Genomic DNA, 52,040 nt, shown 5'->3' on the forward strand with positions numbered 1-52,040 from the left:
TCTGCTTCTTGCCTGTCACCAGTTCCAGTGCTTTCTCGAAGTCGCTCACCTCGGAAAACCTTGTCGATTTGCCAGACTCCACCTTTCTGGTAGAGACCGGAGATCGCTTTTCTCGCCATGGTTTGCCTCCTTTGGCTTCACCCTGGCGCTCGCTGCGGGGGTGATTGTTGTCCTGATTCGCCGCCTTTTCAACCGACTTGCGCTCGACATAGGCGTCCGCCCATTCATCAAGCTCGATCCGGTCGAAGGCCACCCCTTGTTTACCGATCGGGAATTCCCGAACGCTTGGGCGAACTGTTTTGTTGAATTCGTCCCGGCACATGCCGAGGTAACCAGGAGCATCGCCAAACCTGATGAAGCGCGGTTGAATGCTGCTGGCCTTTGCCGCTGTGGCGTTTGCCATAAGGTGATGCTCCATGCCGCGCGTGGCGGCAGAAGGTGGTGATCGGTTAATCGTTGTCATCCAGATCGAGGTCGTCATCGCCGTTATGGCTGACGCTGATCGGCAGTTTTCCGAGGCGTTCGAGGGCGAGCACCAGACCGATCTTCAATCCCTTGGCCATGTCTTTTGTCAGAACGATCTCGACGGGGTCTTCGATACCGAGCTGAAGCGTCACGCCTTCCTTTGCGTTGTCGCTGATGACCTCCAGCTGTTCGGCCTGTCGCTTGTGCCAGGCCAGTAACGACTCGATCATTTCGCCGACGTCCTGCGGGGCGTTCACCGATCCCTCCAGCGCACCGGTGACCAGCTTCTTCAGTTCCGCCTTCTCTTCTTCGGCGCGTTCGAGCTGATCGTCTGCGGCAAACGGGCCGCCAACCATTGACCAGCTACTGGCGAACACTTGGGCCTGTTCCATGATGGCTTTGATATTTTTCTCAGACATGTGAATACCTCGCCCGCCGTACACCGGCAGGCTGTTGAGTTGGGGGAGGGGTTACTGCTGGATGAGTTCAGCGGGGACTTTCACGGTCGCCCCGCGCTTGGCGAAAACCACGGCGCGGAACACTGCAATGGTTCGGGTTTCGCCGGGCTGCCGGTTGAACGGGTTTTTGGTGACGTCGGCCAGCCAAGGCTGACGGTGGCCAACATCGAGCCAGACGCCGTACTTCGTGATCAGTTGGTCGGCGTCGGGCAGGGCGAAGAGATCCAGCTGGCCGGCGGTGGGCTGCTGATCACCCTCGATCGCGTTAATTGCCCAGTCCAGCTCCGGGCCGGTCAGTTCCTCGGTGCGGATGCTGACCAACCGGCTCATGGCCGCCGAACTTTGGAGCAGTAGACGTAGGTGAACCAGGTTAGGGCGATCATGGCGTCACCTCTGAGGCTTCGGGAATCTCCTCAAACTTGTAAGTCTTGATGACGCGCTCTTCGACGCCGGCGACCTTGATGAATTTGGCCTCTTCAACCCATGGGTAGGCGTCTGGCTCGCCGTGCTTGCCGCCGCCGCTCATCTCACAAAAGGCGATAGCACGGCCATCGGGCAGGATGAAGGCCTTCACATCGACGTCGTAGTTGCGCCCCCAACTGTAGTGGCACCAAGACGGAATTCCGGTGACCTCCACTGCGCTGAAACGCACCTCGTTGACCGCGTCATCGTGCGAACTCTCATCGTAAAGCTGATCCAGATCCTCGCCGGACATGGACGCCAAATCTTCAAGTGTAACGAGGCCATTCGGTGCAACGCGCGGGCTGTCGTACTTGTAGCCGAAAGCATCGATTCCGTGGTGCAGCACCAGCAGCTTGGCCATCTGGCTTGCAGTGAGCGTGTTCAATGAGCGGTGAATGTTTGCATCGAGCATAGGGGGTCCTTGCCGCTATAGCGGCTGACTTTGAAGGGGGACGAGATAATTTAATGCTGACCGGTGGTCACCCGGCATGAATCATCTGGCGATGTGGTACTCAACCGTCCAATGGTTTTCTGCTCGTCAATGGCTGTGGACCGCTGCGAAGCAAAGCTAATGGAATCTCATTAGGGGGCAAATATGGCTTGGGTAGTAATGCTTACAAGCCCGTGCGGAGCTACCTTCTTTGGCGAGGCAATAGACCGCGATGGTTTTCGTTATCGCTGCAAGACGCCCGAGGAGGCGGAAGCCTTTGAAACCAAGTCGGAAGCGGAGGCTAGCTTCTATTACTTCCGCTTAATGCGGGAGCTGCAGGGTTATCTGTTCGAGGCCGTTGAGCTGCAAGGGCTCTCAGCGCAATAAACGCAGAGAATGACGCTCAGCTCACCAATCCGTTGATCCGCTGCGTTCAGACGCAACTGCAGGGCGTCACGCTCGGCGGTGCCACGCTCGAAATCAGCTCGGCGGGATTGGTGACGGTGTGGTGGTCGGCGCGCAGGTTTGCGGTCATCGCGTCGAAGAAGGGTAGCTGAGGTCGGGTTGGCCGTTGCCGAAGCTGAACTACAGTAGATACGTCATCGAAATGGAGATCGGACATGCAATGTTTAATTTGTCAGGCTGCTTCTAAAATTGTTCACATGGAAGGATGCTGGTCTGAGGTCAAATGCTCGGCCGGATGTGGACGCTTTAGAGTCTCAGCGAACCTTGTTGCGAAGATGAGGTTCAAGGGTGGGTTCTTTGACATTGAACGAACAAGGCAATGGCTTGAAATGGCTCGTCGCGAGGAGCCAGCGCCGTTGATATCGACCTACGATTACAACGTTGCTTTACTGCATCGTGTCTCCGAAGGTCGATCTGATCGTTTGCCGAGTAGCTCTAAACCGATAACTTCTGAATAGCTGGACTTCTTCTTTCGCCCGGCCGAATCGCCAGTTACATCGCGGCGATGATTCGGTGTCGTCGCTGACGTCCTTTGCTAGGTAATTCGTGGCTAGTGGAGTGTTGGCAGGGATCGGCTACAGTTGGGAGATAAGTCAAAAGGAGAAGTTCATGTCTTGCTTGATTTGCGACGAGCCTTCGGCCGAAGTTGATGCTGGCGGTGACTACCAAGAAAGAGCCTGCCCGAGGTGTGGACACTATCGAGTAACCGGTACGGCGCTCGCGCTGTTGAAAGCCCACGGCTGGCATTTTGACGTTGAGCTATCTCGAATGTGGCTCGCGCACCAGCAGGGTTCTGGATTCATACCAACTATCGATTCGCAACAGGTCAGTCGTCTGATTGATGTTTGAGACGGCTGCTCTACGCCGGCTGGTCATTGGCCCGCTGAGGTAGATGCGCTTCATGCTGCAACCCTCGGTGTGTAGGTCAGCGTGCCATCGAGTATCGCTTTCTTGATTGCTTCGAATTCCCAAGCGTAGTACTGCGATTCGACGTAGACGCGCATCCCGTCGCGGTAGTCGTGCTTTTTGCGTTTGATGAAGGCTTCGGCTGCATCGTGGGTGAAGTGGGCGCTGATATATTCCCAGCGATCGTCCCAGCCGGTGACAGTGTGTTCTGGAAGCTCGCCCAGCACGTGCCGCTGGTCCAACTCGTCCGCCTTCATAAACTGACACTCAGACCAATCCTGCATCTTTTTATTGAGCTCGCGCTTCTGGTAGATGGACAGGCCGTCCCAGTACTCCTTGGCCGAATACGCCACCGACTCGCCGCCGTCCCAATACACCAGGCGCCGTTCGGTGTAATCCATGTCCAATCCACAAACGATCCGTCGGGCTTCAACAATGAAGATCGCTGCGGAGGTGCAGTGGTCGTTGACCCGCTCACCTTTGCAGTCATAACGCAGGCGCTGGACGAAGTCGGTCCAGGTTGAAGCATCAAGCGCTGCGCCGGTCGCCAAGCTCGGCATCGGCTCGGCCGTTTTGTTTTCTGTGGGCATGGGGCGTCCTATGCCGGGGCATGCCCGGGCGGTGGAGGGTGGTGAGGGATCAGCTACAGTTGAGCGAGCAATCAGCAGCTCTGAAGAAACGGGAGATTTATGTCTGAGGTCGATACAACACAGGCGCTTCGAAGGGCCACAAATCCATATTGCTGGGGCGGATTTGCGATGCTTGGCGTTGCAGTGGTGGCGCCTTTGGTAGCGCTGTTCGCGCCCTGGGTTCCTATTGGGGAATCACAGGCGACGTGGTTTCAAAGAAGCGGATCGATTACCACGATCTTTTCACTGCTAGCCGCAACCCTATCGATAGCGGCCTCAACAAACCTGCACAAGCCAGGAACTTGGGGAGACCTATATGCGATTGCCGTGCTGGCGGAGTACCAGCCAAACCTAAAGTGGATAGAGCGGATATCGTTCGTTTTAACTTTGATCGGAACAATGATTTGGGGTTACGGGGATATCCCCTTCAGACATGGCTGAAACTCAGTCCCCACAGAAGCAGTCGATGTCTTCGGCGAGATAGTCAAAATCAAAGTCGGTCTGCCGGGATCGTTGCTCGGCAGACCAGCCAATCGTCTTGTAATCAGCTCGATCCTGCCGGAACACTTGGCCGAATCGCTCCTCAGTGCCTGACCACCAGATCACCCGCGATGGGTCATCCATGATGGTCTTGATCAGCTTGCCTTCGTTCTTCTTCCAACACAGGTCGCAGTTGCCGAAGTCGGAGTCAATGCCGAGGTCGAAGGGTTGCGCCGACCAAAATTCGGCAACATCTTCTTTCGTGACACCGGCTATATAGGAGGGGCACACGTTGTCCCATCGGGTTCCACCGCGGTCATTGGCGGCCATCATGCGGTGGTAACGCTTCGGCTCGTCGTACCGGATGCCGACGACGCAATCCCACTCGGTGTAACCAAGAGCGCGCATGTGCTTCTCGCCGATCTTTACCTTCAGGTACGCGGTGCACATGTTGTTCGAGAAGTTTGGCAGCACCGGCGGTAGATTCTTCTCTGCTTTCCGGTACGCGGCGTAATACTCGAGCATCATCGTGAAGGGTTCGCCGTTGCGACTGGCGGTTTCGAAGTCCACAAGCTTGTACCAGGGCGCATCGTCCGGCTGGCCATAAACCCGACACCACTCCATCCAGACGATGTTCACGTCCCAGCGCTTCGCGATCTGGTCGATGAAGACCAGCGTTTCCTCGCGCTCTTTGCCGGTGTTCTGGAAGAACAGGTGCGCATCTGGCGGGAGGGTGCCGCCGTGTGCTTCGAGGATCTTGTAGACCATGTGCCCGCTGGTGCGACCACCGCTGATGCCGATCTGGGCCGGGCCGGTGATCAGGTAGGGATTCATAATTGCTCCAGACAGCCGATTGCCTCGCCGGCTGGCGTGATTCGTTGAAGTGGGGTATTCATAAAGATTGGTAAATAAAAAAGGAAAGTTTCTGTGGTTGATTTTGTTATGGACGGTATTGCTGTGGTGCCCGCGGCTAAAGTCTTTACTCACCTAGAGCAAATTGAAGACGTGGGTTTCATTACGTGCGTTCAATCAACCGCCCCTTTACAGGTTGGCGAGCATGGACTCAAAGCCTATTGCAGGCACCTAAACGTTGAAGTTGGTGAGGAGGACGCATTCGCTTGCCATTCAATCTGCACTCGAGTTGGCGCTTTCCTGGTGATTTATCGATCGGACGAAGAGTCTGAGAGGTTAGGAAAAAAAGCCATCAATGACGCAGCTAAGCTCAGGGCAGAAGAGGAGGGAGGGCGTTGTTATTGGCATGAAAAATGATTATTGGAGAGAGTACCTCGTCGCCCGGGTGTTGTTGAATCATTAGTAGGCTTTTGCGGTGAAACTCCAGCGCAACGATTTTAGATACGTTGATTTCGTGGCGCGGATCCAGCAGCTCCAAGAGCATGTAGGTGATGCAGGGCGAGTGTCATCGCTTCGCCCTGTTCATCCATCTGGCGCCATTTAAGTCGGCCAGCACTTGCCTAGTGCCAGCCAGCGCACGCATTCGCAACTCTTCCTGACCGCGGCCTTCTCGTACCGTTCCGCATCGCTCTTGGTCATGGCCTAACTCTTCGATTCCGCTGGCCGGAGAATCCATAAATAGTGTATGTATCCCTCAGCTCAAATGGGCAGGAGGCCGACATGAGGTTGCAGAGCGATGTAGATGCGCTGGCAGCTATCGAAGAGGACGCAAAGGCAATGCTGAAACGGATAGGGCTGCCGGGCGATGCAGTGAAGCTGGAGGTGGTCGTGTTCCTTCGCGAGGTGATCGACCTGGCCAGCTACATGGAGTCGAAGCATCGCCTGGTTGAAGCGCCGAGCTTTGTCTGAGCTGGCATATTGCCGGCCGTTACGGTATCTGTGTTCGGCCCGGCATGGAACCGGGAGGAGAGCAAGATGAAAGAGCTTGTGCAAAAACATGACTTACCAGCTTATTTGCGTGGCCTTGCTGCAGCCTCCATGCTTGTTGTCAGCATGAGCTCGCCAGTGATGGAAATCGCATCAACAGTCAAATCAACATATGAAATGGCTTATCTCGTCGAGAACTACGGTCAATACATCGGCGAAGGCCCGTACATGATCGAAAGCCAAGATGCTCACGAATGGAAGGAATCGCCACAGCCAGATACCGTTATCACGGGCTATGCGTTTGCATCCACTGTTTGTGCGAGGCTGGTGCGTTCAGGAAAAGAAATTGGTGGTCATCATTCTCTTCGTAAATCCTTAGCGGGATACGAATACATCCAAATGGATAGGGTAGATGACGGGATGGTTTCCTCAATCTTGATTAAGATGCCAACAGACCCGTTTGCGCTGCAAGCACTGAAAGAACTTCTTGCCGAAACTACGGTAATGTTTTCGATAGACGACGGTTCTGGCTTTTTTCACTTGGGCAACACGATGATGGGAAATGGTATTTACCATTCCTGACGACGAATCTGCCTGGATAGTTGAGATCAAGCTAGATTTTCAACCCCTCGAAGAATCAGGCTGGAGTTCACCTTCCGTTGCTCTTTCGTTTCGGCGGCGCCTCGCGGGCGCCGATCATTCCGGATATAGTTGATTTCCAGTCAGGCGCCGCCCTCCGTGACCGGTGGTGGCAATTTGGTTTGGGTTGGGGTATTAAGTCAGATCGGCATGCGGACGGATTAACTCAGGGATAGGTAATGCAAGCTCCAACAGACAATCTTTATAAGTTCATGGCAATTGCAGGGTTAATCTGTTTTTTGTTTTTTTACTTTGATTACAGCAAAAGATACATATTGTTGAACGAGAGTATCAATTCTGCTCGTATGGATACTGCTATTATAACCGCAAAAATCGAGGCGTATCGCGGAAAGCAGTCCTATATCCAACAAAGAATAAAAGAGGCTGAGCGTAATAATCTGAGTCTTGAGATTTATACGAATATTCGAAAGTCTTGGGAGGATAACTTGCCGAGCTTCGACGAGCTTGTCTTGCTACAGGCGAAGAATGTGCAGAGCGTTGAAATAATTAAGGAGTCCCGAGCTGAGCTTGATTGGCTATTCAGGATTTATTTAGGGCTTGGGGTGGCTTCACTTCTCCTATGTTTGTACGGTATGTGGCTTTGGTATTTCAGGACCCAAAGATTTTTAGATTTGAAGGAGAAGAATGTCGTTCCGCCGCTTACGAAGTCTAGATTTCGTGAGACCTTGCCTAAGAGAAAGTAAAATGGAGTGCGCCGGATAGTTGCATGCGGTCAGCACCCTAAGGGACGTTGGCGATGGTCATCGAGACTCTTCGATACGTTCAGTCGTTCATTTTTAGCGATTCAGCAAAGCCAGCCTGCCGTAATTTGCGCGCCACGCTTTCTGACATCTCATATTCGTGGCGCTTAATCTCGAAGAAAGGCGCTGACTTCTCGGCGCCCAGCGAGTGGGCATGTGCGATCAGCCGCCAGATGGTGACTCGATCTTTCGTCTCACCCAGATCGGCGGTGAGCGCGGTCAGTCGGTCACGCATACCCTGCCTGAAGTAGTGTCGGATGATCGCCGAGGAGCCTTTAACTTTCGGCGGCGCCGGCGGCAGATCGGCAGCCTCGGTGTTCAGCACCAGCAGTTGCATCACCTCGCTGACTTCCTTTATCTCATGCCAGATCATCAGTTCGTCGAGCATCTGCCGACCGACACACGGAACTGTGTGCCGCAATTCCTTCTCGCCCAGTTCCTGCCGTTTCTCGACAAGCTTGGCTGTTCTTTCTTCCTGGGTCACAGCCATGGCCTACCTCTTCAATTCCGCTGGCTGGCAAGTCCAGCCAGGTCTGTCGTTTGCGTTGTTGGGGCCTTCGCTTCATCGAAATGCAGGCTTCAGCTTTGGGAAGTCGATCTCGTTGTCCCGGGTGATCCGGTCGAGCATGTTGTAACTGATCGCCAGAGCCTTGCAGCACTGGCTCCGGTTCATGCGGCCGGCGATGCATTCATTGATCTGAGCGACCAATCGCGCTTCCACATCTGGCGGCGCTTTGTTCGGCGCGGTGCCGATTTTCTGCCGAACTTGGAACTTGATGGCGTGCTTGCAGGCGATCGCCTTCAGCGTGGCCAGCGCGATTCCTTCTCGATCGCAGATCTCGTTCCGGGTCAGCGTCTTTGCCATTGCTCGGATTCGTGCGACGCGCTCAGTTGTTTCGTCCTTCACCCTCGGGCGCTGGAAGCTTGGTGGATGCTTCCGCTCGGAGGTGCTGGTGAACTTGATCGGCGCCGGTTCCGGCACGTCGATCTTTCCGCCTGATGCCAGGAACTGGGCAATCTGAGCAGAAAGATCGTCTGCGTCTTGGCGCCGCCGCTCGACGTCGTTGAGGTGGTTGCTGATCATGCTGGCCTCACTTGATCCGGATCGAGCTTTCGCCGCGCTCAAGGTGGGCCCAGGCCGGTTCCGGCAGCAGTTCGTGCTCAGCGTCTTCGCCGGCTTCGATGCGCTTGCGGACAGCGTCGTTGTGATCCCGGATTTCCTTGAGTTTGACGGCGATGGTCTTCTTGTCCGGAGTGATAACGCTCTTCAGCGTGACGAATTCATCAGGCACGGCTTGTTCGTTGTCGACGATGACCCTCTCAGGTGAGAGCGCGAGTGTGATGGTGAATAATGGACGCTTGATCGACTTGATGTCAGCGGCCTCCATGTTCCGACGCAGGTAATCGCTGAGTTGCCCAACGGTATTTTTCTTGATGCGTTTGAGCTCGTTCAGGCGGTCGACTTCCTTGTCGATGGCATCGATATCACCCTCGATATTTCGCCGCAGCATGACGACGCTGTCAGCCTTTACTTCGAACTCGCCTTTGATGCCGTCCACGGTGTCCTGAATGGCTTGACGTAACCCGTCGTCGTCGGTGTCAGCCAGAGCCGCGAGTTCGGCCATCTGCCGATTCAGCTTGTAAAGGTCAGTCATGCTGCACCCTCCATAGCATCTTCAAGGTCCACTTTGCGGGCATCCTTGGCACGTGTGAATTTGAGTTTGTGTGCTGCGCACTCTGGATCAGTTTTGCGCAAATCCAGCTTGCGTATCGCCGATTTGTAGAGCTGTTCCAGTTCGTTGAGTGACTGCGCGGTGCCGATCAGGTGAAGTGTTTCCGAGAGCCAATCGCGATACTCGGCTGCCAGACGCTCCTTCGCTTCGATCTTGTCCTCGGCACGCTCGATTTCGGCTTCACCCAAGCGTTCGTTGACGTAGTGAATGTCGTCGTAGAGGCCCAAGCGAATGTCGGCAGAGAAGCCGAGCTGGCTCAGGCATTTGCCTATGGCGTCGGTGAGGGATTTTTTCGGGGCATCGAAGTCAGTGCTGATACTTCCGAATTTGTTCTGAGTGATGAAAGGTGTGTGCCCATAGTGTGTGATTGTTTTGCGCTCGCCGTCGCCACCTAGGTACCAAAGTGCGACTTTGAGGGTATGCACCTGGGCATGGGCCACCACCGATCCTTCTTTGTTCAAAAGTGGGCCGCCGATATCGAAGCGCTCCTCGATGACGTCGTAACCCCAGCCGGTACCGCACGGGCCGAACTGCTCAGTAGCGCGTTTAGCCAAGTACTGGGCATTCACTGCAGTACCAGTGAAACCGCCGAGGCCGGTGTATTCCTTTGTGAACTTGGGGTCGGTCTTTTCGACCTCCTCCCAAAGAGTTAGGTTGGGTGCTGACATGACTATCTCCCGCCGAGCAGGTGCGCGGCTTTGAAAGATGGGCTTATTGAGTGATGCGGTCGGCGATGGCGCTGAGCAGCATCAGAAAGGTAAATACACCGATGGCTGAGAAGGAGCCGCGCCGTATGAAAAGGCGGCGGGCGAACTGGCGACCGGTCACGACCGAACCCTCACAGCAATCCGCTTGCCCTTCATGGAAGGCGCCAGGCGCTGGGGGAGATTCGCGACCAGGTCCTCGCGCTTGCGGCCGATTACCTCATTGAAGGGAAGGCCGAAGCCGAGGAGAGCGATCTTGTGTTCGATATCCTCCAGCTGCTCGTCGATCAGCGATTTAACCGGTGCCGTGGTCATGCGTCCTCCTTCCGCCGCTGACAGATGTCACGCAGCCGTTTGCAGTAGTGGTTGAACTCGTCGATGGTGATCGCGCCGTCGGTAAAGAGACGGGTGATGAGCCCCTGAACTAGTAAGCTGATGTCTTCTTCGCCGGCAGGTGCTGACACGCCATCGAGGGCTTGGTCGATCAGGATGTGCGGGCTCACAGGTCGCCATCCACATCGTCTTCAGCGGCTTCGTGCTCGGCAGAGACCGCGTTGGCAGCGTGCGGGCGGAGGAAGTCGGCTGCGATCGCCTCAAGTTGCGTCACCGGACTATTGCTGCCCAGCAAGTGCTTGGCGTGGGTCAGCGCCTCGGCCGGGCTGCCTACGACCACCGCTAGCACCAAGTTGGCGAACGAGTCGCGATCATCAAGGCCGTCGATCTGCCGCTGATTCAGGTGCGTTTGCAGGTGTTCGGCATACTGCGCTGAGGTGACATTCTGCGCCGGGCCAAACCGACGCTTCCATTCCACATCCGAGCCGCACACCAGCTGTTCAGCGGCGCTTTCCAGCCATTCGCGCTGATCGTCCGGTTCGCTCACCGCCGAAGGCAACTTCGCGTCGTGCATGGCCTGACAGATATTTATTGCTGCGTTCATGGTCGCCTCCAGCGTGGCGGGTGTTGATCCAACAAAACTCGGATGCACTCATCCGCTCCGCTGGTTGCCGTTGGGCGCGGAGGGGAGTGCATGCGGGTAGAGGCGGGGAAGGGGGTTAGATGTAATGAACCACTGAAGCCCGCGGGCGTCTAAATCAATTGATCCATATTTGGTGAGCGACTGTGACTAAGATCATTACCGAGAAGGTCAGTACGCATGAGTCTCTCCCACCTGACGCATTACTATTCGGAACTCCGAAAGACCGTCTCGATTTCTATCGTCGAGAAATTCAGTACGAAACCACTCTGCTATCGAATCGAACAAATGCGAATCTGACGGCGCAATCTTTTTTGGTGATTGCGTTCGCATCTTCAATGGCCAACGTCAACCCGGAATGGGGCAAGATCTTTACCTTGGTTGTACCTTTGTTGATGGCCATACTCGGGATTGTGAGTTCGCTCAATGCGCGGCCAGGGATTCGAGCTGCTTACGCAATAATTGATCACTGGCATTTCAAGCAAAGCCATCTTTTGCGCAGTGAGCCTGCAATGGGGGCCAACTATGATGATTCGCCCCTGTTCTGCGAAGCAGAGTCCAGTCAAAAGGGGTATCGCAAATCCCTCCAGTTCTCTATGAGAACCCCGTGGCTTTTTGTGATTTTCTGGGTGGTTCTCGCAAACTTTGGTATCTATATCCAGTTCTCAAATCCCGGTTTTTAAGCTGGGCTTGACGCTGTTGATTACCCAGTCGCTGACGTGGCGCTGGTTGGTCAGGCTGGAAATTTAAATCCGGTATCCTGAAGCACCTTCAAGCGCTCACAGAGGGAAACGTACTCCCTCAGATCGGAAAGGCTTTTTGAATCGAGATTGGACTTGAGTTGCTTGACTGCCTGAGTGATTTCGCCGACCTCTCGGGCGATTATTTGCCTGTAAAGCCGAAGCTCTTCGATGTTTTCCTTCTTTATTTCCTCGAAGATCGACTTCGCACCAATGATATTGGAGTAAGAGGTTTCAAGCGCTGTAACCGTCTCGTCGACTCGGGTTTTAAGCTGAATGCTTGTTTTCAGCATTTCCTCATAGGAGGAGATTTCAGATGCCAATATCTGTTCGTTGGATAGCGACTTCATCTGGTATTCACCCTTCCTTCTGCGGCCTGTACGCGTAGCCATTTTTCAAGGTCATCCGCGAGAATCAAACGGCGCTTGCCTAGTCGGAAGCTTGGCAATCCGCTCACGTTCAAATATCCGGTGACAGTGCTGGCCTTGACCCCGATTAACTGAGCTGCCTCTGTTATGGAGTAGGAAATTTTTCCTTCAGGGAGCGACCACGACGCGGCCGGTGGTCTGTTGCGTTGGCGCTTTACTTTCGGGGCTGATCTGTAATCATCGAATGCTTTAAGCATCACATCGAGTTCTTCAAACTCGATCCCTGAAGCAAGCATTTTCACAAACCGAGCCATTTGCGACTCGTTGTGCGCCTCCTGTTCATCTTGCTTAACCATTTCAAACTCCCGGTTGTTTTCCCAATGCACCCGTTACCAGGTGCATCAGTGAAAAATTCCGTGTTGCTATCCGCTCCATGCTCGGCGCCGCGGTTTCCCCACCTGGCCGGCGTCACACATTTCGTGTTCGGTGTTCTTCGCCGGCTGGCTTGCATGGTTTGGCGTCCTCCCATTAGGGGAGTTCGGCAGGTTCCAGAGCCTGCATGGAGATCGATGTTTGTGTTTCGCGCTGTTCCCGTTTCCGGGGATCGATCCGCGAAGATTTCTGACTGTTAAAGAGCGACGGGTCTGTTGAGGCCCTTCGCAGTGGCTTTGTATGGCTGCGATGGAACAAATATAAGCGCACTTATTTTTCTAGTCAATAAGCATGCTTATATTATTTTCATCCGCGCAATTAAAAGCCCGCTCACTGGCGGGCTCGTTCATGCGTCGCAGTATTCTCGCCAACCGATCCGAACCGTGCCGCCCTCAAGATGTTCGACTCGCACACCGCAGGTTTCACCGATCTCTTGAATAACTCGCTGCCATGCCTCAGGGCTTTCATCGTCGTTTCGGGCGACAGTCACTACCTGAATTTTCTGCATTCTTGGCGCAGTTATAAGCCGCTGAATGCGGCGACCGACAAGCTCATAGGAGTCGCGAGAGTGTGTAACTGGAAAAGCGGTAGCGGGCATTTATAGCTCCTTGCTTATACTGGACATGCATACAGTATTGATCCGTCCGGAGTTTGGCAAGAGCGAGGGGGAGGGGAGACTAACTGTGTGTGCGCTTAGCGCTGCCGCGTGTCGGCGCGATTGAACGCCACCATTCGCCGCATCTCTACCGGTTCACAGACCCACTAGGTGATCACCATGAGCGACGATCGGAAAGAACACGCACTTGCCGCTTGGCGCAAGCTGCTGGACGCACTCGAGATCCGGATGGATGTTGAGGATCAATATGATGAATTACTGAAAATGGCCGATACGATGGAGCAGGAAGGGGTGATCACTGCAGTGGAATGGCGACAACACGTGAGAACGGCAGGAGAGAAGTTCGCCCAGGCAATCGAAGGGCTAAAGGGTGGCACCTAAGACAGCGAATACCGCGCAAAGAAAAGCCCGCGTAGGGGGCGCGGGCTGAAGGTGTTGTTGGACGGGTTCACATATAGATCCCAAGCCATCTTTGCACTGAATTTTTCGCAACTTCCTGGCGGTTATTGGAAGTGCAGCGCCAGTAATCACGTAAAGAATATCGACACCCGCTCTAGCCAGCTCGGCGAGGTAGTCGGCTTTTGGAATGCGCAGACCTCGCTCGTATTTGTACTGCGCCTCGGTACGGACGCCGCCGATTGCGCCGAATGTCTCTTGGCTCATATGCAGTCGAAAGCGTTCCTCTCGGAGACGTGCGCCGATCGTATTGGATTCTTCCCGGTTCGGAGCGACTTGGATTCGGCTCATGCTGTCACCTTTCTTGACCTGACGGAATCTGGAGGGTAGCAGCGTAAGCGTCCGGGAAAGCCACCTACATCATGTCGAACATTAGGATGCAGTGCATTATTCCACCTTACCGCTCGTCATAACGCTTGCGAGCCTCATTAAACCCCTCTGACTGCTCGATCACCCACGTCCATAGCGGAATCATCTGCACCAATAATCCCATTCCAAGCTCGGTCAGAGCATATTCGACACGCAAGGGCTTCTCGCCAAAATCGCGTCGAGAGATCAGGCCGTCGCGCTCCAGCTGACGCAGTGTGTGAGTGAGCATGCGTTGAGTGACGCCGTGCAATCGGCGACGTAACTCCGCGTGGCGCAAGGGGCTACTCACACCCAGCGCATGCACAACGCCTAGTGACCATCGGTTACCGGAATGACTAAGGATATCGCGCTTGAGACCATCCTCGTCCTCGCTCAGTTCGCGACAGGCATTCTGTGAAAGGCGCACGATTTCCTGAGCATCCAGACCGCTCGGTATCACCGATGTACCTACTTTTAGCGCATCGATGTCCATGACAAGATTCCTAGCTTCAAATTAAGTACGTCAGACAGGGGCTCACCATGCAGGCTGCTATTTCAAACGTCAAACAACGTATTCTGGTATTGGGGGCAGGCGAACTGGGGCTTGCCGTATTGCAAGGACTGGCCGGCCGATCAACCGAATCGGCGAACATTACCGTGCTGCTGCGTCAAGCCACTGTGCAGAACTCGTCAATGGAAAAACAACAGGATATTCAAGCCATCAGGAAGCTAGGGGTTGCCATTGAGACAGCCGACATCACCAATGCCTCCATCGAAGAGCTTGCGGCGGTGCTGGGACGCTTCGACACGGTGATCAGTTGCGTAGGGTTTGCTGCGGGCCGGGGTACTCAGCTTAAGTTGACTGAAGCCGCGCTCACATCGGGAGTGAAACGCTATATTCCATGGCAGTTCGGCGTTGACTACGACTTGATTGGTCGTGGCAGCCCTCAAGACCTGTTCGACGAGCAACTGGATGTTCGCGACCTGTTACGTGCTCAATCTCGGACTGAATGGGTGATTATTTCCACCGGCATGTTCACCAGCTTCCTATTCGATCCAGCTTTCGGGGTCGTTGACCTAACCGCCGGACAGGTTAATGCGTTGGGCAGCTTTGAAACCATGGTTACGGTGACAACACCGGAAGACATAGGCACGCTCACCGCCGCCATTGTCCTGCACAGCCCGCGCCTTATTAATCAGGTCGTTTACACCGCTGGTGACACCCTCACATACGGCGCTTTGGCTGATTTGGTTGAGCAAGTCATCGAACGGAAAGTCGAGCGCCGAGAGCTTAGCGTGCAGCAGTTGCTAGCAGACCTTGCAGAAAAACCTGACGATAATTTACGAAAATACCGGGCAGTTTTTGCTATGGGCCGTGGTGTGGCGTGGGATGTAGCGAGGACATTCAACGCAATACATGGATTACCAGTGACCAGCGCAGAACAATGGGCGCAATCAAGTCTGCGTCGTAGTTAAGGTTGGCAGACGTGCGTTGAGTCGCTGAAGAAGCGCCCATTCTTATGGCAGGAGTCGTTCGATTTCGCTCGCCCGCTGCATTGTCAGACGAGTCCACACACCCCTCACAAAGTAAACGCACTTGCTCAGATCGGCCAGGCGTCCACCGATGCGGAAGCAGTTGCTCGATCTCACTGGCTCGCTGCGTCGGCAACCTCGTCAGCACATCCTTGAGATAAGCATACGGGTCATGCCCGTTGAAGCGCGCCGACTGGATCAGGCTCGCGAGGCTTCTCATAGGATGGGAGGTTGCCAAAACCGTTGAAAAAGTCGCCCAAGGCGTCTAGGAAATCTATTAAATATTGTCCTCAGCCCGCACAATGGATCCGACTTTCACTTCATCAGCGTACCTGCGGAGCTTTAGCTGTTGCTCCGTGAGCAGCGAGACCATTTTCATCAAAAAAATAGCCTCGTCGGGAGATCGTGCACGCCCTGCAAGTGCACTCAGCTCGGTTACTGACCAGCCGATGATCGCCGTAGCGTCCTCAAGGTCGTAGAACAGCTCTTGCTGTGAGGTCCTTGGGCCATCGAGCTGCTGAATCAGATCTGCCATCTACCGGTGCTTCCTGTGGAGTTGGTTCGGCGCTATCAGCTCAAGCGACCACTGAGTAGAGATATGGTCAGCTTGCCGGCGGATGCTGTGCTTTATCAGAACTTCTGCAGCGCACGCACCACTACGCCTACGATCCGACAATTCTCGTCGAATGGTTCAATCGGATAGCCAGGATTCAGCGGCTTGAGGAACAACCTCCCGCCGTCGCTGACGAGCTTTTTGAATGTGGCTTCATTGCTATCCGGCAGCTTGGCTACGACCAACTTACCCGGCGCGACCTCAGCTTCGGTGTCGACGAGGATTAGTGTGCCTTCCGTGATGCTCTGACCGGCGGGTGCCGTCATTGAGTCACCTTTGACGGTCAGCCAGAACGCGGGGCCTTTGGAGTCGTACTCGGAAAATTCGTACCGGTCGGAAATGCCAACGGGGTAGGGCTCGACAGCCTCAGCCCATGAGCCGGCAGACACCCAACTAATCACAGGGTAGCGATAGCTAGGTGCCGGCTGCTCAGCCATGGAGACGTTCGACTCTTCTTTAGCGTCCACAACCATCGGCCCGATGTTGTCCGACAGCCAAATTGCGCTCACGCCGGTGGCGTGCGCAATCTTTGGAAGATGCGCGCTCTGTAGGTTTTTGCCCCTCTCCAACTGGGAGATCACCGGTTGCTCAACCCCCACCATTTTCGCGAGGGGGGCCTGCTTCATTCCGGCGTGTTCGCGGGCTGCTTTTACGCGTTCTGCAAGTGTGCTCATGCACATGAATTTATAAGTTCCCTTATCGGCTTGCAAATAAGCGTGCTTCTACTTAGCATATAAGCGTGCTTATTAGGAGGGCTCTCATATGACCCCTATCGAAAGGCTCGTCGACTTCTTCGGCGGGCAAACCAAAACCGCTTTGGCGTTGGATGTTTCTCAGGCAGCAGTTTCGTACTGGGTCGCCGGGATTCATCCCATGCGCGCTGAAAAAGCGTTCAAGGCTGAAGAGCTGACCGGCGGAAAGATTACCGCTCGTGAGCTGTGCGTTCCCCAGAAGGGCGCTCGTTCCGCCGCGTGAAATACCTGTCCGCCATCCATTAACAGATGATCGCTTCTGCACTGGCAGGGCACCACGGAAACAAAATTGAGGTTTTACGAATGGAAGATTTTCTGCGGGCCTGCCAGAGCGCTGTGCTGGACAACGAAGCAAAAGCGCTGGCGGGGAAGATGGGCGTTCCACACGTCAGCCTGCTTCAGCGCGCTAATCCTGATAACGACGCTCACCACCTGACCGTGGAGCACCTGTTTGGGATTTTGCTGCATACCGGCGACACGCGCCCGCTGCTGGCCTTGGCGAATGAGTTCGGCTTTGACTTAATTTCCAAGTCGCCGCCAGAGCCTCAGGCGCTGACCAAGTCGCTGATCAGCGTCGGCAAGGAAGTCGCCGATCTGACCATCGCGGTTCACCAAGCACTGGACGACAACCACGTCAGTGCGTTCGAAAAATCCCTCATCCGCCAAGAGATCAACCACGTCCGGCAGAGCCTGGATGTGATGGACGCCTCGGTAAAAGCCGCCTGAATCCAAGGCACAAAAAAGCCGACGGAGAAGGTCGGCTGATTCGCAAAACTAGAGAGGGCTGATTATGCAGAGCCAATCCCGTTCGATCAATACCCCGAACCATGTCGCGACACGTTTTCAAAATTCGCAAAACGTGTCACGCACATTTCTTTTTCCATCACGGGTTCGGAACACCTGATATGCAGTTTACCGTCACGATCAATCAGGTTAAGGCGCTGGAGTGGGGGCTGAATTCTCAGCAGGCACTGCTGTTCGCCTTCGTCTACGGCTGCCCGAGCTGGACCAAGCCAATCAAGACTGACGACGGGATCTTCTTCGCGCTGAGCAAGGCCAAGATCATCGAGGAGCTGCCGTTGCTCACCGATAAGCCAGATACTGCTTATCGCATGCTGAAGGCCCTAGAAGAGGCCGGTCTGATTGAGCTTTCCAGCACTTCGAACATCACGCTGTTCCGCCTGACCGAGAAGGCGATCGAGTGGAACCAGAAGCTTGATGGGTCGGAAAAATATCCGACCCCACCAAAGAACGAAGGTCGGAAAAAAATCCGATCTACCTCGGAAAAAAATCCGAGCAAGGTCGGAGAAAAATCCGAGCAAGGGTCGGAAAAATCTCCGACAAATCAGGATACCAATCATCAGGGTACCAATCAGGATACCAGTCAGGACTTGCAAGGCAGCCCGGACAAGCCGGCCCGCAATCTGGTTCTGGTGGTTGATCGCACCGATGCGCCACGGGTTGAGATTCCCGCTGACATGCCGGGCCCAAAAGACCAGTCCTGCAAAACCTTCAAGGTCTGGGCGAACTACGCCATGGCCTACCGCAAGCGCTACAGCACCTGGCCCGTGTGGAACGCCAAGGTCGGTGGCCAACTTGGTCAACTGGTCGACCGCCTCGGTGCCGATGTCGCTCACCACGTCGCTGCACACTTCCTGAAAACCAGCGATGCCGCGGTGCTTCGGAAGTGCCACAGCCTCAACGAACTGCTGGCCAACGCCGAGAGCTACCACACCCAGTGGGTGACCGGTCAGCGCATCAACGGGACGACTGCCCGCCAGATGGAGCGTACCGAGGCGAACGTCTCCGCCGCCGAACAGGCCGCGCAAATGGTCTTGGCCAAGCGCCAAGCAGGAGAGCGCAATGAATACCTCTGAAATGAACGATCAACAGGTTGCCGGATTGGCTGCTGCGATCTGCGCCACCGCCGAGGCCATGGGTCAGGAAATGAACCCGGGCACTGCGGCGATGATGGCCGAAGACCTCTGCGCTTACTCGGTGCCGGTTGTGAAAGCCGCGCTGAAGGCTTGTCGCTTTGAGGTGAAGGGCAAGCTCGCAATGGCTGACATCCTCCAGCGCGTTCAGATTGCCGACTGTCGCCCGGGCAAAGACGAAGCATGGGCGATCGCCATGACCACGAATGACGAGTTTGAAACCGTGGTGCTGACCGACGAGATTCAGCTTGCGCTGGCAGCTGCGAAACCTGTCCTCGATGCCGGCGACAAGGTCGGTGCGCGCATGGCGTTCAACAGCACTTACGAACGACTGGTTGGCCAAGCGCGTGAAGACACCAAGCAGGTGAACTGGCACGTCTCGGTAGGGTTCGACGCCAACCGTCGCACACAGGCGATCAGCAAAGCCGTGCAGATGCAACGGATCTCACATGAGCGCGGGCAGTTGTACCTGGCCGACTTGAGTGTCGCACCGGTCACCGAAGACGGGCGGGCTGTCGTCGCGCTGCTCACCGGTGATGTAACCCGACCTTCGCCAAAACTGCGCGAGAAGCTCGCCGCGGTGAAGGATTCGATGCTCGCCATGCGCCAAGCATCGGCCGAGGAAAAAACAGAACTGCGAATACTGGCAGCCAATGAGCTGGCGGATCGCCGGGCGCTGCTGATTCAGCAGGCCGAACAATTGAAAGCAAGGAGTGCGGCTCAATGAGCATCGATAAACAAAAGCTCCAGAAGCTGCTCTGGGCCGAGGCTGCGTCATTCCGTGCTGACTGCGCAGACTGGAAGCGCAATACCGAGGCGCTGCAGGATTTCCTCGGGGAAAAGACCGTGGAAGAGGTGGCGCTGGAGTTGCTGGCCGAGAACGAGCGACTGACACAGCAACTCGGAGAGCTGATCAACGGATTGCCCAACAAGGTGGCCACCCATGGCTGACAAAATCTCTGTGAACTGTCAGGCGAAACTCTCCGAGGCCATCACGAGGCTTAGCGCCATGTACCGCGACAAAAAGTTCGTCGTGGTGTCGCTGCGCCCAGGCAAGGACCGCACGCTCGACCAGAACCGGTTGTGGTTCGCGATGTACAAGCGCATCGCGGAAATGACCCAAATCGGCGATGAGGCTGAAGCCCGTCGCTACTGCAAGCTGCACATCGGCGTGCAGATCCTGCTGAACGAGGATTCCGGGTTTCAGGCTGAGTGGTACCGGGTGATGCGTCATCTGCCATACGAAACGAAGCTGGACATGATGGGCGAATGCCATTTGTTCGGCCCGGACGGCTTCCCGGTGACCAGCCTGTTCAATCGTTCCCAAGGGATTGCGTACACCGACCGCATTGTCGCGCGCTTCGCACCTCAGGGCGTTTACTTCGATGATCTGCTGAGCCAGGAGGCTGCATGACGATCGGAAGGAAGCAGCCAAAGCCGAAGAAATGCTGTGTCGTATCGTGTGGGAAATCTTTCATCCCTTCGCGCATGGGGCAGGCCGTATGCAGTCCGGCTTGTGCGGCAATTGATGCCCCGCGTCATCAAGAGAAAGCTCGCAAAGCGATCGACCAGTGCGAGCGCCGCGAGATCAAAGTCCGCAAGGAGAAGCTGAAGAGTAGGGCGGAACACTTGCGCGAAGCCCAGGCCGCGTTCAACGAGTGGATCCGCCTGCGTGATGCCGATCGCCCTTGCGTGAGCTGCGGTCGTCACCATGAAGGCCAATACCACGCCGGGCACTACCGCTCTGTAGGAGCGAACCCCGAGCTGCGATTCGAACCGCTCAACGTGTGGAAGCAATGCGCGCCATGCAACACGCACCTGTCCGGCAACTTGGTCCATTACAGGCTTTCGCTCCTCCAGCTGATCGGTCCGGAAAAGGTCGATTGGCTGGAAGGGCTGCACCTGGCCTGCAAGCACACCGTCGAAGAAATCAAAACTATTAAGGCCGATTACCGAGCCAAGATCCGCGAACTGAAGAGGGCCGCAGCATGACTTATCGCAATGTGATTTCCGCCGTAGTCCGAGCCTTGGCCGCCGAGACAATTAGCTCCACGGGTGGCTGCGACTTTGAGCCTAAGGTGCAGTGCGCCAAGCAGAAAGGAGAGATCGTAGGTAAGGAGGCGGCGCTCCTCCAGGATTGTTGGGTGTTTGGTCGGCTGCACAAATCGCTAACTCCAGCTCACTGGCGCGCACTCGTGGCGAAGTACTCCACCCACGAGGAGCGTAAGCACGGCGCCATTCTGGAGCTGCTCAACTCGGTGAAAACGCCAGCGCCAAAGCGCTTCCGGGAGTGTGCAGTGCTTACTTGGGCGATTCCTCAAGTTGCCGGCGCTGAGGGTAAGCGTTCTGCCTCCGTACTTCCGGCCGCCTGGTACGACATCACCAACTGGGGCAACGACGGCAAGCCGGAATCCACCCGTTATCGGTGGCGCTCTTCGATTCGCAAGGCTCTGGACGACCAGGTAAATGAGGCTCTCACTGCCGCTCAAGAGCTACTAGACGCAGAGGGTCTAATCGAAAGTTGCGCCGCGTAGCAAAAAGCCATTGCAATTAATGAGAAAGTGAGAGAGTATTTACCCATCCTGTCGATCTTGCGCATTATGGATTGACATTAGAAAGCCTTGCCAACGTGCGGGGCTTTTTTATGGCCGCTCGTCTAGGAGATCGCACTCCTTGTTTTCGAATCTTCTCTCAGTAGTAAGCGCAGACCCTGCGCGTCTGACGGGAGAGAATCATGATTGACGACAACAACGGCCCTGAAGCGCCATACCCAGGACCAAGCGAGCAAACGCCTGACGCTGGTGAAGGACATGATTCGGGTTTAGAGCAGACCGAATCTGAGCCGAAGCAGGGCACTGACGAACGACCAGAAGATTGGAACCCACCACCCGGAAACCCAGGCTCTGATCAGGATGCCCAGACGGACCGCGATAACGGCGGTGCGAAGTAAAATCCATTGAGCGCGCATTACTCACATAACCCGGCCAAGAGCCGGGTTTTCATTGCCTAGCAAAATGTGAAGACGTCACTAATATCTCCATTGCCCCGTTTGGGGTTCTTGGGAGGGACGCGCATGAAGAATTTGGCAATGATTGCACTAGCATCTGTTTCCATCGCAGGGTGTCACGGAGTTACGACCCCTCCTTTTCCGACTCTTGCCAATTACAGGGCGGTGGCCACGGGCGAGCCTCAATATCTCGCTGCTTGGGCGGATCTGGATGAGGCGAGCGAGTACTGTAGGAAGATCCACAATAATTACGAAGCACGCTCAAAAAACGCCGAAGAAGCCAAGCTAGGTATAGGTAGCGCAGGTGGCGTATTGGGTGTGACTGGCGCAATGCTTGCGGCTGCCGGAACAGGCGGAGTCGCAGGAGGTATTGCGTCGGGCCTTGCGGGGGTTGCGAGTACTGTACTCGGTACTGCAGAAAAGGGCCCCTTAGGGACAGCTGAGTTCACCGCTCAAAAGGTCAGTATTGCGAAAATGGTTCAAACGGCATCTGATGATGCAATAAAGTTGCCTGTCTCAGATCACGCAAAAATTTTTGCGATCGGACACGGCTTGAGAAATTCATGTTTCGCGGCTGAGGCCTCAGACAAGGCAACCTAATTTTTACAAGGTCAGATTCAGTTATCGAATTTTTTAGAAAGCCCGGCCATCGCGTCGGGCTTTTTCATATCCAGCATTCAATCTTCCCAAAATATCCGTGTAGGATTGCTTTGGCATCATTTGGCCAGCTAAGTGTGATAGGGAAATGGATATGAACAAAGCTGCATTTGCGATTTTGCTTTCCTTGGCTTGTGCTTCAGCTACAGCCGCAACCAACGAATGGCAAACTGGCTGGGGCCAAGGGAAGACTGAATTTTTTGCTGGCGATGAGGCAAAAAGTTACCTGAACTTTGCCTGCGACGAGAATGACGAGATGAGCCCTGTAAGCGGTTCGGCAACTATTGCGGGCAAAGAATTCTACTCGCACAACGATAAAGGCGGTTTTGACGTTATCGTTGACGGTGTCGAGTACAGCAACCCTTTCTTTGTTGAATGCAACGCCTGTTCCGGAAATTTTCCTGAATTTTGGGCTGCAATGCGCAAGGCAAAAACCATTGAGTTGAAGGCTGAAGGTCTGACCAGTCAGATTCCAACCAAAGGGCTGAGCAAATTGACCAAGCCTTATAACTCGAAAGAAAACCCTTGTGGGACGGGTGCCTGGTAAGTCATCTGTATGTCAGAACCCGGCCGCCGCGCCGGGTTTTTTATTGCCTCGAATTTACCTGTAGCCAGGACAGCCCTTGGGAAAGCCTGGCCGTCGATAGCCGGATAGTGCGACGTACGGAATCAACGCCGGCAGCCCGCGAACCCTTACCTCACCATGCTGTCGGGGTGGCGCGAGACTGGATCAGCGAGATCGATGCATTGCTGTGTCGACGCTGGGATGGTCTTGGGTGGACTTCGGGAAAGACTGTGCCCCTATTCAAGATTCTTCCCACCGCAGGTGGTTTTTCGTTTCTATGAAAGAACTGGTACCGTGCTCGCTCTCTCATTTTTCAGGGGCTTGAAGTTGGCGTCTTTCACTGTTGGAAAACCTCTAGACAAAAACGATTCTGAAGAAGATGCGCTATATCCAATTCTTCGGGACGGGGATCCTGTCGGTGAGCCCGTAAGAGGCAAGAAGGCTGCGGCGTCGCGTGCTGCGTATTTGAAGCAGAAAGACCTAATCGCCTTCCTTCGGAAACAGAAAAAAACATCTGCGGCTGATTACAATCGATCTTTGAATAGGCTCAGGGGGGAATTTCTCCGTTTGGGAGAGCAGCGACGCACTGGAATTATTGCTCCTAAAGTACGCTCCATCGACAGCGAGCCTACCCTGAAGTAGACAACTGCTCCTCGTATCTAATAGAGCCTCAGCATTCGCTGGGGCTTTTTCGTTTTCGGCTCCCCTCACCCATTGCTCCGAGCTGGGAGTGCAGCGGACGCCGGATTTATCAATCTCCCCAAGGGGGAGGCAACCCGGATGCCAAACATGCCTGACAAGCCAGACACATGGGCCAAGCTCTGGCTGGCGTTGAGCAATCCGCTCTGGCAGGGCGTGATCATGTCCATCACCGTATCGTTGCTTCGAGTCATGTACGACGCGAAGGAAACCAGTAAGCGCCGGATCGTTTTCGAGGCGCTGATCTGTGGATCGCTGAGCTTGGTCGCGTCCAGCATTATCGAGTGGATGGCCTGGCCTTCCAGTTTGTCGGTCGCTGCCGGTGGCACGATCGGCTTCCTTGGCGTGACAGCCATTCGCGAGCTGGTGACCCGCTTCCTCGGTCGCAAGGCGGATGCCGCGTGAAGGCCGCAGCAGTTGCACTCATCATCGCCTTGGTCGGCCTGCTCCTCATTGGGATTCAGCAGTCGCGCGTCGTCGCCCTTCGCGGGGAGGTGGCATTTGAAGCCAGCGAGAAGAAGAAGGCGGTCGACGCCAACCTCGAAAGCCAGGCCACGATCACCACGCTGCGCGCTGAAGCCCAGCGCAACGCCGACTACCAGAAAGACCTGAGCAAACGTTTACAGGCCAGCCAGGCCAAAGCCAAAAAGGCGGAGAAGAACTTTGAAGACCTCAAACGCAACAGCAAGCCTGTTCGTGATTGGGCTGCTCAGCCTTTGCCTGACGGCCTGCGCGGGAAAGCCGCCAGTGGTAACAAAGACACAAGCCGTAAGAATTGAAGCCCCGGAGCTGATCCCCTGCGAGCGGGTGGACCAAGACGAAGCCGACCTTCGCCTAAACGGTGATGTGTGGGAGCTGAAGGATCAGGCCATCAAGCTGCTCGACACGTGCGCCGACCAGGTGGACGCGCAGATCCTGCGCAGCAAGAGCCGATAGCACCGCGGAATTACGCCCTGGTTGCTTCGGAGCGTGCGGTAGATCAGTGTTGTGATTGCTTCTCGACCCGCCTCGCATACTCGGCGTCCAGTATCTGGAAACGGACAAAATCGTGTTTGTCTTGTAGGGCGAGGCATTCATCCTTTTCCTTGAAAGTATTCTCATGTGACGAGTTGCTCAGAATCCTATAACGCTCCGATTCTTCAAGGTTCAAGCCTACGTATATCTCATTACCTCTAGAGTCGGACGACAGTCCTGCAAGTTCCTGTAGAAAGGCTCGTTCTTCCCGTGTGAGCGTGAGCATTGTCTTTCCCTGCCAGTGAATGGCGTCCCCTGATTAACGGGAACCGGACTACCTGTTTTACACCTTTAAGCATCATGGCGTTGGTTTCTCGACCGGCGGACCACGAACACGCTTATTCCCTGCGGATTGGGCTCGACTAGCACCTACAAGTCTGCGCCCGGGTGGAATGCTCACGTTGAATCTGCCGGCTCTCGGGTATCTCAAGCTGGCGATCCAGCCGAACAAGTTTCAGCCCGGATGGACGGCATACAGCTAATCCGCGCCACGATTTCGAATGCGCCAAATCGTGGCGCGACTTTGGAGTAGGGCATGACCGCAACCATTCATGACATCGCCGACCAGCGCCCGCACCTGATGGTGGTAGCCAGTGACGGCGCCCATGTCATCCCGCGAGCGCTGATCCAGTCAGTGATCGACGGCAAACAGCCTTCCACCATCCTCACCGAGCCGGTAGTGCAGCGCATCATCGAAGAATGGCTGCAGAAGGTGAGCGCATGACCGCCAAACTGATCGACTTCAAGCGTGAAGGTTGGCGCTACGACTCCTCGTACTCGCGATAAAGCATTTGCCAATGCGTCGTCGTATTCCTCTGTGTTGAGCTGGGCGCTTAAGCGCGGCGATTGTTTCACTTGCGTTGGCTACGGCGGTCGCTTCGCTTTTGTTCTTTCGTGCCGCCCATTCCCTGGCGGCCTGCACTACCAAACCTTCGGTGATGCGCTCAAACATTTCCCTCGCCTCTGTGATTTGACCAGGTGGCTTACAGATAGAGCCCCTGTTCAGCTAACTAGGGTACGTCCAACAAGCATGCTTTGAAGGTGCTGAGCGTTAAGTCGGTCGCATTCTGCGCCGGCTTCTGGGCGAGTTGGGTAGCTAGTCAACAGTCGGCACTTTTCTTCGTTGTCATAGACATTGAATTCTATGGAGGCGGTTGTGCAGTAGAAGCGCGATCCGCTGCGCGTTGATCCAGTTTCCTTTGGAATCGCTGGGACAACAACGTATCTCGGAATCATTTTCTTCCCCGTTAAGCTGATGCAGTGCTGGGTTTAAGGACTAGCGGTTACATGCAATTGGATCAAACCAGGTGATCGAATATCCGATGGACGTTTAGTCGCAACCAAAACGCATTTAGATTCATCAAAACGACTGCAACACACTCAAGGTTTTTAGAAGTATCACGTGACCGACAAGGGTTTATAGATCCTCATCAGTACAGGCAGATTGCTACTATTTCAAGCCCTACTTTAGCCTCACCTGAGAAAATTTATGACAACCAATCAACCCGGCTGGGAGGCGATCGAACGAGCCTAGCGGGCTGGTTCGCTTTCCGCCAAATCCCTCAGCCATGCGTAACGGCATTCATAGCAACGGTGATGAATTAAACTATGGATTTGACCGTAGGGATTGCGATCATGAGTTGGCAAATTAGACAGGCTGTTCTCAGCGACTTCGAAAGTTTGGTGCGCGTGGATTCTTTAGCGGAAAACGATCATGTTCGTCGGGCTCAAATCGCAATGGCGGTGAGCAAGAGTGAATGCTGGGTTGCTTGTGATGCCGACGATCCCGCCACCCCTGTCGGTTACGGATGCCTGGATAAAAGTTTTTTCGGTGAGTGGTTTGTTCCGCTCGTGGTCGTCTCAAATGCAAACAGGCGATGCGGGATAGGTAGGAAGATCGTTGCTCACTTAGAGCATTGTTCCTCTGCCAATAAGATTTTTACTTCGACCAATACGTCCAACACACCTATGCGGGAATTGCTCGCGCAGCTTGGATACCAATCTAGCGGTGTAGTAGAGAATCTTGACCCTGGTGATCCGGAGCTGATTTTTATGAAGGTTCTTGAAGAGTAGGGATGCCTGCATTTCACTGAACTCATCTTCATCGATAGCGGTTCACCATTGATGTTTAAATCTCGGGGGGAAGTCATGTACAGGCCGTACCCTCCATCGTCACTGCTTGAGCTGTCAGAGCTATCCGATTTCGGCATCCGCCTGACTCCGGCTCCGGATGTGTGGGAATGGCTGCAAGCCGAGATCCTTGCCGACACCGGCAGCATCCACAACGAAGAACATGCCCATCTGATCGATGCGGATATTCGCGTGATGTGGGCGTCTGCTGCCTTCATGAAGAAGGGCCGCACGGTCGTAGGTCAGGCCGAACAGGTAGCGTTCCGCGCCGGTGGCTGGCAGAAAGCCCGGATGGAACAGCAGATGCTGGATTGGTTCGGCGACGTGCCGGCATACATCATCACCCTGGCCGCCGATTACTGCGCCCAGTGCAGCGACGCTGACTTCTGCGCACTGGTCGAGCATGAGCTGTACCACATCGCTCAGGCGACCGATAAGTACGGGCAGCCAGCATTCACTCAAGAAGGCCTGCCCAAGCTTGAGATGCGCGGACACGACGTTGAAGAGTTCGTCGGAGTGGTGCGCCGCTATGGGGCGAGCCCTCAAGTGCAAGAGCTGGTGGACGCTGCAAACAGTCCTGCTGAGGTGGGGAAATTGAACATATCGAGGGCCTGCGGAACCTGTCTGCTCAAGTCGGCCTGATCCTTGACAGGACCTTGACGGAATAAACCAATATGGCAGCCCTGAAAGATGAGGTGAAGCGCTTCATTGTGCAGGCGTTGGCCTGCTTTGATACGCCGACTCAGGTAGTGCAGGCGGTCAAGGAAACTTTTGGTGTCGAGGTGTCTCGCCAGCAGTGCGAGCAGTACGACCCAACGAAGCATGCCGGCCGTGACCTTGGCGTGAAGTGGAAAGCGGTGTTTGAAGAGACCCGCAAGCGCTTCCGCGAAGAGACCGCCGAAATCCCGATCGCCAATCGAGCGTTCCGGCTCCGCGCCATGAACCGTTTTGTCGAGCGGGCCGAGACGATGAAGAACATCGGCCTCGCAATGCAGATCCTGGAGCAGGCTGCGAAGGAAGTCGGAGACGTCTACGTCAATCGCCACCGGAAGGATGAGCCAGACGATGAGCCGGCGATCCCAACGCGCATTCAGGTCGACGTAGTGGATGCGAGGAAGCCGAATGCCGAGCCTTAATGTTCCGCAGTCGCAGTTCCTCCTGTTACCCCACAAGTTTCGCGCATTCGTTGCTGGATTCGGTTCCGGGAAGACTTGGGTCGGATGCTCGGCACTCAGCAAGCATTTCATGGAGTGGCCGGGCGTTAACGCTGGTTACTTCGCACCGACTTACCCGCAGATCCGCGACATCTTCTATCCCACGATGGAGGAGGTTGCCTACGACTGGGGGCTGAAGACGAAGATCAACCAGGCGAACCATGAGGTTCACATTTACAGCGGCCGGCAATATCGTGGCACTGTGATTTGCCGGTCGATGGAAAAGCCGCAGACGATTGTCGGCTTCAAGATCGGTCACGCTCTGGTGGATGAGCTGGACGTGTTGACGTCGATCAAGGCGCAGCAGGCTTGGCGCAAGATTATTGCTCGGATGCGTTACAACCTGCCCGGGCTTAAAAACGGCGTGGACGTGACCACGACGCCGGAAGGCTTCAAGTTTGTCTTCCTGCAGTTCGTGAAGCAGTTGCGCGACAAGCCGGCGCTGAAGGAGATGTATGGCCTTATCCAAGCCAGCACCTTCGACAACGAGCTGAACCTGCCTGACGACTACATCGCGTCGTTGATGGAGTCCTATCCCGAGCAGCTGATTCGTGCGTACCTGAATGGCCAGTTCGTCAACCTGACGTCCGGATCGATCTACCACGCTTACGACCGCAAGTTGAATCAGTGCTTCGACACTGTGCAGCCCGGTGAGCCGCTGTTCATCGGCATGGACTTCAACGTCGGCAAGATGGCGGCGATCACCCACGTCAAACGTGATCAGGGGTTGCCGCGGGCCGTGGACGAGTTGATGGATGGCTATGACACGCCTGACATGATCCGCCGCATCAAAGAGCGGTACTGGGAGCACACCGGCAACGACTACAAGAAGACCTGCGAGATCCGGATCTACCCGGACGCCTCCGGCGACTCGCGCAAGTCGGTAAATGCCAGCCTCACCGATATCGCCATGCTCAAGCAGGCCGGCTTCACGGTCATCGCGCCGGCCGCTAACCCGCCGGTGAAGGATCGGATCAACTCCATGAACGCCATGTTCTGCAACGCGCAGGGCGAGCGGCGTTATCTGGTCAACCCGTTTACATGCCCGACCTACGCCGACGGCTTGGAACAGCAGATCTGGGCGCCCAACGGCGAGCCGGACAAGAGCCAAGGCAACGACCACGCCAACGACGGCGGCGGTTACTTCATTCACCGCGAGTACCCGATCATCAAACCGGTCACCGCTATCAAAATGGGATACGCCCGATGAGCAACGACGTTTCCTTCAAGCGGGCGGACTACATCGAAGTATTGGATCGCTGGTCAACCGTTCGCGACGTTTGCGCCGGCCAGCACCGAGTTGTCGACCGACTGCCTTACATCAACGCTCACGACAAGTCGCCAGAAAACGTAGATCGAAACAAGGCCTATCGCGAACGGGCGGTGTTCAAGAACGCCACTGGTCACACGCGAAACGGATTGCTCGGTTTGGCCTTTCACAAAGATCCGACGCTGGTCGTTGCGAAGAAGCTGGAGTATCTGCAGGACGATGCCAACGGCTCCGGGGTGAGCATCTACCAGCACTCGCAAGGCACGCTGGAAAAGGTGCTTGAGGCTGGGCGGCATGGTCTGTACGTCGACTATCACCAAGACGCCGGCGCCGGTGGGCACTCGGTGATCCTGTCGTACTGCGCCGAAGACATCATCAACTGGCGCACGGGCATGGTGAACGGTCACAGCGTGCTGACCCTGGTGGTGCTGCGCGAGTCGCCGGAAATCGAAGATGGATTCGGCTTCAAGGTGATCGAGCAGTATCGCGAATTGGCTCTCGAGGATGACGGCTTTGTCTGCCGTGTTTGGCGCCGGTCCGGGCCGAAAGGTGGCGGGCCGTTGGCCGTTGTTCAGGAGTTCAAGCCCACCGGCGCCGCCGGCCGCCTGAAAGAGATCCCGTTCACGTTCGTCGGGGCGCAGAACAACGATCCCACTATTGATGAGTCGCCGCTGTACGACATTGCCATGATCAACCTGGGCCATTACCGGAACAGTGCTGACTATGAAGACAGCGTCTTCTGGTGTGGCCAAGCTCAGCCGTGGATTTCTGGACTGGATGAGCAGTGGCGCGATTGGATGGAAAAGAACGGCGTTTACGTGGGTTCACGCGCGCCGATGATGTTGCCGGCCGGTGGGCAGTTCGGCTATGCGCAGCCGCTGCCCAACACACTGGTCAAGGAGGCGATGGCCGACAAGAACCAGATGATGATCGAGCTGGGTGCTCGCATGGTGGTTGCTTCGCTGGCCACCAAGACCGCGACCGAGTCGCGCGGCGATCAGTCTGCATCGACGTCGGTGCTCGCCGGCTGCGTGGCCAACATCAGTGAGGCATACACCCGAGCGATCATGTGGTGCGGTCAGTACATGGGCGTCTCCGACAAGGTCGCTTATCAGATCAATCAAGAGTTCGTTGAGCTGACTGCCGATCCGCAGATGATCACAGCCTTGGTTGGCTTGTGGCAGAACGGCGGCTTCGCTAAAGCGGACCTGCGTGCCTATCTGCGCAAACTGGGATTGATCGCGCCTGAGCGCACAGATCAGCAAATCGATGGTGAGCTGGCAGAGCAGGGCGACGGCTTGGGCCTGGACGATGAGGACAAAGTAGATGGCGGCAAACCAAGCAATCTTTGACGCCACGATTCGGCACGCAGTCTTCCTCGAAAAGCTGAAGGCTGGGGAGGTCGGAAAATTCGCACCCTTCCTGAAGGAGATCGACCGCTCGATACGCGACCGGCTCACGCAGTCAGATCTGACCGAGTACAACGTGAAGCGGCTGGAGGCGTTGCTGAAAGAGGTCGACAGTCTGCTGCTGGGTATCTTCGACCGTTACAGCGCGCAACTGAATCTCGACCTGATCGACATCGCCAACTACGAGGCTGAGTTTGAGGCGGAGAACCTGGCCCGGTCTGCGCCGGTTGGTGTTTCGTTGGATGTGGTCGCGCCGACGGCAGCAGCGATACGCACCGCGGTGCTGACCAATCCCCTCAGTGTGCGCGGTACCGGCGGCGGCAAGCTGCTGAAGTCGTTCATCAAGGGTTGGACCACTGCCGAGCGCGAGCGCGTCACCGGCACGATCCGGCAGGGCTTCTTCGAAGGGCAAACGAACTTCCAGATCATTCGCAACATCCGAGGTACAAAGTCTGCCGGCTACAAGGACGGCATTCTCGCCACCACCCACCGCAATGCCAGCACAGTCGTACACACCGCGATTCAGCATGTGTCGTCTCAGGCGCGCATGGAGGTGGCCAAGGCCAACACGGACATCGTGTCCGAGATTGAGATGGTCGCCACGCTGGACAGCAAGACCAGCCAGCAATGTCGGTCGATGGATAAGCGCCGGTTTCCGGTCGATTCCGGGCCGAGGCCGCCGTTTCACCCGAATTGTCGCACCACGTTCGTCCTACTGACCAAGCTCAGCGAGATGTTCGCCAAGGGTGCTACCCGGGCGGCGGTGGGGGCAGATGGAGCAGGGCAGGTCAGCGCGAGCCTCGACTATTACCACTGGCTTCAACAGCAGCCGGCGTCGTTCCAGGATGTGGCAATCGGGCCAGTGCGGGCAAAATTGTTTCGCGAGGGAGGCCTTAGTGTTGAGCGCTTTGCAGAACTGCAGCTTGATCGCAACTTCGCTCCATTGACCCTTGCACAAATGAAGACGTTGGAGCCTTTAGCGTTTGAAGTGGCGGGGCTTTGAGATCATGGATTGATACATTTCGCTCTTTCTACTTCAACGCTTTTTATGACATTGAAATACAGCTTTGGCCAACGTCCTGCTTCTGTTTCGAGCTCTTTGAAAACGCGTGCTTCGTCTTCAGCAGATACGTTCAGTGTTTCACGCATCATGTTCGATACCTTGAGAGTCTCAACGGAGATTTCGGGAGCGTACACCGCGACCATGAATGCATTCTCCATAAGCTGTTCCGCTCGTTCATTCCAGCCGACAGCATCTCTCAATGGGCTGTAGGAGTAGGTTGTAATACTCGCGATGCTTTTGAGAAATGCATCGCCCTTGGATCGTAGTGTCTCCTCTCGCTTGTCCATTCTTTGAACGCAATTCTGAATCCGGTTTTGATTCAGAGAGTCGTTACTTGCCATCAGTGTTATCGCGGAGCTACCAAAGGCGCCAATTAGCGCCGCCGCCGAGCTGACGATCGCTACCGTGATTGTTTCTGATAGCGAAAAGAAACGACCTTTCGATAAGTGCGGGTTGTTCATCGTCATCCTTATTCATATTGCCAAGTGGTAACGGCGGATCTTCACTGCCAAAAATTATGAACACAACCCGCCTTAGCGGGTTTTTTTATGCCTGCAAAGCGGGCACACATACCCAAGGGGTGCATTAACGTGGCAGAAGAAAACGAAATCGACCTGGACAATCCGGCAATCAAGGCCGCTATCGCGACTGCCGTTGAGACCTCTGTTTCTGGTCTGAAAACCAAAAACTCCGAACTTCTGGGCAAGCTGAAGGAAACCACCGGCAAGCTGACCCAGTTCGAAACGCAATTCGAAGGCATCGACATCGACGCCGTCAAAGGCCTGCTCAGCCGGGCGGGCCAAGACGAAGAAACCAAGCTGCTGACTGAGGGCAAGGTGGATGAAGTCTTTAACCGCCGAACCGAACGCCTGCGTGGTGACTACGACAAGCAGTTGAAGACCATCAGCGAGCGCGCCGAGAAGGCTGAATCCTTCGCTGCCAAGTTCCAGGGCAAGGTTCTGGGTGACTCGGTGCGCGGTGCGGCACTGAAAGCCGGCGCTCTGCCAGAAGCAACCGACGACATCATCCTGCGCGCTAAAGGCGTGTTCACCCTTAACGACGATGGCGATGCAGTCGCCGTAGATGAATCCGGCCAGGTCATCCTCGGTAAAGACGGCAAGACCCCTCTGACTCCGCTCGAATGGGCGGAATCTCTGCGCGAAAGCGCACCTCATCTGTGGCCAAGGGCTTCAGGGACATTTGCCCCGGGCGGGGGTGGCGGCAAGGCTGCATTCAAGCGCTCCGAAATGACCTCCGAGCAGAAGCGCGATTTTCAGCGCAAGCACGGCCAAACCGCATATCTCGCATTGCCCAAGTAAGGGGATTCACCCATGGCTACAACCGTTAACAGCGACCTGATCATCTACAACGATGAGGCGCAAACCGCATATCTGGAGCGTGTCCAGGACAACCTGGATGTGTTCAACGCATCGTCCAACGGCGCGATGGTGCTGGACAACGAGCTGATCGAAGGCGACTTCCGTAAGCGCGCTCTCTACAAGCTGAACGGCTCCCTAGAGCACCGAGACGTCAACTCCGACGGCAAGGTAACTGCCAAGAAGATCAGCGCCGGCGAAGCTGTCGGCGTCAAGGCTCCCTGGAAATACGGCCCGTACCAGACCACTGAAGAGGCTTTCAAGCGCCGCGGTCGTCCGGTCGAGGAGTTCTCCCAGATCGTCGGTGCCGACGTTGCTGATGCGACTCTGGAAGGCTTCATCCAGTACGCAACTGCTGGTCTGCGTGCCGCCATCGGTTCCAACGCTGACATGGTGGTCTCGGCCAACATCGAAACCGACGGTAAGAAGACGCTGACCCGCGGCATGCGCAAGTTCGGCGACAAGTTCGGCCGTATTGCTCTGTGGGTCATGCACTCCAGCGCCTACTTCGACATCGTCGACGAAGCCATCACCAACAAGATCTACGAGGAAGCTGGCGTCGTGATCTACGGCGGCCTGCCGGGCACCCTGGGCAAGCCGGTGTTGGTGACCGATACCGCGCCGGCGGACGTGATTTTTGGCCTGCTGCCAAACGCTGTAACCATCACTGAATCCCAGGCCCCGGGCTTCCGTTCCTACGAAGTGAACGACGAAGAAAACCTGAGCATCGGCTATCGCGCTGAAGGCACCGTGAACATCGATGTGCTGGGTTACAGCTGGAAAGCCACCACTGGCGGTTCCAACCCGACCTTGGCTGCCGTCGGCTCCGCTGCTAACTGGGTCAAGCACGCGGGCAGCAACAAGGTCACCGCTGGCGTGATGATCACGCTCACCGCAACGCCTCCTGTCACTGGTGGCTAAGTCTCAACTCGCGGTCAGCAATGGCCGCCTTGGAGAAACACATGGAACTGACTTACAGCAACCAGCTGAACGGCTTCGACCCGGAGAAGCGTTATCGCAATCCGGAACACTTCGATAAGCCCGAAGCCGGCGTCACCAGCGTGCTGGTGATTGGCGATTGGCCGAGCGTGGTCAATGCGTACGAAGCAGCCGGCATTGACGTATCGGTGGAGGAAGCCAAGCGCGTGCAGATTGTTGGTTCGGGCAACCAGGCTGAACTGGAAAAGGTGATCGCGGCTTTGCGTGCTGAGCATGGATCGATCCAGATCCTTGTTGACGGCCTGGAAGCTGGCGAGATTGATCGTCCCGAGTCGGGCGAACTGGCGTTACGCTTGTTTGAAGTGCTGGGCGCCATCCATGCTTCGGTTGTTGAGCTGACCTCTGAGCGTGACGGCCTGGTCTTGACTGTCGACGCACTTCGCGGCGAGGTTGAAGAGCTGAAGAAGTCCGCCCTCACGCCGCCGGCTGATGAGTCTGGTGAAATCGCGGCGCTGAAGGCAAGGCTCGATGAAGCCAATATCCAGTACCGTGCCAACGCCTCGAAAGAATCCCTCGAAAAACTCGTCGCTGAGTTGCTCAAGAAGTAATACTGCTGGCTGTCGGTCACCCGGCGGCCAATCTACAAACCATTGCAGCGAGTTGACGCATGACACTCATCATTGAGGACGGTACCGGCAAGCCTGACGCCGAAAGCTACGCCTCCGCCGAAGATCTGGCCATGTACGCCGTGAAGTTCGGCGTGACCATCCCTGCGGAAGTACCAGCACAGGAAGCGCTGCTGCGCCGGGCCGCGCTGGCAATGGATGGCATGACGTGGAAAGGGCGAAAGTCCAACAGCGAGCAGGCTTTGTCCTGGCCGCGCCGAGGCATCGAGCTGGATTACGAGATCAAGCCGGACAATTACCTGCCGGCGCGAATCCAGTACGGCCAGATGGCTTTGGCCGCCGAGATTCACGACGACGACATCGACCCCATCGAAAAGCGCAAAGGCGCGGTGACACTGGAACGTGTCGAAGGCGCTGTAACTCGCGAGTACGCGACGATTCCCAACACCAGCGGCCGACTGTTGCCAGCTGCGCCAGATCGGCCGAGTGCCACACAGTTTGCCGATTACCTCCAGCGGCGCGGGCTGTTTGCTGTCCGGGCCTGAGTCAGTAAGTCAAAAGCTTGTTCCACCACCAGTTCCAGAAAAGATCCTCGGGCCACTCAAACGCATTGTGGATCGTAGTGGCGAGGTGAGTCGTGGCTGCCAGATCTACGTGCGAATCCTCGTCCACCACGAATGGGCAGCACCTGCCCTGAGCTCTATATGTCCATTCCTCATCTTTGGTGCCTGCCAACGCTTCCTGAATCGCGCCTCGTAAATCTAAACGATAGAAGCACTTCAGTACTGGAGGACAAGTCAAATAGGCTTGGAGTGCTGCGGAAATAAGCGCGGCGCGTTGCTGGTTGTTCATTGATCCTCTCCATGATCAGGGGCTTACTATGGCTTTTTATGACGATATGGCCGTCACTTCACTGAACATGATTACAGAGTTTGGGCAACCTGTGATCATTCGAGCGACTACCACTGGCGAGTATGATCCGGACACCGGCACCGCCGGACCCGAAACAGTAGCCGAACAGATCGCCCAAGGCATCCTCCTCGACTTCACTGGCCAAGAATTCCAGAACAACAGCCTCATCAAGCAGGGCGACAAGAAGCTGAAGATCGCCGCGAAGGGGCTTGAGTGGACGCCGGGTCTGCTGAACAAGGTCGTCGTTCAAGGCCGAACCTGGTCAATCGTCCCGCCGTTGAAAGAGATCAACCCAGCCGGCACTCCGATCCTCTACGAGTTGCAGGTGCGGTCATGAGCAAATACTCAGGCCTCAATGGCAGCTTTGCCGAGAACATCCGCCAGTTTGCCGAGCAGGTACAGGCAGGACTCGACGCAACTTTCCGCGAGATCGTTATCGAGATCGGCAGCAGTGTTATCCGAATGTCACCGGTGGGCAATCCTGAGATTTGGGCGGCCAACGTTGCGCATCGTCAAGCGAACACTGCGACGGCCGATGCCTACGACTTCAAGGTGGCCGTGCGAAACACGGTCATCAACCTGACTGACAGCAACTTCACCAAGGCCGGCAAGCTGAAGCGCGGCGTGAAGTACGCGAAGCCCCTGACCAAGACCGAGCGCGACCAGAACTACAACGTGAACGGCCTGGTCGCGGGCAGCGGCTATGTCGGCGGGCGGTTCCGGGGCAACTGGCAGTTCTCAATCGATTCGCCGGCCGACGGTGTGATTGATCAGATCGACCCGTCGGGCAACGTCTCGATCGCGGTGCTGAGAGCTCAGGTGCAGTCGCTGACCATTGGGCAGACTGCGTACCTGGTGAACAACCTGCCGTACGCCGTGCCGCTTGAGTATGGACATTCGAAGCAGGCACCGGGCGGCATGGTGCGCATAACACTCGCGCGGTTCCAGCAGATCGTCGACGAAGCCATCAGGAACAATCAGGTATGAGCCACAACATCATCGCCTCGATCTACGAGGCCAGGTTGATCGCTTGGGCGAAGGCTTTGCCGACACCGCTCAAGGTTGTCGTCGAGAACGAGGCCTATGAACCCGGAAATGGCGTTACCTACTTGCGAGCTTTCACTCTGCCGAGCGACACCGCAAGCAACACGCTCAGCGGCGACCACAAGCTATACACCGGCGTGTTTCAGGTCAGCATCGTGACGCCGGCGGGCAAGTATCGCGGCGCGGCCGGCGCAATCGCCGACCAGATTGCCGCACTGTTTCCGCTGTACGAGCGCAACACGAAGAATGCATTGACTGTGGTGACCATGACGCCGGTCGATCAGGGGCCAGGTATCCCGGACGACACGACCTACGCAGTACCGGTTTCTTTCGCGTACCGAGCAGACACCAACTAATACGCCCATTGGGCAAACCCAGAACCCGCCCTTGAGCGGGTTTTGTCATTTCTGCAAAGAGGAAACACCAATGGCTGGCATTCAAATGCCCAACGGCGCAACTTTCGAAATTGCTTCCGCCTATGGCACAGCAATCCCATTCACTACTCTGAGCAACGCGAACCCGGCGGTGGCCGCGGCGTTGGCGCATGGCCTGGCCGAGGGCGACATCATCTCCGTGAACTCCGGTTGGACGCGCCTCGACGGCCGCGCCGTTCGGGTTGCCGATATCGCCAGCGGCACATTTGCGCTGGGTGGCGTCAACACCACCAGCGTTCAGCAGTACCCGGCGGGCTCCGGTATTGGTTCGGCTCGCGAAGTGACCTCGTTCACCGAGATCTCTCAGATTACAGAGCTGAACTCTACCGGCGGTGATCAGCAGTTCCTGACCTTCGGCTTCCTAGCCGACGATGATGATCGGCAGATGCCGACCACCAAGAATCCGATCACCCTGAGCATCACGGTTGCCGACGACCCGTCCAAGCCCTATGTCGATGTCTGCGAAGCAGCGGACGATGACAAACAGGCGCGAGTGCTGCGTCTGAACCTGCCGGGCGGCAGCAGCATCGTTTACAACGGCTACGTATCGATCACTTCGACCCCGACCATGTCGCGCAACAACCTGATGACCCGCGTTATCAGCATCGCACTGACCGGCCGACCAACCCGTTACAGCGCTTCGGCGTAAGGAAGGCACATGGCAAAGTTCACACTCGCCCGGAATCCAACCTTCAAGCATGTCGTCATGCTGCCAACGGTCGGCGGCGATCCGGTTAGCGTCGAGTTCGAGTTCAAATATCGCGATCGCACCGAGCTGGCGGGCCTTTACGCAGAGTGGGGTGAGCGTCATAAGGCGCTCAAGGAGAAAGCGGAAGAGGCTGACATCGAGCAGTTCACTGCCTTGCTGATTGATTTGCAGGTCGAGCAGTTGAAAGCAATCGTCGTCGGCTGGGATATCGCCGAAGAGTTCACCGACGAAAACCTGCGCATCCTGGTCAGCTCCATCGCCGCCACTCCGGGCGCGGTGTTGGCCGCTTATTCGGATGCCTTCGGCAAGGCTCGCCTGGGAAACTCCTAAGCGTCTCCCGCAAGCTGTACGAGCCGGGACCGTCAGCCGAATCGCTGGCGGCCTTCGGCCTTTCCCTACGCGACATACCCGATGAAATCTGTGAGGTCTGGCCGGATGTCTGGCAGGCCTTCAAGGTCTTCGAGGCTATGAGCACTCAGTGGCGTACAGGCGCGTGCGGCGCTACCGGGCTCGATTACACGTCAATTCGCCATGTCGCCGGTTTTCTCGGGTTTTCCCGGTCGGAAGTCGCCGATGTCTTTCCAGACATTCGAGTCATGGAAGCCGAAGCCCTGCAGGTGATGGCGGAACAGAGGGACAGTAAATGAGCACCAACTTCGCGTCCCTCGGTATCGAGGTCAATTCCTCGTCTGCATTCAAAGCGGCTGATGATCTCGACAAGCTGGTCGATTCAGCAGTCGATGCCGAAAAAGCAATTGATGATCTCGGCAAGTCGGGCGAGGGCTTGGCCAACACCGGCAAGAAGATCAGTCAGGCCGAGAATGAGGCTGCTCAGGGCATCGACAAGGCCACGGGCGCCAAAGAGCGCCAGGTCGATGCCAGCCGCAAGGCGGGTGCCAGCGCGGCCAGTGAAATCGCGATCATCAGCCAGCTCGACAAGGCGATGTCCGGCAACATCGGCAGCATGGAGCAACTGATCCAGGCTGAAGGCTTGCTGGAGCGCGCTCGCAAGGGCGGTCTCGTCACCATTGAACAGCAGGAGTCCTATCAGGATCGGCTTGGCAAGGCATATGAGCGCATTGAGAAAGCTGAAGCCAAGGAAATGGCGCAGAAGCAGCGGCTGATCGACGCTGAAAACCGTCAGATCGAAGCGTTGAAGCGCACAGTCAACGGCATCGACCCGGTCACCGCCAAACTGGCCAAGCTGGAGGCGCAGGAAAAGGCACTCAACGATCTGCACAAGGCCGGCCAGATCGACGCGACCCGTTACGGTGAGGCACTGGCGAGGATCGGCAAAGACCGTGATGGTCTGACAGCGACAGAAACCGCATTCGACAAGTTGAAGCTCGGCACCCGCCAGGCGCAAGAAAACGTGATGCAACTGACCAACGCCCTGCAGTCTGGGGATTGGGGTAGCGGTGCCCGGGCAGTTGCGCAGCTCGGTGCCGGTGCGGGAGCTTCTGCCAAGAGTCTGGCCGCAGCAGTGATTCCAGCCGGTTTGCTGGTGGGCGTCCTTGGCGCGCTGGGTTATGCCTACCTCGATGCACAGAAGCAGGCTCGCGAGTTCAACGCCGCCATCAACGGCGGATCAAACGATGCCGGGCAGAGCATTGCTAGCCTCAAACTTATGGCCGATACCGCTGGAGCGATCACTGAGAACTTTGCGGGCGCTCGTGAGGCGGTGATTGCACTGGCTTCCGGTGCCGCCACCAGTGGCGTCCAAATGCAGAACCTGGCTCAGGCCGCCGCAGCAATTGGTGAGGTAACAGGGAAGGGCGCCGGAGACATCGCCAAATCGCTCGCGAATGCCGGAGACACCGCGTCAGAAGCCGCGGCAAAGATCAGCGACCAGTATGGGCTGCTCACCTACGAGCAGTACCAGACGATCAAGGCGATTGATGATCAGGGCGACCATCAGCGAGCGCTGGACACCTTGAGTGAAGATCTCAATCAGGCGGCACAAGAGCGACTGAAGAATTACCGCAACTCCTTGTCCGATATCGAACGCGATTGGGACCGAGTGAAGGTGGCGATCAAGGGGGCCTACGCTGAAATCCGGTCAGAGATTTTCCCTGATCTGGCAAAGCAGATCGAGATCACGCAGCGAGTGCTGGATACCCGGAAGGGAGGCGGGGTTAAAGGTGCGGTATCGAACGGACTGAGCTCGCTCAATTCCTTTTTTGGGTTGGGCGACGGTGAGAATGACGACTCTACGCCGGCACTGGAGGCCAAGCTTGCAGGACTGAAGGCACGCTTGTCGGCAAGCGAAAGCAACACCGCGGCGACAGGCGAAGCGACTAGGGCCAACAAGGAGCTGATTACCGTCCAGAAGGAACTGGACAAGCAGATGGACAACCTGAACCCGCTAGCAAAACGTCAGGATGCCTACAAAAAGCTCAATGATCAGTTCGCTACGCTCTATCAGAACGCGGAAAAGACTGGCCAGAAATCGGCGCTGCTGGATGGCGTTCAGTTTGACGGGAAGAAGTATTCCGGTGGCGCCTACGACAAGCTACGCAAGGCGATTGACGACCAGAACAAGGATTCCAAACCGGGTGCTGGCAGCGTCGATCTATCCGGTTTCAATGACTCAAAAAATTCGCTCAGCGCCGTGCTCGCCGAGTACAAAAATGCGCAAAAAGACTTGGAGGCTTCGCAAAAGGCCGGGCTGATCTCGCAGGCAGACTATTTGCAAGCGCGCGAGGCCATGATCGGCAACGAGCGCGACGAGGTCACTGCTGCGTATGAGGCTGAGATCGCCGCACTTGAGGCCGCAAAGAGCAAGGCAGGTACATCAGCGGCACAGCGCATCCAGCTTGACCAAAAAGTTGCCGACGCCCGGGCCGCCATGCTCAAGGTTCAGCAGGACGCTGACACCGAGCTGAGCGTTCTGGCGAAGAACGAAGAAGGTCGGCTGAAGAGGCAGTCGGAGGCTGTCAATACCTATACCAGCGCACTGCAGCAACAAGTCAAAACTCTGCGTGAGCAGGGCCAGCGTGCGGCGGCAGCCATCGGCCTGGGAGATCGTCAGCGCGATCTGATGAGCCAGCAAAACGGCATCGACGATCGCTTCAATCAGCAGAAGCTGGATCTGGCGAATCAGTACGGTGATGGCTCGCGCGGGATGAGTCTCGACGAGTACATGCAGAAACTAGCGGCACTGAAGGCGACCCAGCAGGATCTACACGACACGGTTCAATCCAATTACGACGAGATGACGGCAGCCCAGGGCGACTGGAGTGCCGGAGCCTCGTCGGCATGGCAGAACTATCTGGAGTCCGCACAGAATGCGGCGGGGCAGACGAAAAGCCTGCTCACCAATGCGTTCAGCTCGGCAGAGGACGCTGTAGCCAGTTTCGCCATCAACGGCAAATTCTCTTTTTCTGACTTCACCAAATCGGTGTTGGCGGATATGGCGAAGATCGCTACTCGACAGGCTACTTCACAAGGGCTCAGCGCTTTATTCGGTGTTGCCGCGTCGGTGGCGGGTTCGTACTTCGGCGGTGGTGGCGGGAATGGGTTGACCGCTGGATCTGCCGGTGCGGTGTCGTCAGATCTCGGAGCATCGCAGGCCGGTTACACGGGGTTCGATCTCTCCGGATATCGGGCTGCTGGCGGGCCTGTTGCGCCGAACTCTCTGTACGAAGTCAACGAACTGGGGCCGGAGCTCTACAACGAGGGCGGGCGGTCGTTCCTTATGACCGGTGCCAACGGCGGTAGCGTTACGCCGTTGGCGGCCGGCGGCGGGTCTGCGCTGGCTGCAATGTCAGGCGGTGGCGGCAGCGTTTACAACTTCCCCGTCGCAGTGTCAGTTCAGACCGCTGGTAGCGGCGGATCGGCTAGCACTGAAGACACGACGCAGCTGGGTAAGGGTATTCAGCAGGCGGCAAAAACCGAAGCCGAAACTGCAATTGCCCGCGCGCTGCAGCCGGGCGGTTCGATCTGGCGCCTGACAAATGGGAGAGGCTGATGGCCATCGAGAAATTCACTTGGCCGACCGAGCGCGGGGAAACACCCGATATTACTTATCGGGTGCGCACCTCGAAATTCGGCAACGGCTACGCGCAGAACGTCGGTGACGGCCCGAACAACAAAGAGGACTCCTACCCGGTCACCTGCGTCGGCCAGAAGGTCGTGGTGGTGAAGATCATGGAGTTCCTCGACCGACATGCCGGGGCAAAGGCGTTCCTCTGGACAACGCCGCTCGGCGAACTCGGACTGTTCACCTGCAAAAATCCCGCTCCCATACCAATGGGCGGCGGGGTCTTCAAACTTACCGCCACGTTCGAGCGGGCATTCCAACCATAAGGGGCAATCATGCCGCTGATCAGTGACATCCAGGTGCTTGAACCTAGCAGCGAAGTGCTGCTCTTTGAATTGGACGGCACGGACTATGGCGCAGATGTTCTGCGCTTCCACGGGCACGCGATCCCGCACACGGCGGCCGAGCTGATCGCCGCCGGCGACAACGCGGACCAATTGCCTGCGAAAGCGATTTACTGGCAGGGCAACGAGTACAACGCCTGGCCGATGCAGGTCGACGGGATCGAAGCGAACGGCGATGGCACTGCGGTGCGTCCGACGCTGTCGGTTGGCAACGTCAACGGGCGCATCACCGCGCTCTGTCTGGCGTTCGAGGATTTGCTCGAGTTCAAGCTGACGATGCGCCACACGCTGGGGACGTACCTCGATGCGGCAAACTTCCCGGCCGGCAATCTCACGGCAGACCCAACCCAAGAGACGATCGAGGTCTGGTATATCGACCAGAAGACGAACGAGGACGGGGAAAACGTCAGTTGGGAGCTGGCCAGCCCGGGCGACGTTGGCAACGAATCCATCGGCCGGCAGGCCACGACGCTGTGCCACTGGTGCCTCACCGGCGGGTACCGCGGGCCGAACTGCGGCTACACCGGCCCGTACGTGACCAAGGATGGCGTCGTCACCGATAACCCGGAATTGGACGAGTGCGACGCCACGCTGGGCAGGGGCTGCATTCCTCGATTCGGCGAAGGAAACCCACTGCCGTTCGGTGGCTTCCCCGCCGTTTCCCTTATCGCACGGAGCTGACATGCGAAAGCACATCTTGAACGCGATCCAGGCGCATGCGGAAGCCGAGTACCCGAAAGAGTGCTGCGGGCTTCTGCTGGCGATCGGGCGCAAGCAACAATACTTTCCCTGTATCAACGTTTCGACCGAGCCGAATGAAGAGTTCCGGATCGATCCAGAGGAATACGCCCAGGCCGAAGACATCGGCGAAGTGATCGGCGTGGTGCATTCGCATCCGGACGCCACCAGCCGGCCTTCGCCGCGTGACCTGGCCATGTGCGAGGCAACGGCGCTGCCCTGGCACATTCTGAGCTGGCCGGAAGGGGATCTCAGAACGGTCATGCCCACTGGCGACGTACCGCTGCTCAAACGCCCATTTGTGCACGGAGCCTGGGACTGCTGGCAGGTCTGCGCGGATTGGTACCAGCGTGAGTGGGGGTTGGAGTTCGAAGCGTTCAAACGCGCCGACGGCTGGTGGGAGAGCAAGGACAACACCAGCCTGTACGAGGCGAACTACGAGGCCGCCGGCTTTTACCGGGTCGACCAGCCGCAGCGCGGCGACATGATCGTGATGGAAGTGGGTCGCACAGTGTACCCAAACCACGCCGGGATCTTCCTCGGCACTGATCCGGCGCTGCCGGGTGAAGATGCTGCCACGTTCGGCCCCGGGCCATTCCTGCTGCATCACCTGTACGGAAGACCGTCTGAGGTCATCGTTTTCGGTGGCCCTCGGCTCGACCGAACACGCCTGATTCTCAGGCACAAAAATGCACAACCAACCAAATGACGCGGCCAGTCCGCGGGAGATAGATTTATGAGTCAGCCATTTGAAGTAACACAAGACGGTAAAGTGCGCATTGTCGAAGCTGTCATCCGCGACAATGCGCCAATCAAAGCTACAGCGGCTTAGCTCCGACACCTTTCTTAATCGCATCCTGAACATTGCTCAGGTCGCCGCCAACTGCGTCGAGAGGCAGGTTAAACGCGCCCGACTCTGCATCCGGCTGACGGGTGTTTTTGAAGAAGTCGATGTACTTCGTCAGCTCCGCTTGGTCGTAATCCGGGCGTGAGCGGAGATAGAGCGAGATTGCACCGAGAGCGGACATCACCCCGGCTTCGAACGATGACAGTTGCGTTTTGCTCATTTCACTTTCCTTGCGTTATCCGCGCCGAGATTGGCGCAATCCCAGTCCTTGGGCTTGCAGGCAAAGGACTGGGGAATCCGTTGCGTGAGGGCAAGAGGCTACTATCGGTGTGCTCCCCGGCGTTACTGGGGATTCGTACAGGCTGTTTGAGGAGTGATGCTAGAATGATGGCTCCACTCGAGCGAAGGAATGTCCCGATGTTGAAATACAGCGATATCACCAAAAGATTTATCGAGTTTCGGCGCGAGCAGGATGAGTATTGGGAGAATCTGCGAAAAGCGGCACACCAGTTGCAGAATGATTTGCAGGTATCGTTAGATCTTCCGGCGGACTCTTGGACTGATGAGGAGGGTACTTTTTTCAGCTACGTTGACATTGGCTCGGTTGATAGCGGTGAGTTTAAGCGCGTGCATCCGATGCAATTCGAAGGCGACGAGCTGCGTTACAACTTCGCGATTCGCATTACGCTGGAAGACAGTCCGAACAACTTATCTAAGTCATTCTTCATTCAGCGCGTGACTTTGTTTTCTAATAACGGAGTTATTGTCGTCACGCTGTCTGGCTTGAATGACGACACGGTACTCAACGTGCCCACTGAGATTAAGGTCGGACAGTTCTCCCACGTCGCCGAGGTAATCAAGCAGAAATTGATGGATGCATTGACATTGAAAGTGTCGGGCTGACTGCCAGCAGCTCGGCCCAGCGCCGGGCTTTTTCATTTCCTTTCGCCCCAGTGATATCGTGCACACTTTCCCACAGGAGTGACCTGCATGAAATTGATCGTAGGGGCGTTGGCGGTAGTGCTGTTGGCTGGGTGTGTTTCAACCGCCGACTTAGAAGAAAGCGATCCAAGCTTTAAAGCCGGCACGGCGAAGGATCCTAAAAAATATGCCCTGTGCGTTTTCCCCAAATGGCAGTCCGCTCGCACCGACTCCTCAATGGTTGAAACCGAATCTGGATATCGGCTTTGGGTCGCAAGTAACAACATGACGGATGAGCTGCTCGATATCAAAAAGACATCGACTGGAAGCTCTGTGACGCTCCACCAGAGAATGGCTTGGTCTGCAATGCCCGGACGAAGCGCTGTTGAAGCGGCAGTGAAAAACTGTCTCTGAGCTAAAAATTCACTGACCGCCTTCGGGCGGTTTTTTTGTGCCCGAGGAAATCATGGCCGCGACCGCAATCAATTATCAGCCAACCACCACTATCAAGTTATCTGGATCGCTGGCGAAAAGGTTCGGCAGAAATCATCGCCGCCTTCTTGAGTCTGGTCGGTCGTGGGAAGTCATGAAGGCGCTCCGATGCACGATTGATGGATTTGAAGAGGAAATTCGCCGCTTGGATCGACTCGGAATGCGATTTGCGGTGTTCCGGAACGGAAGGAATGTAGGGCAGGGCGGGTTTGATTTATCTGGCACTAGAGAAATTCGGATAGTTCCTGTTATCGAAGGAAGCAAGCGAGCCGGCATCCTCCAAACGATTGTTGGTGCGGTACTTCTTGTAGCAAGTATTTGGGTTCCAGCGCTGGCGCCAGCCGGTATTGCGTTGGTAGCTGGCGGCGTCATTCAGATGCTTAGCCCTCAGGCCTCAGGGCTGAAGCAAAGCGCATCCCCAGAAAACTCCCCGTCCTACGCCTTCGGCAGCGCGAAGAACACCACGGCCAGCGGCAACCCGGTACCGATCTGCATCGGCGAACGCCGGTGGGGTGGAATGATCATCTCGGCCTCGATCCTGGCTGAGGACAAAGCGTAATCAGGACAGCAGCACACCAACCGCCCGCGAGGCGGTTTTTTTATGCCTGGAGGAAAGCATGGGCGCAGTAGCAATGGAAATCCACGGCGAGAAGGGCGGCAGCAGCAAGCCGAAGTCGCCAACCGAAGCCAGCGACAGCCTGCGCTCGACCAACCTGGCAAAGCTGCTCATCGCCGTGGGCGAGGGCGAATTCGACAGCATCCCGACCGATTACGACATCTACCTAGACAACACGCCAATCCGTGATGCCAGCGGCAACTACAACTTCCCGAACGTGAAGTGGGACTGGCGCCCGGGTTCGGTGGATCAGACCTACATCCCGGGTATCCCGTCTGTCGAGAACGAGACGTCGCTGAACATCGAGTTGCGCAGCGATACCGCGTGGGTGCGGTCCATCACTAACCCCCAGCTTTCCGCCGTGCGCATACGTTTGGCGTGGCCAGCGCTGCAGCGCTCCGATGATCAAGGCAACGTTGGCGGCTACCGCATCGAATACTCTATCGACGTAGCCACCGATGGCGGCGCCTATCAACAGGTGCTGGTGGATGCCGTCGACGGCAAGACCACCACGCGGTACGAGCGATCGAGCCGAGTCGACTTGCCGGATGCAACCACGGGCTGGCAGATCCGCGTGCGCCGCCTGACGCCGAACCAGAACAGCAACAAGATTGCTGACACCATGTTGGTGGCGGGTTACACCGAGGTCATCGACGCAAAGCTGCGCTACCCGAACACCGCGCTGCTCTACATCGAGTTCGACGCCGAGCAGTTCACCAACATCCCGGCCGTGACCGTGAAGTGCAAGGCTAGGCGCTGGATGGTGCCGAGCAACTATGACCCAATCCAGCGCACCTATACCGGAACGTGGGACGGTTCGATGAAATCGGCCTGGACCAATAACCCGGCGTGGATCACTTACGGCATATGCACCGAAGACCGTTTCGGTCTGGGCAAGCGCATCAAGTCTTTCATGGTCGACAAGTGGGAGCTGTACCGGATTGCTCAATACTGCGATCAGCTGGTACCGAATGGCTTGGACGGTGTGGAGCCGCGTTTCCTTTGCGACATGAACCTACAGGGCAAGGCTGACGCCTGGTCGCTGCTACGCGATATCTCGGCGATATACCGGGGCATGACCTACTGGGCTCAAGGTCAGCTGGTGATGCAGGCGGACATGCCGCGCGCTCAGGACTTCGACTACGTCTTCACCCGGTCCAATGTGATCGACGGCAAATTCTCCTACGGCAGCGCCTCGGCGAAAACCCGTTATACCCGGGCACTGGTCAGTTACGACAACCCGGCCAACAACTACGACACCGACGTCATCCCATTCGCTGATCTGAATCTGCAGCGCCGCTACGGCGACCGGCCGACGGAGCTGAGTGCCATCGGCTGCACTCGCGCATCTGAGGCTCAGCGCCGCGGTAAGTGGGCGATTCTCAGCAACAACCAAGACCGAACCGTCTCGTTCAAGACCGGTATGGAAGGCGTGATTCCACTGCCGGGCCACATCATCCCTGTGGCGGATTCTCTGCTCGCCGGTCGCGAAGTCGGCGGCCGGATCTCGGCGGTGGCGGGGCGGGTTGTAACCCTAGATCGCGACACCCAGGCTAAGGCCGGTGACCGGCTGATCATCAACCTTCCTGGCGGCCGTGCCGAAGGTCGCACCGTGCAAAGCGTCAATGGGCGGGCTGTCACCGTAACGGTCGCTTACAGCGAGCCACCGGTTGCGCAGCTGCAATGGGCGATTGATGCCGATGACCTCGCGATCCCGCTTTATCGGGTGTTGCGCACAAAGCGCACCACCGAAGGTGACTACGAAATCAGTGCGCTCCAGTTCGAGCCGAGCAAGTTTGCTTACATCGACACGGGCGCCCGACTGGAGGAGCGCCCGATCAGCGTAATTCCGATCACCGTAGTTCCGGCGCCGTCGAGTGTCACTGTCTCGTCGACATCCTCAATCGTTCAGGGGATGGCCGTGGCCACCATGACGATCAGCTGGCCTGTCGTGGATGGCGCAGTCGGCTATGACGTCGAGTGGCGTAAGGACAGCGGCAATTGGATCAAGGTACAGCGTACTGGCATGACCAACGTGGACGTCGTAGGCATTTACGCCGGCGCCTACGTGGCCAGGGTTCGCGCGGTGAGCGCGTTCGACATCACGTCGCCATGGCGCAACTCGATCCTGACCAAACTCAGCGGTAAGCAGGGGTTGCCGCCGGCGGTGTCGTTCCTGCGTACTGTCAGCAAGGTCTACGGCATCGGCCTTGAGTGGGGGTTTCCACCTGGTGCTGAAGATACTCAGCGCACCGAGATTTGGAACAGCAAGACCAACGACCTCGCCGCTGCTGCGAAGTTGGCAGACTTTGCCTATCCACAGGCGAATCACGAAATGCAGAACGTCGCTCCCGGTACCAGCCTGTTTTTCTGGGCGCGGCTTGTCGATCGAACTGGAAACGTTGGCCGATGGTTCCCGGCGGTAAACGGTATCAACGGGCAGGTAAGCATCGACCAGTCCGAGTACGAGCAATACTTCCTCGGCAAGATCCAGGAGTCGGCGCTCGGCCAAAAGCTGCTTGAGGAAATCGGGAAGATTTCTGGTGACGGTGAAGGCTCCTTGAATGAGCGGCTTGAGCAGGCCAAGCAGGAACTGCAAGACCTAATCAGCGAAATCACCGACGCCATGGCGTATGACCCGACCAAGCCGTACAGCAAAGGCGAGGTGGTCCGGCTTGATGGACGATTGTTCTCGGCGGTGAAGGCGGTGCCAGTCGGCACTGCTCCTCCGAATGCCGAGTTCTGGTACGACATGGGCACGATTGCCGAGACCACCAACGCGATGGCGCTGCAGATCCAGCAGCATTCGACCAAAATTGAAGACATCGACGGCAAGGTCACCGCGCAGGCGTCAACGATGCAGGCCCTGCAAGCGGCGTGGCGAGAGGATGACGGCACCGGCGCAATGAGCGAGGCGCTGAAGGCGTATCAGAACACGGCCAGCATCGTGACGAATGAAAAGGTGGTAGCGGAGGAGAAGCTTGCGTCAGCGACGCGCTTCACGTCCCTCGATGCTGCGGTGGGGAAGAATGCCGCCAATCTCTCAACGCTAGAATCTGCGGTTGCAACGGACAAGGAAGCTACTGCGCAGCGAATCGAGACCATCTCGGCCACCGCCAACAACGCCACCGCAAAAGCAGAAACCGCGAGCACTGCTGTTTCCGGCTTGAACGGCAAAGTGTCTGCGCTCACCACCATCAAAACATCCACTACCGTCGGTAACAGGACGGTGATGGCCGGACTCGCCATCGGCGTGGAAGGTGAGCAGCAAGAGTCGCAGATCCTTGCGTTCGCTCAACGGTTCGCGATCCTCGATGAGGTGAGCGGCCAAATGATTGCGCCATTTGTTGTACAGGGCGGCCAGGTGTTCATGAACACCGCAATCATCAGCCAAGCCTTCATCAAGGAGCTGGTCTTGGGTATGACGCTTCGATCGGCGGCTCTCAACTCGCAAGGGTTGCCATTGCTGGAGATCGACATACCGGCGGGTACGTTCACGCTTCGTGGCCAGTCCAGCACCGGTTATACGTTGCTGAACAACAACGGCATCTATGTCTATGACTTGAACTACATCGAACGCGCAGCGCTCGGGAAGATGACGTAATGGACTATTACGGTGCGAGAACGAAAGACGCCATGGGGCGGGTAACGCTTGAGTCGTCAACGATGACAGTCCGGTCGATTGTGACCAGGCAAGTCACCGTTCCGCCCATCACCAGTAACTTCACGAGTTTTATCAGCATGCCGGAGATTACTGTGCAGTCGTTTGTGTGCGTGACCCTTGCCAGTCAGGCGAATGAGTTTGCCGCATTGCCCGCTGTGTTCTGGTCGGCAGGACAGCTCAGAGTTCGGCGTGGCCAAGGGCTGGTGCTCAACGTGTTTATTCTGACTTACCAATAGGAGGTGGCATGGACTACGGGTTCAGGTCGCGCAACGGCCAGAATTTCTTCCAGATTGACAGTGACAATAAAGTCTTGAGCGTTGCGGCGTCAGGGAGCTACGCCATAGGAAAAACTCCAACATCATCGACAACCATTACCACGGCAGTCATCACCTACCCGACACCAATAACAACTACCGAAGCGCCGCATGTTTTCTTGAATCCGAAAAATCACGGCATGTATCACACGCTGATGCAGATGGGCGGGCCGGGCAACTGGACCGGCTTCTATTTCAAATTGCATTTGATGGCACCTTTCAACAGCACCGACTGTAGCGGGCGGTGGCTGGTCGCTACATTCCGTTCAACGTCACCACCCAATGAATACGATCTGCGTTTACGCAATGCCGCTAATGAACAGATCTTTGTTGGCGCAGACAACCTTCTGCTCATGACAGGCTTCCCAATCAATGAGGGCTGGTCGTTGGACAACCGCGGGGGCGAGGTATCCGGGGTCTATTGGAGCGGATACCAAATGCCTTGGACTGGCTCGTACGATGATTACTTTCTGGCGTCGACATTGCTTGGAGGGAAGATTTACAACGGCAACACAACACTGGACACGCCCTGCGGTTTCCACGCCGGAGTCCGCACGACATTGAATGGATACGTCGGGGCAATGGTGAGTTCGGAGGGCGGCACTGCCAAAAACGGCAGAACTACTTTTGCTGCACGACCCATGCGTCCGTTATGAGAATCCGAGCCCGCCCAGTGCGGGCTTTTTATTGACCAGAATTAGGATACTTCCATGCCTTGGCTTAGAGGTGGAACTGTTGCCGTCAACAATGGATCAACAACCGTTGTCGGCACGAATGCAGATTTTGCTGCGAATGCAAAAAACGGTGATGCGTTTGTCGGTCCTGACGGTGCGAACTATGAGATTGGCAACGTAGCTAGCGCGACTGTCATCTCGATCATTCCGGCTTATAAAGGGCCAACAGCCAGTGGCGCTGCCTACGCCATCATGCCGGTGCAGGGCTATCCCAAGGCACTTGCCGACGCATTCAGCGATATCAATCGTCAGTGGGGAGCAAAGCTTTCCGCGCTCGGCACCACCGGTAATTACGAAGTTCTGCCCATATCGAAGGGAGGAACGGGCACTTCAAGTTTGAGTACTGATGCGGTCCCCGAAGGGTCTACCAACAGATACTTTTCCGGCAGCAGAGTGCTAGCGTCCTTGTTGGAGGGATTGAGTACAGCCAGCGCAGCCGTAATCGTTGCGGGTGATAATGTTCTTTCAGCACTCGGGAAGCTTCAGGCGCAAATAACCGGTAGAGCGCTCAAGGGCAATAACAACGATATTACTGGTCTGTTAGCGACTGCCTACGTTCGCACAAGCGGCACAACCAATGTGGCGCAAGGTCAGGGGCTTTATCAGCTTTGGAATACCGGCGCGGGTGGGTTGGTCGGATCGGGTGATTGGGTTTGCAACCAAGGTGGCGGTACGGGCGGCTTCAGTTGGCGCTCTGTGAATCTAAATAACACCGCGACCGGCCCCACCATGACCTACACCTACGCCGGGAATCTGAATGTTCCAGGTACCGTTAGCCAAGGTTCGGACCGTCGCCTGAAGACAAACGACGTTGAAATTCTCGATGGCCTTGATCGAATCCTGCAAATCCGCCCGGTCGAGTTTGACCGTCGTGACTTCCTTGACTCCACTGAATACCCCCACCATGAAGTGGGGGTAATCGCTCAGGAGCTTTTCGAGATCACACCGTTGCTGGTCACTCCGGCGGATTCGCAAAATGAGCAGGACATCTGGCGCGTGAATTACACCGGCCTGATTCCCTACCTGGTATCGGCTATTAAAACTCTAAAGGCCGAACTCGATGAGCTGAAGTCAACACCTCAATAGAGCCATCGGTACAACACCAAACCCGCCATCGAGCGGGATTTTTTTTGCCTGGAGAAAAGCATGACCGTCACTGAAAGAGAACGCGACATTCTTGCCCGCACGCTATGGGGCGAGGCGCGCGGAGAAGGCACGGCCGGCCAAGTGGCCGTGGCGTGGACGATCCGCAATCGTGTGTTCGACGGAAAGGAGAAGTCATGGTGGGGAGAAGGCTACGCGGGCGTGTGCCAGAAGCCGTGGCAGTTCAGTTGCTGGAACAAGACCGACCCGAACTATCAGTTCCTGATCGGCGTGAAACAGATCCCGTCCCGCGAGCTGGCGCAGTGCCGGGTCGCGGCTGACCAGGTGATTGACGGCAAGGTGCCGGATCCTACCGGCGGCGCCACTCACTATTACTCCACCACTATGCCAAGGGTTCCGACTTGGGCCAAGGAAGCGACT

At 56.5% G+C, this 52,040-nt stretch carries 75 protein-coding genes and 1 pseudogene (3 of these 76 cut by a window edge); 52 read left to right on the forward strand and 24 right to left on the reverse strand.

Annotated elements, in window-relative coordinates; genetic code table 11:
• Positions 1-104, reverse strand: the start of a protein-coding gene (locus ACA061_RS09660; protein WP_497301915.1) for a tyrosine-type recombinase/integrase. Its footprint begins 1,060 nt before the window's first position; only the first 104 of its 1,164 coding nucleotides appear in the window; it begins with the start codon at positions 102-104; its stop codon lies beyond the left edge, outside the window.
• Positions 1-403, reverse strand: the 5' portion of a protein-coding gene (locus ACA061_RS09665; protein WP_224450796.1) for a hypothetical protein. It extends 11 nt beyond the left edge of the window; 403 of the gene's 414 nt are visible here — the first part of the coding sequence; the start codon lies at positions 401-403; its stop codon lies beyond the left edge, outside the window. Before ACA061_RS09665 ends, ACA061_RS09660 begins: the two co-directional genes overlap by 115 nt.
• A gap of 46 nt (positions 404-449) precedes the next feature.
• Complete coding sequence (locus tag ACA061_RS09670) at positions 450-884, reverse strand: hypothetical protein (RefSeq protein WP_497301261.1); 435 nt, start codon at positions 882-884, stop codon at positions 450-452.
• Between the two features lie 51 nt (positions 885-935).
• Positions 936-1,253 (reverse strand): hypothetical protein, encoded by a 318-nt coding sequence (locus ACA061_RS09675; protein WP_497301262.1) that lies wholly within the window; start codon positions 1,251-1,253, stop codon positions 936-938.
• 49 nt (positions 1,254-1,302) lie between these two features.
• A complete protein-coding gene (locus ACA061_RS09680; protein ID WP_497301263.1) occupies positions 1,303-1,797 on the reverse strand; it encodes a hypothetical protein in 495 nt (164 codons plus the stop codon).
• Positions 1,798-1,980: 183 nt separating this feature from the next.
• On the opposite strand from ACA061_RS09680, the gene ACA061_RS09685 reads away from it, so the two are divergent.
• Positions 1,981-2,202 (forward strand): hypothetical protein, encoded by a 222-nt coding sequence (locus ACA061_RS09685; protein WP_497301264.1) that lies wholly within the window; start codon positions 1,981-1,983, stop codon positions 2,200-2,202.
• Between the two features lie 687 nt (positions 2,203-2,889).
• The gene (locus ACA061_RS09690) at positions 2,890-3,129 is read left to right on the forward strand and encodes a hypothetical protein (RefSeq protein ID WP_402804549.1); all 240 of its coding nucleotides are present in this window, start codon (positions 2,890-2,892) and stop codon (positions 3,127-3,129) included.
• Between the two features lie 50 nt (positions 3,130-3,179).
• On the opposite strand, the gene ACA061_RS09695 is transcribed toward ACA061_RS09690, so the two are convergent.
• Together ACA061_RS09695 and ACA061_RS09700 are read right to left on the reverse strand one after the other, a co-directional pair.
• Complete coding sequence (locus tag ACA061_RS09695; protein WP_497301266.1) at positions 3,180-3,776, reverse strand: hypothetical protein; 597 nt, start codon at positions 3,774-3,776, stop codon at positions 3,180-3,182.
• Positions 3,777-4,259: 483 nt separating this feature from the next.
• The gene (locus tag ACA061_RS09700; RefSeq protein ID WP_497301267.1) at positions 4,260-5,129 is read right to left on the reverse strand and encodes an adenine nucleotide alpha hydrolase family protein; all 870 of its coding nucleotides are present in this window, start codon (positions 5,127-5,129) and stop codon (positions 4,260-4,262) included.
• Between the two features lie 93 nt (positions 5,130-5,222).
• Here ACA061_RS09700 and ACA061_RS09705 point away from each other — a divergent pair, with 93 nt between their 5' ends.
• The 4 genes from ACA061_RS09705 (at position 5,223) to ACA061_RS09720 (ending at position 7,477) form a co-directional block, all read left to right on the forward strand.
• Entirely contained in the window at positions 5,223-5,564 is a 342-nt protein-coding gene (locus tag ACA061_RS09705) for a hypothetical protein (RefSeq protein WP_497301268.1), read from the forward strand.
• Between the two features lie 363 nt (positions 5,565-5,927).
• Positions 5,928-6,116 (forward strand): hypothetical protein, encoded by a 189-nt coding sequence (locus tag ACA061_RS09710; protein WP_497301270.1) that lies wholly within the window; start codon positions 5,928-5,930, stop codon positions 6,114-6,116.
• A gap of 66 nt (positions 6,117-6,182) precedes the next feature.
• On the forward strand, positions 6,183-6,716 hold the full coding sequence (locus tag ACA061_RS09715) for a hypothetical protein (RefSeq protein WP_497301271.1): 534 nt from the start codon (positions 6,183-6,185) through the stop codon (positions 6,714-6,716).
• A 236-nt stretch (positions 6,717-6,952) separates the two neighbouring features.
• A complete protein-coding gene (locus ACA061_RS09720; protein ID WP_497301272.1) occupies positions 6,953-7,477 on the forward strand; it encodes a hypothetical protein in 525 nt (174 codons plus the stop codon).
• 79 nt (positions 7,478-7,556) lie between these two features.
• Here ACA061_RS09720 and ACA061_RS09725 read toward each other — a convergent pair whose 3' ends face one another.
• From ACA061_RS09725 to ACA061_RS09755, 7 genes are all read right to left on the reverse strand, one after another.
• A complete protein-coding gene (locus ACA061_RS09725) occupies positions 7,557-8,024 on the reverse strand; it encodes a hypothetical protein (protein WP_497301273.1) in 468 nt (155 codons plus the stop codon).
• A gap of 72 nt (positions 8,025-8,096) precedes the next feature.
• Positions 8,097-8,618 carry a hypothetical protein gene (locus tag ACA061_RS09730; protein ID WP_497301275.1) on the reverse strand — a complete coding sequence of 174 codons (522 nt, stop codon included), beginning with the start codon at positions 8,616-8,618 and terminating at the stop codon, positions 8,097-8,099.
• A 7-nt stretch (positions 8,619-8,625) separates the two neighbouring features.
• A complete protein-coding gene (locus ACA061_RS09735; protein ID WP_497301276.1) occupies positions 8,626-9,189 on the reverse strand; it encodes a siphovirus Gp157 family protein in 564 nt (187 codons plus the stop codon).
• Positions 9,186-9,935, reverse strand: a complete 750-nt coding sequence (locus ACA061_RS09740; protein WP_497301277.1) for a hypothetical protein — start codon at positions 9,933-9,935, stop codon at positions 9,186-9,188. The genes ACA061_RS09735 and ACA061_RS09740 overlap by 4 nt, the downstream gene beginning before the upstream one ends.
• 156 nt (positions 9,936-10,091) lie before the next feature.
• Positions 10,092-10,286, reverse strand: coding sequence for a hypothetical protein (locus ACA061_RS09745; RefSeq protein ID WP_402806975.1), 195 nt, complete (start codon positions 10,284-10,286; stop codon positions 10,092-10,094).
• Positions 10,283-10,474 carry a hypothetical protein gene (locus tag ACA061_RS09750; protein WP_497301278.1) on the reverse strand — a complete coding sequence of 64 codons (192 nt, stop codon included), beginning with the start codon at positions 10,472-10,474 and terminating at the stop codon, positions 10,283-10,285. The genes ACA061_RS09745 and ACA061_RS09750 overlap by 4 nt, the downstream gene beginning before the upstream one ends.
• Positions 10,471-10,908 carry a hypothetical protein gene (locus ACA061_RS09755; protein ID WP_497301280.1) on the reverse strand — a complete coding sequence of 146 codons (438 nt, stop codon included), beginning with the start codon at positions 10,906-10,908 and terminating at the stop codon, positions 10,471-10,473. Before ACA061_RS09755 ends, ACA061_RS09750 begins: the two co-directional genes overlap by 4 nt.
• Positions 10,909-11,090: 182 nt before the next feature.
• Between ACA061_RS09755 and ACA061_RS09760 the strand changes: the two genes are divergently transcribed.
• On the forward strand, positions 11,091-11,627 hold the full coding sequence (locus tag ACA061_RS09760) for a hypothetical protein (protein ID WP_402806983.1): 537 nt from the start codon (positions 11,091-11,093) through the stop codon (positions 11,625-11,627).
• A gap of 50 nt (positions 11,628-11,677) precedes the next feature.
• Here the strand turns inward: ACA061_RS09760 and ACA061_RS09765 are convergent, their stop codons facing one another.
• From ACA061_RS09765 to ACA061_RS09775, 3 genes are all read right to left on the reverse strand, one after another.
• Positions 11,678-12,034, reverse strand: coding sequence for a hypothetical protein (locus ACA061_RS09765; RefSeq protein WP_497301282.1), 357 nt, complete (start codon positions 12,032-12,034; stop codon positions 11,678-11,680).
• Positions 12,031-12,408 carry a helix-turn-helix domain-containing protein gene (locus tag ACA061_RS09770; RefSeq protein WP_497301283.1) on the reverse strand — a complete coding sequence of 126 codons (378 nt, stop codon included), beginning with the start codon at positions 12,406-12,408 and terminating at the stop codon, positions 12,031-12,033. Before ACA061_RS09770 ends, ACA061_RS09765 begins: the two co-directional genes overlap by 4 nt.
• Positions 12,409-12,830: 422 nt before the next feature.
• Positions 12,831-13,082, reverse strand: coding sequence for a DUF1654 domain-containing protein (locus ACA061_RS09775; protein ID WP_497301284.1), 252 nt, complete (start codon positions 13,080-13,082; stop codon positions 12,831-12,833).
• A 177-nt stretch (positions 13,083-13,259) separates the two neighbouring features.
• On the opposite strand from ACA061_RS09775, the gene ACA061_RS09780 reads away from it, so the two are divergent.
• Positions 13,260-13,481: a hypothetical protein gene (locus ACA061_RS09780; protein WP_497301286.1), complete on the forward strand. Its 222-nt coding sequence runs from the start codon at positions 13,260-13,262 to the stop codon at positions 13,479-13,481.
• A gap of 472 nt (positions 13,482-13,953) precedes the next feature.
• Here the strand turns inward: ACA061_RS09780 and ACA061_RS09785 are convergent, their stop codons facing one another.
• Positions 13,954-14,397 (reverse strand): winged helix-turn-helix transcriptional regulator, encoded by a 444-nt coding sequence (locus tag ACA061_RS09785; RefSeq protein ID WP_497301287.1) that lies wholly within the window; start codon positions 14,395-14,397, stop codon positions 13,954-13,956.
• A 47-nt stretch (positions 14,398-14,444) separates the two neighbouring features.
• Here ACA061_RS09785 and ACA061_RS09790 point away from each other — a divergent pair, with 47 nt between their 5' ends.
• Positions 14,445-15,380 carry an aromatic alcohol reductase gene (locus ACA061_RS09790; protein WP_497301289.1) on the forward strand — a complete coding sequence of 312 codons (936 nt, stop codon included), beginning with the start codon at positions 14,445-14,447 and terminating at the stop codon, positions 15,378-15,380.
• A 142-nt stretch (positions 15,381-15,522) separates the two neighbouring features.
• Here ACA061_RS09790 and ACA061_RS09795 read toward each other — a convergent pair.
• From ACA061_RS09795 to ACA061_RS09805, 3 genes and pseudogenes are all read right to left on the reverse strand, one after another.
• Positions 15,523-15,645: pseudogene (locus tag ACA061_RS09795) on the reverse strand (transposase domain-containing protein); the annotation flags it as partial.
• 69 nt (positions 15,646-15,714) lie between these two features.
• Positions 15,715-15,972 (reverse strand): hypothetical protein, encoded by a 258-nt coding sequence (locus ACA061_RS09800; RefSeq protein ID WP_497301290.1) that lies wholly within the window; start codon positions 15,970-15,972, stop codon positions 15,715-15,717.
• A 95-nt stretch (positions 15,973-16,067) separates the two neighbouring features.
• Positions 16,068-16,730 carry a LexA family protein gene (locus tag ACA061_RS09805; protein WP_497301916.1) on the reverse strand — a complete coding sequence of 221 codons (663 nt, stop codon included), beginning with the start codon at positions 16,728-16,730 and terminating at the stop codon, positions 16,068-16,070.
• A gap of 82 nt (positions 16,731-16,812) precedes the next feature.
• Here ACA061_RS09805 and ACA061_RS09810 point away from each other — a divergent pair, with 82 nt between their 5' ends.
• The 21 genes from ACA061_RS09810 (at position 16,813) to ACA061_RS09910 (ending at position 31,704) form a co-directional block, all read left to right on the forward strand.
• The gene (locus ACA061_RS09810) at positions 16,813-17,025 is read left to right on the forward strand and encodes a transcriptional regulator (protein ID WP_497301292.1); all 213 of its coding nucleotides are present in this window, start codon (positions 16,813-16,815) and stop codon (positions 17,023-17,025) included.
• An 80-nt stretch (positions 17,026-17,105) separates the two neighbouring features.
• Complete coding sequence (locus ACA061_RS09815) at positions 17,106-17,528, forward strand: phage regulatory CII family protein (RefSeq protein ID WP_497301293.1); 423 nt, start codon at positions 17,106-17,108, stop codon at positions 17,526-17,528.
• A 179-nt stretch (positions 17,529-17,707) separates the two neighbouring features.
• A complete protein-coding gene (locus ACA061_RS09820) occupies positions 17,708-18,679 on the forward strand; it encodes a phage replication protein (RefSeq protein WP_497301294.1) in 972 nt (323 codons plus the stop codon).
• Positions 18,666-19,463 carry a hypothetical protein gene (locus ACA061_RS09825; protein WP_497301295.1) on the forward strand — a complete coding sequence of 266 codons (798 nt, stop codon included), beginning with the start codon at positions 18,666-18,668 and terminating at the stop codon, positions 19,461-19,463. Before ACA061_RS09820 ends, ACA061_RS09825 begins: the two co-directional genes overlap by 14 nt.
• Positions 19,460-19,687, forward strand: a complete 228-nt coding sequence (locus ACA061_RS09830; RefSeq protein ID WP_497301297.1) for a hypothetical protein — start codon at positions 19,460-19,462, stop codon at positions 19,685-19,687. The genes ACA061_RS09825 and ACA061_RS09830 overlap by 4 nt, the downstream gene beginning before the upstream one ends.
• The gene (locus ACA061_RS09835) at positions 19,680-20,150 is read left to right on the forward strand and encodes a hypothetical protein (protein ID WP_497301298.1); all 471 of its coding nucleotides are present in this window, start codon (positions 19,680-19,682) and stop codon (positions 20,148-20,150) included. The genes ACA061_RS09830 and ACA061_RS09835 overlap by 8 nt, the downstream gene beginning before the upstream one ends.
• A complete protein-coding gene (locus ACA061_RS09840) occupies positions 20,147-20,728 on the forward strand; it encodes a recombination protein NinG (RefSeq protein WP_497301299.1) in 582 nt (193 codons plus the stop codon). The genes ACA061_RS09835 and ACA061_RS09840 overlap by 4 nt, the downstream gene beginning before the upstream one ends.
• Complete coding sequence (locus tag ACA061_RS09845; protein WP_210555452.1) at positions 20,725-21,270, forward strand: hypothetical protein; 546 nt, start codon at positions 20,725-20,727, stop codon at positions 21,268-21,270. The genes ACA061_RS09840 and ACA061_RS09845 overlap by 4 nt, the downstream gene beginning before the upstream one ends.
• 200 nt (positions 21,271-21,470) lie before the next feature.
• Positions 21,471-21,686 carry a hypothetical protein gene (locus ACA061_RS09850; RefSeq protein ID WP_210555453.1) on the forward strand — a complete coding sequence of 72 codons (216 nt, stop codon included), beginning with the start codon at positions 21,471-21,473 and terminating at the stop codon, positions 21,684-21,686.
• Positions 21,687-21,809: 123 nt separating this feature from the next.
• Positions 21,810-22,343, forward strand: a complete 534-nt coding sequence (locus tag ACA061_RS09855; protein WP_497301301.1) for a hypothetical protein — start codon at positions 21,810-21,812, stop codon at positions 22,341-22,343.
• Between the two features lie 151 nt (positions 22,344-22,494).
• Entirely contained in the window at positions 22,495-22,947 is a 453-nt protein-coding gene (locus ACA061_RS09860; protein WP_210555455.1) for a YfjT/YkfB family phage-associated protein, read from the forward strand.
• An 807-nt stretch (positions 22,948-23,754) separates the two neighbouring features.
• On the forward strand, positions 23,755-24,069 hold the full coding sequence (locus ACA061_RS09865) for a phage holin, lambda family (RefSeq protein WP_497301303.1): 315 nt from the start codon (positions 23,755-23,757) through the stop codon (positions 24,067-24,069).
• Complete coding sequence (locus ACA061_RS09870; RefSeq protein ID WP_497301304.1) at positions 24,066-24,443, forward strand: hypothetical protein; 378 nt, start codon at positions 24,066-24,068, stop codon at positions 24,441-24,443. Before ACA061_RS09865 ends, ACA061_RS09870 begins: the two co-directional genes overlap by 4 nt.
• Entirely contained in the window at positions 24,412-24,600 is a 189-nt protein-coding gene (locus tag ACA061_RS09875; RefSeq protein ID WP_497301305.1) for a hypothetical protein, read from the forward strand. The genes ACA061_RS09870 and ACA061_RS09875 overlap by 32 nt, the downstream gene beginning before the upstream one ends.
• 613 nt (positions 24,601-25,213) lie before the next feature.
• Entirely contained in the window at positions 25,214-25,402 is a 189-nt protein-coding gene (locus ACA061_RS09880; protein ID WP_497301306.1) for a hypothetical protein, read from the forward strand.
• Between the two features lie 911 nt (positions 25,403-26,313).
• Positions 26,314-26,751: a GNAT family N-acetyltransferase gene (locus tag ACA061_RS09885; protein WP_497301308.1), complete on the forward strand. Its 438-nt coding sequence runs from the start codon at positions 26,314-26,316 to the stop codon at positions 26,749-26,751.
• Between the two features lie 75 nt (positions 26,752-26,826).
• Positions 26,827-27,450, forward strand: coding sequence for a putative metallopeptidase (locus ACA061_RS09890; RefSeq protein WP_497301310.1), 624 nt, complete (start codon positions 26,827-26,829; stop codon positions 27,448-27,450).
• Between the two features lie 32 nt (positions 27,451-27,482).
• Entirely contained in the window at positions 27,483-27,944 is a 462-nt protein-coding gene (locus tag ACA061_RS09895; RefSeq protein ID WP_497301312.1) for a DUF2280 domain-containing protein, read from the forward strand.
• On the forward strand, positions 27,931-29,232 hold the full coding sequence (locus ACA061_RS09900; RefSeq protein ID WP_497301313.1) for a terminase large subunit domain-containing protein: 1,302 nt from the start codon (positions 27,931-27,933) through the stop codon (positions 29,230-29,232). The genes ACA061_RS09895 and ACA061_RS09900 overlap by 14 nt, the downstream gene beginning before the upstream one ends.
• Positions 29,229-30,644, forward strand: coding sequence for a DUF4055 domain-containing protein (locus ACA061_RS09905; protein WP_497301315.1), 1,416 nt, complete (start codon positions 29,229-29,231; stop codon positions 30,642-30,644). Before ACA061_RS09900 ends, ACA061_RS09905 begins: the two co-directional genes overlap by 4 nt.
• On the forward strand, positions 30,619-31,704 hold the full coding sequence (locus ACA061_RS09910; protein ID WP_497301316.1) for a minor capsid protein: 1,086 nt from the start codon (positions 30,619-30,621) through the stop codon (positions 31,702-31,704). The genes ACA061_RS09905 and ACA061_RS09910 overlap by 26 nt, the downstream gene beginning before the upstream one ends.
• Positions 31,705-31,706: 2 nt before the next feature.
• Here ACA061_RS09910 and ACA061_RS09915 read toward each other — a convergent pair whose 3' ends face one another.
• Positions 31,707-32,225 (reverse strand): hypothetical protein, encoded by a 519-nt coding sequence (locus tag ACA061_RS09915; RefSeq protein ID WP_497301318.1) that lies wholly within the window; start codon positions 32,223-32,225, stop codon positions 31,707-31,709.
• A 129-nt stretch (positions 32,226-32,354) separates the two neighbouring features.
• Between ACA061_RS09915 and ACA061_RS09920 the strand changes: the two genes are divergently transcribed.
• Genes ACA061_RS09920 through ACA061_RS09935 form a run of 4 tightly spaced genes read left to right on the forward strand, consistent with a single transcriptional unit; the run spans position 32,355 to position 35,250 of the window.
• The gene (locus ACA061_RS09920) at positions 32,355-33,083 is read left to right on the forward strand and encodes a hypothetical protein (RefSeq protein WP_497301320.1); all 729 of its coding nucleotides are present in this window, start codon (positions 32,355-32,357) and stop codon (positions 33,081-33,083) included.
• Between the two features lie 12 nt (positions 33,084-33,095).
• Positions 33,096-34,061 (forward strand): major capsid protein, encoded by a 966-nt coding sequence (locus ACA061_RS09925; RefSeq protein ID WP_042572010.1) that lies wholly within the window; start codon positions 33,096-33,098, stop codon positions 34,059-34,061.
• Between the two features lie 41 nt (positions 34,062-34,102).
• Positions 34,103-34,687 carry a hypothetical protein gene (locus ACA061_RS09930; RefSeq protein ID WP_497301322.1) on the forward strand — a complete coding sequence of 195 codons (585 nt, stop codon included), beginning with the start codon at positions 34,103-34,105 and terminating at the stop codon, positions 34,685-34,687.
• Between the two features lie 59 nt (positions 34,688-34,746).
• Positions 34,747-35,250, forward strand: coding sequence for a DnaT-like ssDNA-binding protein (locus ACA061_RS09935; protein ID WP_497301323.1), 504 nt, complete (start codon positions 34,747-34,749; stop codon positions 35,248-35,250).
• Position 35,251: 1 nt separating this feature from the next.
• Here the strand turns inward: ACA061_RS09935 and ACA061_RS09940 are convergent, their stop codons facing one another.
• Complete coding sequence (locus ACA061_RS09940; RefSeq protein ID WP_497301324.1) at positions 35,252-35,557, reverse strand: hypothetical protein; 306 nt, start codon at positions 35,555-35,557, stop codon at positions 35,252-35,254.
• Positions 35,558-35,585: 28 nt separating this feature from the next.
• Between ACA061_RS09940 and ACA061_RS09945 the strand changes: the two genes are divergently transcribed.
• The 10 genes from ACA061_RS09945 (at position 35,586) to ACA061_RS09990 (ending at position 43,637) form a co-directional block, all read left to right on the forward strand.
• On the forward strand, positions 35,586-35,954 hold the full coding sequence (locus ACA061_RS09945) for a hypothetical protein (protein ID WP_497301325.1): 369 nt from the start codon (positions 35,586-35,588) through the stop codon (positions 35,952-35,954).
• Positions 35,951-36,604 carry a hypothetical protein gene (locus ACA061_RS09950; RefSeq protein WP_497301326.1) on the forward strand — a complete coding sequence of 218 codons (654 nt, stop codon included), beginning with the start codon at positions 35,951-35,953 and terminating at the stop codon, positions 36,602-36,604. Before ACA061_RS09945 ends, ACA061_RS09950 begins: the two co-directional genes overlap by 4 nt.
• Positions 36,601-37,017: a phage tail terminator-like protein gene (locus ACA061_RS09955; RefSeq protein WP_497301327.1), complete on the forward strand. Its 417-nt coding sequence runs from the start codon at positions 36,601-36,603 to the stop codon at positions 37,015-37,017. Before ACA061_RS09950 ends, ACA061_RS09955 begins: the two co-directional genes overlap by 4 nt.
• 70 nt (positions 37,018-37,087) lie before the next feature.
• Positions 37,088-37,744 carry a phage tail protein gene (locus tag ACA061_RS09960; RefSeq protein ID WP_497301329.1) on the forward strand — a complete coding sequence of 219 codons (657 nt, stop codon included), beginning with the start codon at positions 37,088-37,090 and terminating at the stop codon, positions 37,742-37,744.
• Positions 37,745-37,753: 9 nt separating this feature from the next.
• Positions 37,754-38,134, forward strand: coding sequence for a phage tail assembly chaperone (locus ACA061_RS09965; RefSeq protein WP_497301331.1), 381 nt, complete (start codon positions 37,754-37,756; stop codon positions 38,132-38,134).
• A gap of 44 nt (positions 38,135-38,178) precedes the next feature.
• Positions 38,179-38,451: a DUF1799 domain-containing protein gene (locus ACA061_RS09970; RefSeq protein ID WP_497301918.1), complete on the forward strand. Its 273-nt coding sequence runs from the start codon at positions 38,179-38,181 to the stop codon at positions 38,449-38,451.
• Positions 38,448-41,774, forward strand: a complete 3,327-nt coding sequence (locus tag ACA061_RS09975; RefSeq protein ID WP_497301333.1) for a phage tail tape measure protein — start codon at positions 38,448-38,450, stop codon at positions 41,772-41,774. Before ACA061_RS09970 ends, ACA061_RS09975 begins: the two co-directional genes overlap by 4 nt.
• Positions 41,774-42,112: a phage tail protein gene (locus ACA061_RS09980; RefSeq protein WP_497301335.1), complete on the forward strand. Its 339-nt coding sequence runs from the start codon at positions 41,774-41,776 to the stop codon at positions 42,110-42,112. The genes ACA061_RS09975 and ACA061_RS09980 overlap by 1 nt, the downstream gene beginning before the upstream one ends.
• A gap of 9 nt (positions 42,113-42,121) precedes the next feature.
• Positions 42,122-42,871 (forward strand): phage minor tail protein L, encoded by a 750-nt coding sequence (locus ACA061_RS09985; RefSeq protein WP_497301337.1) that lies wholly within the window; start codon positions 42,122-42,124, stop codon positions 42,869-42,871.
• A 1-nt stretch (position 42,872) separates the two neighbouring features.
• Positions 42,873-43,637, forward strand: a complete 765-nt coding sequence (locus tag ACA061_RS09990; RefSeq protein WP_497301339.1) for a C40 family peptidase — start codon at positions 42,873-42,875, stop codon at positions 43,635-43,637.
• 109 nt (positions 43,638-43,746) lie between these two features.
• Here ACA061_RS09990 and ACA061_RS09995 read toward each other — a convergent pair whose 3' ends face one another.
• Complete coding sequence (locus ACA061_RS09995; RefSeq protein ID WP_280074971.1) at positions 43,747-43,995, reverse strand: hypothetical protein; 249 nt, start codon at positions 43,993-43,995, stop codon at positions 43,747-43,749.
• Between the two features lie 197 nt (positions 43,996-44,192).
• Between ACA061_RS09995 and ACA061_RS10000 the strand changes: the two genes are divergently transcribed.
• From ACA061_RS10000 to ACA061_RS10035, 8 genes are all read left to right on the forward strand, one after another.
• Positions 44,193-44,678 carry a hypothetical protein gene (locus ACA061_RS10000; RefSeq protein WP_497301341.1) on the forward strand — a complete coding sequence of 162 codons (486 nt, stop codon included), beginning with the start codon at positions 44,193-44,195 and terminating at the stop codon, positions 44,676-44,678.
• A gap of 87 nt (positions 44,679-44,765) precedes the next feature.
• Positions 44,766-45,110, forward strand: coding sequence for a membrane-bound lytic murein transglycosylase EmtA (locus ACA061_RS10005; RefSeq protein ID WP_497301343.1), 345 nt, complete (start codon positions 44,766-44,768; stop codon positions 45,108-45,110).
• Between the two features lie 52 nt (positions 45,111-45,162).
• A complete protein-coding gene (locus tag ACA061_RS10010; protein WP_497301344.1) occupies positions 45,163-45,747 on the forward strand; it encodes a tail assembly protein in 585 nt (194 codons plus the stop codon).
• A 58-nt stretch (positions 45,748-45,805) separates the two neighbouring features.
• Positions 45,806-49,408, forward strand: coding sequence for a TipJ family phage tail tip protein (locus tag ACA061_RS10015; protein ID WP_497301346.1), 3,603 nt, complete (start codon positions 45,806-45,808; stop codon positions 49,406-49,408).
• A gap of 137 nt (positions 49,409-49,545) precedes the next feature.
• Positions 49,546-49,704 (forward strand): hypothetical protein, encoded by a 159-nt coding sequence (locus tag ACA061_RS10020; protein WP_497301347.1) that lies wholly within the window; start codon positions 49,546-49,548, stop codon positions 49,702-49,704.
• Positions 49,705-49,712: 8 nt separating this feature from the next.
• Positions 49,713-50,438 carry a hypothetical protein gene (locus ACA061_RS10025; RefSeq protein ID WP_497301348.1) on the forward strand — a complete coding sequence of 242 codons (726 nt, stop codon included), beginning with the start codon at positions 49,713-49,715 and terminating at the stop codon, positions 50,436-50,438.
• A gap of 54 nt (positions 50,439-50,492) precedes the next feature.
• A complete protein-coding gene (locus ACA061_RS10030; RefSeq protein WP_497301349.1) occupies positions 50,493-51,602 on the forward strand; it encodes a tail fiber domain-containing protein in 1,110 nt (369 codons plus the stop codon).
• 60 nt (positions 51,603-51,662) lie between these two features.
• Positions 51,663-52,040: the 5' portion of a cell wall hydrolase gene (locus ACA061_RS10035; protein WP_497301350.1), read on the forward strand. The gene runs 48 nt beyond the window's last position; 378 of the gene's 426 nt are visible here — the first part of the coding sequence; its start codon is at positions 51,663-51,665; the stop codon falls past the right edge of the window.

The sequence above is a fragment of the Pseudomonas sp. LBUM1668 genome (assembly GCF_059695715.1).

Excerpts from the sequence above, each read along its gene's own strand:
- ACA061_RS09670 (WP_497301261.1), bottom strand. The coding sequence starts at position 884 with ATGTCTGAGAAAAATATCAAAGCCATCATGGAACAGGCCCAAGTGTTC.
- ACA061_RS09675 (WP_497301262.1), bottom strand. The coding sequence starts at position 1,253 with ATGAGCCGGTTGGTCAGCATCCGCACCGAGGAACTGACCGGCCCGGAG.
- ACA061_RS09680 (WP_497301263.1), bottom strand. The coding sequence starts at position 1,797 with ATGCTCGATGCAAACATTCACCGCTCATTGAACACGCTCACTGCAAGC.
- ACA061_RS09685 (WP_497301264.1), top strand. The coding sequence starts at position 1,981 with ATGGCTTGGGTAGTAATGCTTACAAGCCCGTGCGGAGCTACCTTCTTT.
- ACA061_RS09690 (WP_402804549.1), top strand. The coding sequence starts at position 2,890 with ATGTCTTGCTTGATTTGCGACGAGCCTTCGGCCGAAGTTGATGCTGGC.
- ACA061_RS09695 (WP_497301266.1), bottom strand. The coding sequence starts at position 3,776 with ATGCCCACAGAAAACAAAACGGCCGAGCCGATGCCGAGCTTGGCGACC.
- ACA061_RS09700 (WP_497301267.1), bottom strand. The coding sequence starts at position 5,129 with ATGAATCCCTACCTGATCACCGGCCCGGCCCAGATCGGCATCAGCGGT.
- ACA061_RS09710 (WP_497301270.1), top strand. The coding sequence starts at position 5,928 with ATGAGGTTGCAGAGCGATGTAGATGCGCTGGCAGCTATCGAAGAGGAC.
- ACA061_RS09715 (WP_497301271.1), top strand. The coding sequence starts at position 6,183 with ATGAAAGAGCTTGTGCAAAAACATGACTTACCAGCTTATTTGCGTGGC.
- ACA061_RS09720 (WP_497301272.1), top strand. The coding sequence starts at position 6,953 with ATGCAAGCTCCAACAGACAATCTTTATAAGTTCATGGCAATTGCAGGG.
- ACA061_RS09725 (WP_497301273.1), bottom strand. The coding sequence starts at position 8,024 with ATGGCTGTGACCCAGGAAGAAAGAACAGCCAAGCTTGTCGAGAAACGG.
- ACA061_RS09730 (WP_497301275.1), bottom strand. The coding sequence starts at position 8,618 with ATGATCAGCAACCACCTCAACGACGTCGAGCGGCGGCGCCAAGACGCA.
- ACA061_RS09735 (WP_497301276.1), bottom strand. The coding sequence starts at position 9,189 with ATGACTGACCTTTACAAGCTGAATCGGCAGATGGCCGAACTCGCGGCT.
- ACA061_RS09740 (WP_497301277.1), bottom strand. The coding sequence starts at position 9,935 with ATGTCAGCACCCAACCTAACTCTTTGGGAGGAGGTCGAAAAGACCGAC.
- ACA061_RS09745 (WP_402806975.1), bottom strand. The coding sequence starts at position 10,286 with ATGACCACGGCACCGGTTAAATCGCTGATCGACGAGCAGCTGGAGGAT.
- ACA061_RS09755 (WP_497301280.1), bottom strand. The coding sequence starts at position 10,908 with ATGAACGCAGCAATAAATATCTGTCAGGCCATGCACGACGCGAAGTTG.
- ACA061_RS09765 (WP_497301282.1), bottom strand. The coding sequence starts at position 12,034 with ATGAAGTCGCTATCCAACGAACAGATATTGGCATCTGAAATCTCCTCC.
- ACA061_RS09770 (WP_497301283.1), bottom strand. The coding sequence starts at position 12,408 with ATGGTTAAGCAAGATGAACAGGAGGCGCACAACGAGTCGCAAATGGCT.
- ACA061_RS09775 (WP_497301284.1), bottom strand. The coding sequence starts at position 13,082 with ATGCCCGCTACCGCTTTTCCAGTTACACACTCTCGCGACTCCTATGAG.
- ACA061_RS09780 (WP_497301286.1), top strand. The coding sequence starts at position 13,260 with ATGAGCGACGATCGGAAAGAACACGCACTTGCCGCTTGGCGCAAGCTG.
- ACA061_RS09785 (WP_497301287.1), bottom strand. The coding sequence starts at position 14,397 with ATGGACATCGATGCGCTAAAAGTAGGTACATCGGTGATACCGAGCGGT.
- ACA061_RS09790 (WP_497301289.1), top strand. The coding sequence starts at position 14,445 with ATGCAGGCTGCTATTTCAAACGTCAAACAACGTATTCTGGTATTGGGG.
- ACA061_RS09800 (WP_497301290.1), bottom strand. The coding sequence starts at position 15,972 with ATGGCAGATCTGATTCAGCAGCTCGATGGCCCAAGGACCTCACAGCAA.
- ACA061_RS09805 (WP_497301916.1), bottom strand. The coding sequence starts at position 16,730 with ATGTGCATGAGCACACTTGCAGAACGCGTAAAAGCAGCCCGCGAACAC.
- ACA061_RS09810 (WP_497301292.1), top strand. The coding sequence starts at position 16,813 with ATGACCCCTATCGAAAGGCTCGTCGACTTCTTCGGCGGGCAAACCAAA.
- ACA061_RS09815 (WP_497301293.1), top strand. The coding sequence starts at position 17,106 with ATGGAAGATTTTCTGCGGGCCTGCCAGAGCGCTGTGCTGGACAACGAA.
- ACA061_RS09820 (WP_497301294.1), top strand. The coding sequence starts at position 17,708 with ATGCAGTTTACCGTCACGATCAATCAGGTTAAGGCGCTGGAGTGGGGG.
- ACA061_RS09825 (WP_497301295.1), top strand. The coding sequence starts at position 18,666 with ATGAATACCTCTGAAATGAACGATCAACAGGTTGCCGGATTGGCTGCT.
- ACA061_RS09830 (WP_497301297.1), top strand. The coding sequence starts at position 19,460 with ATGAGCATCGATAAACAAAAGCTCCAGAAGCTGCTCTGGGCCGAGGCT.
- ACA061_RS09835 (WP_497301298.1), top strand. The coding sequence starts at position 19,680 with ATGGCTGACAAAATCTCTGTGAACTGTCAGGCGAAACTCTCCGAGGCC.
- ACA061_RS09840 (WP_497301299.1), top strand. The coding sequence starts at position 20,147 with ATGACGATCGGAAGGAAGCAGCCAAAGCCGAAGAAATGCTGTGTCGTA.
- ACA061_RS09845 (WP_210555452.1), top strand. The coding sequence starts at position 20,725 with ATGACTTATCGCAATGTGATTTCCGCCGTAGTCCGAGCCTTGGCCGCC.
- ACA061_RS09850 (WP_210555453.1), top strand. The coding sequence starts at position 21,471 with ATGATTGACGACAACAACGGCCCTGAAGCGCCATACCCAGGACCAAGC.
- ACA061_RS09855 (WP_497301301.1), top strand. The coding sequence starts at position 21,810 with ATGAAGAATTTGGCAATGATTGCACTAGCATCTGTTTCCATCGCAGGG.
- ACA061_RS09860 (WP_210555455.1), top strand. The coding sequence starts at position 22,495 with ATGAACAAAGCTGCATTTGCGATTTTGCTTTCCTTGGCTTGTGCTTCA.
- ACA061_RS09865 (WP_497301303.1), top strand. The coding sequence starts at position 23,755 with ATGCCTGACAAGCCAGACACATGGGCCAAGCTCTGGCTGGCGTTGAGC.
- ACA061_RS09880 (WP_497301306.1), top strand. The coding sequence starts at position 25,214 with ATGACCGCAACCATTCATGACATCGCCGACCAGCGCCCGCACCTGATG.
- ACA061_RS09885 (WP_497301308.1), top strand. The coding sequence starts at position 26,314 with ATGAGTTGGCAAATTAGACAGGCTGTTCTCAGCGACTTCGAAAGTTTG.
- ACA061_RS09890 (WP_497301310.1), top strand. The coding sequence starts at position 26,827 with ATGTACAGGCCGTACCCTCCATCGTCACTGCTTGAGCTGTCAGAGCTA.
- ACA061_RS09895 (WP_497301312.1), top strand. The coding sequence starts at position 27,483 with ATGGCAGCCCTGAAAGATGAGGTGAAGCGCTTCATTGTGCAGGCGTTG.
- ACA061_RS09900 (WP_497301313.1), top strand. The coding sequence starts at position 27,931 with ATGCCGAGCCTTAATGTTCCGCAGTCGCAGTTCCTCCTGTTACCCCAC.
- ACA061_RS09905 (WP_497301315.1), top strand. The coding sequence starts at position 29,229 with ATGAGCAACGACGTTTCCTTCAAGCGGGCGGACTACATCGAAGTATTG.
- ACA061_RS09910 (WP_497301316.1), top strand. The coding sequence starts at position 30,619 with ATGGCGGCAAACCAAGCAATCTTTGACGCCACGATTCGGCACGCAGTC.
- ACA061_RS09915 (WP_497301318.1), bottom strand. The coding sequence starts at position 32,225 with ATGAACAACCCGCACTTATCGAAAGGTCGTTTCTTTTCGCTATCAGAA.
- ACA061_RS09925 (WP_042572010.1), top strand. The coding sequence starts at position 33,096 with ATGGCTACAACCGTTAACAGCGACCTGATCATCTACAACGATGAGGCG.
- ACA061_RS09930 (WP_497301322.1), top strand. The coding sequence starts at position 34,103 with ATGGAACTGACTTACAGCAACCAGCTGAACGGCTTCGACCCGGAGAAG.
- ACA061_RS09935 (WP_497301323.1), top strand. The coding sequence starts at position 34,747 with ATGACACTCATCATTGAGGACGGTACCGGCAAGCCTGACGCCGAAAGC.
- ACA061_RS09940 (WP_497301324.1), bottom strand. The coding sequence starts at position 35,557 with ATGAACAACCAGCAACGCGCCGCGCTTATTTCCGCAGCACTCCAAGCC.
- ACA061_RS09945 (WP_497301325.1), top strand. The coding sequence starts at position 35,586 with ATGGCTTTTTATGACGATATGGCCGTCACTTCACTGAACATGATTACA.
- ACA061_RS09950 (WP_497301326.1), top strand. The coding sequence starts at position 35,951 with ATGAGCAAATACTCAGGCCTCAATGGCAGCTTTGCCGAGAACATCCGC.
- ACA061_RS09955 (WP_497301327.1), top strand. The coding sequence starts at position 36,601 with ATGAGCCACAACATCATCGCCTCGATCTACGAGGCCAGGTTGATCGCT.
- ACA061_RS09960 (WP_497301329.1), top strand. The coding sequence starts at position 37,088 with ATGGCTGGCATTCAAATGCCCAACGGCGCAACTTTCGAAATTGCTTCC.
- ACA061_RS09965 (WP_497301331.1), top strand. The coding sequence starts at position 37,754 with ATGGCAAAGTTCACACTCGCCCGGAATCCAACCTTCAAGCATGTCGTC.
- ACA061_RS09975 (WP_497301333.1), top strand. The coding sequence starts at position 38,448 with ATGAGCACCAACTTCGCGTCCCTCGGTATCGAGGTCAATTCCTCGTCT.
- ACA061_RS09980 (WP_497301335.1), top strand. The coding sequence starts at position 41,774 with ATGGCCATCGAGAAATTCACTTGGCCGACCGAGCGCGGGGAAACACCC.
- ACA061_RS09985 (WP_497301337.1), top strand. The coding sequence starts at position 42,122 with ATGCCGCTGATCAGTGACATCCAGGTGCTTGAACCTAGCAGCGAAGTG.
- ACA061_RS09990 (WP_497301339.1), top strand. The coding sequence starts at position 42,873 with ATGCGAAAGCACATCTTGAACGCGATCCAGGCGCATGCGGAAGCCGAG.
- ACA061_RS09995 (WP_280074971.1), bottom strand. The coding sequence starts at position 43,995 with ATGAGCAAAACGCAACTGTCATCGTTCGAAGCCGGGGTGATGTCCGCT.
- ACA061_RS10000 (WP_497301341.1), top strand. The coding sequence starts at position 44,193 with ATGTTGAAATACAGCGATATCACCAAAAGATTTATCGAGTTTCGGCGC.
- ACA061_RS10005 (WP_497301343.1), top strand. The coding sequence starts at position 44,766 with ATGAAATTGATCGTAGGGGCGTTGGCGGTAGTGCTGTTGGCTGGGTGT.
- ACA061_RS10010 (WP_497301344.1), top strand. The coding sequence starts at position 45,163 with ATGGCCGCGACCGCAATCAATTATCAGCCAACCACCACTATCAAGTTA.
- ACA061_RS10015 (WP_497301346.1), top strand. The coding sequence starts at position 45,806 with ATGGGCGCAGTAGCAATGGAAATCCACGGCGAGAAGGGCGGCAGCAGC.
- ACA061_RS10020 (WP_497301347.1), top strand. The coding sequence starts at position 49,546 with ATGCCGGAGATTACTGTGCAGTCGTTTGTGTGCGTGACCCTTGCCAGT.
- ACA061_RS10025 (WP_497301348.1), top strand. The coding sequence starts at position 49,713 with ATGGACTACGGGTTCAGGTCGCGCAACGGCCAGAATTTCTTCCAGATT.
- ACA061_RS10030 (WP_497301349.1), top strand. The coding sequence starts at position 50,493 with ATGCCTTGGCTTAGAGGTGGAACTGTTGCCGTCAACAATGGATCAACA.